Origin of the sequence: Microlunatus ginsengisoli, from assembly GCF_039537205.1 — a bacterium.
GTDB classification, from domain to species: domain Bacteria; phylum Actinomycetota; class Actinomycetes; order Propionibacteriales; family Propionibacteriaceae; genus Microlunatus; species Microlunatus ginsengisoli.
In genome coordinates this window covers 1-41824 of sequence record NZ_BAABAB010000018.1, presented here as the reverse complement: position 1 = coordinate 41824, position 41824 = coordinate 1, and the positions used below count along the sequence as shown (strand labels likewise).

Genomic DNA, 41824 nt, shown 5'->3' with positions numbered 1-41824 from the left:
ATCAGGCACAGGTCCGAAAGGGCAGCCGGAAGGGAAGGGATGCGTGCCCGATCCCCCTGCTGCACGAAGCGCCCCGAAACGAACAGCGGAATGGTTGCCCAAACTGCGCCCACTAGGCCACCGTGGTGGGTCGGTCGTGCGTCGACCTCCGGACGAGCTCAGTCGCGACCTCCGCTGCGAACGCGGCCCCTGACGCGGGGTGTGCTCCGCTCCGCTCAAGAGACAGACGAGGTCACGCGCGGAGCTTACGTCACGTCGACGATCGTGATGCTGCCGTCACTCAGCTCGAGCAGAATGTCAGACACCTGGCGTCGCAGAACCTGGCCGTCTCGTCCGGAGAGACACATCGGTTGGGCGGCGATCCACCGGACGGACAGGTCGAAGTCGGCAGAAGGAAAGCCGATCTCGTTCCAGCAGGCTCGTGTACCAGGTGGCGGTCCCCGAGATCCGTGGCGACCGCCTCGGTCGCCCGACGGACGTTCTGCCGGGTCTCCGACGCGCCTTCGGGAGGGGCCCCCTTGTGCGCGCTCCGCACGACCGACCCCTTGTGCCTGCTCCGCACGACCGACGTCTTCTGGACCGAGAGATCGGAGTCCTACCGCTTACCCGCCGGCACCCCAGGCCGCGATGGTGCGGGTGATGTAGGTCTCGGCGCTGGCGGTGACGTCGGTACTCGGGTCGAGCAGCCATTGCAGTCCGATGCCGTCGAGCACAGCGGTGACGAGGCGCACCTCGAGGTTGATCTGGTCGGCGGTTAGCGGAGCTACGTCGCCGGCGTCGACTGCTCGCTGTAGATGTGCGGCGAGGGTGGCGAACTGGTTGGCGTATCGCCGCTGGATGAAGGCGTGGGCGGGATGGGTCGGGCTGGAGGCCTCGGCGGCCATCGTGGTGAACAGCTCCTGCAGGCCGCGGTTTCCCGAGGCGGCGGTCGTGGCCTGCGGCAGCCGACGGAAGTAGTCCAAACCCGAGACGTCGCTGAGGCCGTTCTCGAACGCCCGCCGGTCCCATTCCTCCAGGACGGCTGTCAGCAAGCCCTCCTTGCTGCCGAAGTGCTGGAGCAGAGTGGCGTGGGAGACGCCGACCCGGTCAGCGATGGTGCGGATCGAGCCGCCCGCGTATCCGAGCTCGCCGAAGACCTCGACGGCTACGGCGACGATCTGCTCGCGCCGCCGGATCCCTGTGCGGTACGGGCCCCGCGCAGTCCCTGTGCTTGCCATGATCTCAGCCTCCCATTCCCTCTCTTTGACGAAAGCCTACCATTCGGTTAGTGTTCAGGAGAGGACCCCAGCTGAAGGAGCAGACAGCGATGAACCCGACCTACGATTTCACCGGCCAGGTTGCCCTGGTCACCGGTGCCAGCTCCGGCATGGGACTGGCCACCGCCAGGGCTTTCGCCGAAGCCGGCGCCTCGGTAGTGCTGGCCGACATCAACCAGGCCGCAGTGACGTCGGCCACCGACGCGCTGGCCGGCGACGGACATCAGGTCCTGGCGGTGCGCTGTGATGTTGCAGACGAGGACCAGGTGGCTGCAATGGTCGCCGCCACCGTGGACCGGTTCGGCCGGCTCGACATGGCATTCAACAACGCCGGCATCCAGCTCCCGGTCAGCGACGCCGCGGACGAGCCGGCGGAGGCGTTCGACCGGGTGACCGCGATCAACCTGCGTGGCGTGTGGGCCTGCATGAAGCATGAACTGAAGGTGATGCGCAGCCAGGGCAGCGGCGCGATCGTGAACTGCTCCTCCCTCGGCGGGCTGGTCGGCAACCCGGGCCGGGCCGCCTATCACGCCACCAAGCACGGTGTTCTCGGCCTGACCAGCAGCGCCGCGCTGGAGTACGCACCCCGCGGGGTCCGGATCAACGCGGTCTGCCCCGGCACCATCGCCACCCCGATGGTCGCCGACATGCTCGCCACCGGTGAACTCGACCTCGAGCAGGCGCTCGCGAACCAGCCCATCAACCGGCTCGGCGAAGCCGAGGAGATCGCCGCCGCCGTGCTGTGGCTGTGCAGCCCCGGCGCCAGCTTCATCATCGGCGTCGCCCTTCCCGTCGACGGCGGCTACACCGCCCGCTAACCACCCCAGCCACCACCGCGCAACGACAAGGAACCTCTGTGAAGTACTCCATTCTCGGCGCCACCGGGGTGCAGGTGTCCCGGATCTGTCTCGGCACCGCCACCTTCGGTGTCGCACCCACCGCACACGATGCCGACCGGGTCGTCGGCGCCGCCGTCGATGCCGGCATCAACTTCGTCGACACCGCCGACGTGTACGGCAACATGCCGGTCTTCGACCGTCCCGGCGCCCCCGCCGCCACCGACCGGGAACCCGCCGAGCAGATCCTCGGCCGCGCCCTCCGCAGCCGACGCGACGAGATGGTGATCGCCACCAAGTCCAACGGCATCGTCGGCCACAACATCAACGACCGCGGACTGTCCCGCCGCCACATCATCCGCCAGGTCGAGACCAGCCTGCGGCGGCTGGAAACCGACTACATCGACCTCTACTACGCCCACGACCCCGACCCCCACACACCGCTGGAACAGACCCTCGCCGCCTACGACGACCTGATCCGGCAGGGCAAGATCAGATACGTCGGCCTGTCCAACCATCCCGCCTGGCAGCTGATCCAGGCCCTGTGGATCGCCGACGACCGACGCCTCCAGGCACCCGTCGCCGCGCAGGTGAAGTACAGCCTGCTGGACCGGGCCGCCGAGCGAGAACTCGGCCCCGCCTGTGACCGGTTCGGCGTTTCGATCGTGCCCTACGCGCCGCTGCACGGCGGCTTGCTGGCCGATCTGGCGGTGCTCGACCGCGCGGTCTCAGGCGACCAACGCTTCCAAGGCGCCGGATTCACCCAGGCCGAGATCGCGACCGCGCGTGAGGTCGACCGCCTCGCCCGCGACTGGGGCTTGAAGCCGTACCAGGCGTCCTTGGCCTGGCTGCTGTCCCGGCCGGCGGTCGCCTCCGCGATCGTCGGCGCTGAGACCGTCGACGAGCTCCACGCCAACGCCACCGCAGCCGACATCGCCCTGGAGCCAGCACAGCTGGACGCTCTCACCGCCTTGGCCGACCAGCCGCCGGAATTCCAACACCGCGCCGGCGATGGACCCGAGCGGCCCGCCGCGACAGACCGGCCCACAACCGACTAAGTCCCACCGATACGTCGCCGCCCGACGATACGACACGTCTGCGCCCCCTCGCCCGTGAAGCCTGCTCCGCTCGCAACCCACTCAGAAGCCGACCTCACCCAAGGAATCCGTCATGTCCCACGCCGACCAGGCAACCGTCGACCTGCTGAACGACTACTTCGCCGCCATGGAGGCGAAAGACTTCGACCGGCTCGGCTCCTACTACGCCGACAACATCCCCAGACCTTCGCCAACGCCCCCACTATCACCGGCCGGGACACCCTGCTGGCCCAGATGGGCGACCTGCTCGGCAAGGTCAAATCGCTGTCCCACCCGCTGATCAACGTCTGGCAACAAGACGACGGTGTGGTGATCTTCGAAGTCACCAGCATCTGGCGCCTCCACGACGACTCCGAGATCAGCATCAACGCCTGCTCCATCTTCACCATCGTCGACGGCAACTTCACCGACCAACGCATCTATGTCGACAACACCCCCATCAACCCCCACCTCGCCTGACCGGCCGACAAAGGACCCCGGAGGTGGCGTTGCCCTGCGGGTCCAGGTCAACCAGCAGGGGCCGGTCGCCCCGGGCAATGCAGGGCGTGCAGGCTGGCCAGACTCACGACAGCTATTGAAGTCTTCCTGTGCGCGCCGTAAGCCGGTCCTCTTGCGGAACGGCAACCATAGACGAGGCCATCGTCGTCGCTGGGGAGTGGCCTAGCCAGGTCCGGGCGCCCCGCTCCCCTGGGCTGTCCGGTGAGGGCGACTATGTATGGCCGCTACTCTGCGCCGAGGATGGGCCTCATTTCCGCCAGTAGCCCCGTGAGTACTGACTCCTCGTGGACGGCGTGCTTGTTGGCGCGCATGGCGGCACCGAGTTCGTTGTCCCAGGCGGGCTGTACGGGGGTGCCAGTCAGCGGTGGTGCGTCGGATCGGACTGCGGCGAGGTAGTCGTCGGCTGCGAGGTGCCATGGCTGGGCACCGAACTGGGCGATCACTCGGTTCGCGATTGCGATTCCGGGCCAGTCGAAGTCTCCGTGGTAGCGGAGGTCGGCGCCCGCGTCGCGGAGGCGGGTGAGCACCGCACCGACGACGAGGTTGGGTTCGCCGGCGGTGCAGACCGCGGCCCACGAGTCGACCTGGTGGTCGGCCATCGCCTCCACAACTCGAGGGTTCTCGCAAATCAGCACGGTGGTGCCGGTGGGGGGGCCGAACGCAGCAAGGCTCCGCAGGTCCCACTCGGTGAGGTGAACCGGGTCGCCGTCGTCGGCGGCGGCCCGGAGGCGGGCCGCCACTCCCGCGCCGGGCGGACGCAGTCCGAACGCCAGGCAGGTGCGGGAGAGGAGATCAGGCTCAACACTGAAGGAGGTCCAGAGTCGTTCGCGGTCCCGGCTGCGTTCGGGCGGAGCGGTTCCCCGGGCCGCGGCAAGGCCGCGCAGGACTATATGGTGCAGCAGCCGGTCCCGGTCGAGGGCGTGCGCGTCACCGAGCAGAGACGCACCCAGTTCGACGCGGGACCAGGTTTGACCTTCGCCGTCGGTCAGCTGGTTCAGCACTCTGGCTGCCTGGGTGATTGTGGTCTCCGCGTCCAGACGGCTGGTAAGCAACCCGGTGCTGCGCAGGCCCGCTACCCAGTCAGCGGCCCATCGGGTCCGGACAAGATCGAGGGCGAGAACGAGTGGTCGTGTTCTGGCCGCGTCGCGTTCGGCGCGGGCTGCCCGCCGGTCCTGCGGCGGAGTGCCATGAAGGGCCGTGAGGACCGCATCAAGCCCGCCGACACCGGAGCGCTCCCGCAATCGGGAGTCCAGTGCGGAAAGGTCAATTCGCACGCTGTCGCGGGTCACGGTTCGGCCCAGCAGGGCGCCGACGGCATGCCGTTCCGAACGCTCAGCGGTCGGAACGGTCACTGTTCCGGCTGGCATAAGGCCGAGTGCCTCGAAACGGTGCCGGATCCGGGCCCATGCTGCACGCAACGCCGGATCGTCAATCCACCCAGGAAGTTCTGCCATCGTGGATGCGGTTATCCGACGGTGTGCAGCACGCGGCCGTCCCACCGGTAGCGGTATTGGGCGATGCCGCGTTGACTCGGATCACGCAGCGCCTCGTAGATGGCCAGCGCGGGTAGTGTGTCGTGATCACCCCAGAGCCGCTCGCTGGTGATCACGAAGTCAAGTTCGAGCTGGACGAGCAGACCGAACAGCAACGGGTGGGTGCGGACGTCGATCTTCGGGAACGCGTCGTCCAGCAGCACCAGACGTGGCGCGTAGGGCGCGGCGCCGGCCAAGGACGTGAAGTGGGCCGCGGCGGCCGCGAACAACGGCAGGTAGCAGAGCACCTTCTGCTCGCCCTGTGACAGGGGTGAGCGCCGCTGCAGCCGGTCCCAGACGCCGGGTTTCTCCGGACGTGTGTACCGGATGGTGAACTCCGACCAGGTGCGATAGTCCAGCGCCGCCGCCAGATGCTCCCCGTAGGACAGATCGGGCCGCCCGGCCCGCGACGCCTCGATCAGCCGATGCAGAACGTCGCGAAGCCTGGCCCGTTCCTCGGGAAGGAGGGCTCCGACCGGCTGCGCGAGCAGGTGGACGGCCGAACGGGCTTCGGGTGGCACGTCGTCTCGAAGTTTCCAATCCAACCGGACGCGGATTCCTTGCGAGGTTGTGACATCGCCGAGCAACCGGTTCATTGCGGTCACGAGCTCCGCGGCATCGCGGCGGCACTGGCGGATTGCGTCTCCCAACTCACCGAGCACATGCTGCTCGAACTGCTGCTTCTCCCGTTCACTCAACAGCCCGCGGTCACTGTCGACCGATGCCCGCACGCGCCGCGCCAAGTCCACAATCGGCGCCTCGCCGCCGTCGTCACGCCCGACCACGGCGAGGAGGTCCCACTCGTCGTACGGGGCGATGGTCGGCTGGTGGTCGGCGGCAGGTCCGGTCGATGCTTCTCGGTGTGCGGCGTAGACCCTGTTGCGGGCCGGGATCAGCTCGTCGGTGGTCAGCTTGCTGATCCGATCCGCAACCCGGCTCAACGGCAACGGAACGGGCATGTCCGCGGTGACCTGCGACGCGGTCACGATCAGGTGTTGATCTTGGCTGTCGATGCCTGCGGCCGACAACAGGCCGGATGGGATGGCGAGAGCCGCGAACGAGGCCAGCATCGCCGTGCGACGTTCGGTGTGTTCGCTGAGCTGAAGCCCTCCGACCCGGACTGATTCGCGCGCGGTGCCGCGTGCCTCGCTCCCCTGTTGCCGGGCGTTCTGTGCCGCCTGTATGGCGGCCTGATGCGCAGTGCGGGATTCGCGCGCTGCCGCAACTTTCTGCTCCAGTTCCAGCACGGACGCACCTACCGTTTCTCGCAGGGCGTCCAGCTCGGCCCGCTTCTGCTCGGCGCGGTCCCGTGCCACACGGGATTCTTCCTCCTCCACCGCGAGCTCTTCGCCTTCTCGGCGGCTCTGCTCGTGGCCGTGCGCCCAACGTCGCAGTTCGCTCACCAGGCCGGGTAGTAGTTGGGCGCAGTCGTGCAGGTCGGTGCGCAGGCCGTTCAGCCGCTGACCGAACGCCTCCAATGCCGTGTCATCGGACGATAGGCCGTGGGTGTCGGCGAGCTGGTGGAGGTCGGCCCAGAGCCCGGCCGCCCGGTTGCGGGCTTGTTGCGCGCCGTGTTGGGCTTCGCGGTTGAGGCTCTCTTCCCGGTCCTCCTGCTCACGCAGAACCTGATGCTGAGTCCAAGACTCCAGCACCGGGGCCGGGGAGGGAACGCTGCGTTCCCAGGTGTCGAGCGCTGCAATGTTCGCTTGGCTGCGCTGCAGGTCAGTCTCCGCGTCTGTTCGGCTCTGTTCTTGGATGGCGATGGCCGAATCGAGGGCGGCCAGCCGACGCGCGCGTTCCTCGGCTCGGGCGGTGGCGCCGATGTATTGCGCCTGTTGCTTAGCAGCGCGGCCCCGGGCCGGACCGAGCCGCCAGCTGCCATCAACGCCGACCCGCGCTGTGGTGTCGGCGTCGCCGTCGACCCGGATGGCTGTCAGGACACGCCGGACATCGTCGGCGGTGAGGTCACTGTCGGCTGGCAGGTCGGGCCGGAGCAGGTCGGCGAGTGTGCCCGAGCCGGCCGTTGATGGGTCCGGCCGCTCCCCGGTGTCCGCTGCGACTGTTGACTGGGCGGCTGCCGCCGACCCTCGCCCGTTCGCTGTTGTAGTCTCCGCCGCCGCGAGCACGACGTCACGCTGGTCAGCGTCCAGCAGTCGACCGCCGGGCCGAAGCCAGGCGTCGAGCAGGCCGGCGCCCTGCAGGGCCGCTTCCAGGCCTGCCCGGTCGGCGTCGTCCAGGTCGGCCGCGAAGTCGACAAGCTGCCACAGTGCGTGACCGTCGACGCGCTCGGTACGACCGAGCACCGACATCGGCGGTTCGGGATCACGGTCCGCGTCGACCGCGGCGCGCACGTCGCCGAGCCGGCTGAGCGCGGCCCGCGCATTGTCCAGGCGGGTCGCGGCAGCCTGTTCGTCGGCGCGGTGCTGCGCCAGACCGGGCTGGGCCGCGGACCGGGCCTGGTCGGGAAGGATTGCCAGGCTTTCCCGTGTCAGCTCTGCGGGCAGATCAACCGCAGGCGCGTTGGGCGCGGTGGCCCACCGTGTCAGCTCCGCTGCGAGCGCAGTCTCAGCCGCCGTCGCGGTCTTCTGGGCATCCATTCGCCGGCCGCGGGCGGTTTCCCAACGCTGTTCGGACTCGACGGCTCGTCGTTCCGCCTCGGCTTGCTGTCGTCGCGCGTCGTCGAGCTGGCGCACCGCGTCCCTCACCGCGGCAACCGCCGCGGCCCGAGCGCGAACTTCGGTCTGCGCGGCGCCGAGCCTGGCGCCGGCGGCGTCCAGGGCGGTGGCGAGAGTATCGACGCGCGCAGGATCGGCGAGGCGCTCCTCGATCAGAGCCGGCGGGATGGCGATCGACGACCCGGGTACCGACTCTCGCTGCCGGCGGTCGAGCCCGGCCGCGAGGTCGGTGAAGTGGGTCAGCTCGGCTTGGGCGGCCTGCGCCTGCCGGTCGACGGCTGCCGCACGATCCCGATGCGCGTCAGTCAGCCGAGTCAGCCGCTCGGCGAGCCGGTCAGCGGTCGCGCATTCGCTGCGTTCGGTGTCGGCCAGATCGGACAGCCGCCGTTGGTCGCGGGCGACCGGGCTGGTCTCGAGCGCGCGCAGCCGCCCCTCTGTCTCGGCCAACCCGTTTTGGCTGGCGCGGAGGGCGTCGTCGGCGCGTCTGCAGGCCGCCTCCGCGGCCGCGAGCTGTTCCTCGCCGCGACGGACCGCGACTCGGAGCCGGCGCTCCTCCCGCAGGGTGTCGACGACCCGGCGCGCCGCGTCCGCGGCCGCAGCCCGGGCGTAGAGGGTGTAGGCGTCAGCGAGGGTTGCGAGTGCGTCCGCCGCGTCCGAGCGGCGCTCGATCTGCTCGCCGAACGCGGCCAGCTCGTCGAAGGTGTCCCCGGCGGAACGGATGTCATGTTCGCCCAGCTGAGGCAGGGCCTGAGAGAGTTGTTCGGCCAGTTTTGCCGGCTCGATGTCCTCCCCGATCTGTGGTTGCCGCAGCCAGTACAGCAGCCGTAGCACCTCGTCGTACTGGTGGGCGTCGAGGCCGAAAAGGCTGCGTCCGATGTGCTCCTTGTAGTCCGCCGCTTTCTCGAAGACCTGGCCGTCGCCGCTGAGCGTCTCCTCCAACCTGGGTCGGGACAGCGGACCGGCGGAGTCTTCGAGGAACAGGTCGACGCCGATCCGGCGATGGGTCGCGAAATGCCAGGCGGTCGCCGTGCGGGCCGACATCGACGCGCGGATACCGACTCCGCAGGTGAAGGCTTCCTCGGTTCCGTCCGCACGGCCGCGGAGGAACTCCACCCAGATGTATCCGACCCGAGACTGTCCGTCATAGCCGTCGGTCATCAGCCACAGCAGGCTGGTGTGGTGCTTGGCCGACGCGGTGATTTTGGCTTTGTCGCCGTCCAACGCGAACGGCAGCAGCATCTCCAACGTCTTCGACTTGCCTGCCCCGTTGGCCCCGCGCAGCAGCAGTCGACCCTCGGCGAACACGAACTCCTGGTCGTCGTACTGCCAGACGTTGAGGATGCCGGCCCGGCTGAGCCGGAACCGTTCGGTCCCGGCAGGTGGCGCGGCGTCACGGCTGCGAGTGATCGTCACCGTCATCAGTCATCCTCCTCGAACAGCGACGGTTCGCTCGACGAAGCGGCGAGCAGTGTCGGGCGGGGCGCGAAACGGGCCGCGGCGGCATGGACGTCCAGGCCTGCCGGGTGTCGGCGGACCAGCTTCATGTCGGCGAGCAGCCCGACCGCCTCCTCGTACAGCACCTCCGGCCGTTCGCGGTGCGCCTTGCGCAGCCCGCGGCGCCAGGACTCGAACACCCGGTCCGCCGCCCGCCGGGTTGTCGACGTTGCCACCGGAGTCCACGTGGCCCCGGGTTCCGACCCGTGTGTGGCCCGAATCTCGGCCACCAGCTCGCTGAGGAGCAGTAGCGCGAAATGCTTGGTCGAGCCCGACGCCGGGAAGTCCACGTCGGTCAACTCCCCGCTCGGGTCGATCGCCACCGCGCCCTCGGCCCGCAGCTCCAGGTCGAGTCCGAGATGCCGGTGAAACCACTCCCGCTCACTGTGACGGTTGCGCCGCCACCATTCGCGCTGTTCGTCGGTGAGCTCGTCGACCGACAGCACCGGCTGCTCGACCAGCCGGCGTCGAATGGCCACCCGGGCGCCGCCGGCAGCGGACGGCACGGCGGTGACGGCCAGCACGTCCGATGCGTCGTCGCAACCGCCGATTGGTGCCGCAACGAGGACGGCAAGGCGGTCGCGGTGGACGTCGATCAGGGAGTCGGTCCGCCGCTCGGCCCAGTGCTCCAGATCGCCGTCGCGTTCGGTCAACACGCCCAGGTCGATCAGGGCAACCAGCGCCGAGTGGAGGGCGCGACGATCTGCGATCGCGTCCAGGTCCACGTCGATGCCCGCATCCGCCGCGGCTGTTCGGACGGCGGCGACCAGCTCATCGACCATCAGCTGGCGACGCGCCCGGGTCAAAGCAGCCAAGGTGAGCGCCAGCATCGTGTAGCGGCGCGGAGTGAACGCGACGTTGTTGCGGCGCCGCAAACCCCGACCCGCGTCCCGCCCAATCCCGGACTTGAACAGGCGGGCCAGACCAGGCTCGACCACGAGCCGGTATCCCAGTCCGTCAGCGAACAACCGAGTGAGCTCGTCGCGGTGACGGCGGACAATGCCGAGTTCCTCCGCATGGGCGTCGACGTGCAGCAGCGGTGTCCGCAACAAGGCGCGAGCGGCGGCACGGACATCGGCCTCGACCAGCAGGTCGGGCGCGGCGGCTGGGCGTTCCGGAACCACCATCACGCCTCGGCTCGTCTCCGGACCTCGGAGCCGTCGAACTCCACCACGATGGCGAGATCACGCAGCACCAACCGACCCGACGGGCCGCTGATCGCGACCACCGAGCCCGGTGCGGAACGCAGTTCCACGCTGATCGTGCCGTCATCGACCCTCGTCGCAGCGCGGGCGCAGCGGTCGGCCATCAACGGCGAACCGTGGTGGGTCAAGGCCTGAGCGAATAGGTCGAGGAATGCGGTGCGCGCCGGATCCGAGAGCCGGACATCACCCAGCCTCCCGGCGTGCGAGGCCAGCTCCCGTAGAGCAGCAACCCGCCGACGTTGCTCCTGCTCGCGTTCAAACAGTCGCGCCCGTTTGGCCGCCGAGTAGTCGACCCGTGCGCCAGCACGGCCGCGGGGTGTGCGATCACCCTGGAGCCTCAGACTCAGCGGCACCTCCGCCGCCGGAGCCTGCCACCACGACCGGGTCGCCGGCACCGGGTCTCCCTCGTCGTCCGCACCGAAGCCGAGATGACGGGCCGAATAGAGGCCGAACGTTGCCGCCCACAACTCGTGGGCACGGTCGTCGTCGGCCGTGTCGAACCAGCCCGCCAACCTGACCAGGTCGCTGTAGCGGCCCTGCTGCCGATCGGCCCCAGCCGCGATCCGACGCAGATTCACCAGCAACGAACGCATTGCATCAGTGGCGAGCCGGCGCACATTCTCCGCGTCGGACCGGCGACCAGGCGCGCCGACAAACCATGTCCGCAGACTGGCCCAATCCGCCGGGTCCAGCCCGGTCGCCCGCCTCGCCTGGGAGCCGTCTACGCCGACCAGACGTTCCCCCGCATTCGCCCAAGCACACAATGCGGAGACACTCGGCCCGAGCTCGGACAGCCGATCCGCCACCTGCGGGGTGTACCGGGAGATCTCGTCGATGAAGCGTTGCAGATAGTCGAGCAACGCGGACTTAAACAGTTCGAACTCGTCCCGGCCAAGATCGAACCGGCTCAGCACCTGGGTCAGATACGAGTAGAACTGTCGCGTCGAGGAGACCAGCACCTCGAACTGGGCGAACAACGTCGCGATCCGGGCCGCCACATCCCGAGAGTCGGTCCCCTCGATCCGACGGTGCCCGATCCCGGCGAGCTCCTCGATCCCGGTAAGGATCCCCGGCAACATCTCGCTGGAAACCTCGCGGGCGGTCTCTGAGTGAGCCAACAGCTCCTCGACCTGTCGGTGAACCAGCTCGCCGCGCTGCGTCAACTGGTAACGGGCCCGATTCGACAGATACTCCCGGACACTACGGGCCTCCGCCTCACGAGGGCTGCGAGCCAAGTTACCGTGCTCAACCAGATAAGACAGCCGCAAATCGACGGCGTCACGGTCCAGCACAAAACCCTGCTCCGCCAAGCGATCGGTCACCTCGTCGGCCGACTGATCCGACAAGAAGCCACTCATCCCGGTCGTGAACAATCCCATGATCGCCAGATAGCTGGCCGCCTCCTCGTTCACCGCATAGCGCAGCGCGCCCAACGTGTGCCGTTCACGCGGGTCCAGCACTCCACCAGCCACGGCTGCACCGTATCCAGCGCCACCGACATTACGGGCTCCCTACGGGGATCTGGCCAGTCCCGTCGACTTGTTACGACCCGCGGGATTGCCCTGTTCCAGAGCGGCCCACGGCTGAGGCCATCTTGTATGCGGAGACCCGACCGGTCCGAAGACAATCTCTGCCACCTGTGCTGGTGATAGGACAGGCCGGTGGGACCGCAGGCCTGCAGCTCCGTGTCGCGAGTCGGAGCTCGGCTCTTCGGCGGTGATCCGGACCGTCTCGGACAAGACCGGGTCCGAGGAGGGCGACTATGTCGGCTACTACCTGCGCCGAGAATGGGGGTCGTTTCCCTCGGTGGCCCTGTGAGTGCGGACTCCACGTGGACGGCGTGCTTGTTGGAATGCATGGCGGCACAGCGCGTCCGCCCGGAAACCCCCTCAGCGAGACAGTCCCTCGAGCGGAAGACCCGTAGCCGCAAGGTTCAGCCGTAGCTGTGCCCGTCGACGAGGCGGTCGAGTTGCATGAAGTCTTGGTCGCGGAGCTGGTGGAAGGTGTGCTCGAGCCGATTCCAGAGGGCTTGGCGTTGGGCGGGGTTGAGACCGCCGCGCCAGTTGGCGTGGTCATCAAGGACGAGCGCCGCGGTCAGGCAGGGGGCCCGAACCGGGCAGCCGCGGCAGTCGTCGCGGGTCGCAGTCCCGGTTGGACGGCAGACGGCGAGGTCGAGCCATTCGGTCTGCTGCCATTCCACGGTGACCTGCAGCTGACGGATCACCATGGAGCGGTACTCGCAGCCGACCAGCTGGCCGATGATCTTCGGGTCGGGCGCGGATCCGGCCACAGTGTCGTCGGTGTCGGGATCGTCGTGGTCCACTGGCGTGTTCCTTCCTTGATCATCCGTCGGTCGGAGTGTGCGCCGGTTCCGACCGAGCGTGCCGCGGCAGTCGTCTACCTGTGGATAACTCCCCCGACAACCTGCCAACGCTGTGGATGACGCCTCAACCACATCCCGTGGACATCCACGGACATTTCGCCGTCTCACCATGACTGCCGCGCGGTCGCATTGGTAGCCCGAGCGGTTCCCCGGCGGTCGGGGATGGAACCCGAGCCATCTCAGGATCCCGGTGCCGGGTCCGACTGGTTTGGGGTTGTGGGGGCGGCGAGGGTGGCGAGGCGTCGGTAGAACAGCGGGTTGGTGGCCGGTTGCAGAGCCTGCAGTTGGGTGCGGGCGACGGGCTGCACGCGGGCGGCGACCTGGGCGATCAGCTCGGGGGTTGCCATTCTGACGATGGTGGAGTGGGACAGTCCGGTGACCTCGGCCACAGTTCGGGCGGTGGCCGGTTCGGCGGCGAACAGCCGGGCGTAGATGATCAACTCGTTCAGATAGTTTTGCAGGTCCGCGATTCGGGCAGCGGTGGCCTGCAGTTCGTCGAGCACCACATCCGGTGGTTCGAACGAGCCCCGATCGGTGCCGTCGTCGTATTCGGACCAGCTGTGTTCGATGTCGCGCAGGTACGCCTCGACGGCGTCGTTGAAGTAGTCCCGCCGCTGATCGTCGACCACCTCCTCCGCGACCGGGTCCTCATCATGGGGGGCCGGGTACCGCAGCATGGTCAGCACCGACAGGTCGTACCAGGTCTCCACCGAAACGCTCTCACGCGAAACAGCCATACAGCTCAGCCTACACCGTACTGGTGCACTGAGCACCAAGCACGACCGAATTGGATTAGGCGTGTCGGATCTGCGGCATGCCGCGCTCGGTCGGCTCCACGTCGAGGGTGGACGCGGCCAGTCCGGTAAGTCTGTCCGTTCCGGCTCCGATCTTCGGCAGGTCGGTAATCGCGAACTCGTCGAGTGTGGCGGCGTGGTTGAACAGGGCCCGGGCCGCTTCCTTAGCCGGCCCCTGGAGCGCGGCGAGCCTCAGATCGTCGGCCGCTCCCGCACGGTCGGGGACGGTGGCGTCGGTGATCACCCGGTCACGGTCAGCGGTCGGCTCTCGGGCCGCGACGGGCCAGACGAGCGGTTGAATGGTGCGGGTGGTGAGGATGGTCGCGATCTGGTGGATGGCGGCGTCGTCGAGGGCGGGCTGTGGTGGTTGGGTGCGGGTTGCCGTTTGCAGGTGGTCCAGGTAGCAGTGCAGGTACCAGTGGCGGGTGACGTGGACGCGGACCGGGTCGGCGTCGAACCGGCCGTCGGGGGCGTGGGTGATGGCCCGGCGGGCGGCGGTGGCGTGGAGGCTGGTGATGATGGTGAGGGTGGCCCGGGCGGCGTCGGCGTCGGCGAGGTCGCGGAGCACCGCGACCGCCCGCAACGCCGCACGCGGTGTCCGGGTTGGGGTGAGCCGGTGCAGCAGGGCGGCTGTGTCTTCGACCTGTTGGGCGTCGATCGTTACGGCCGGGTTGCCGAGCCGGCCGCGGAGTCCGTTGAGGTAGCAGTGCAGGTACCAGTCCCGTAGCAGTCGTCCGGCGGGCCGGTACCGGGCCTGCCCGACCACGGGGTCGATCCGGGTCACCTTGACCAGGCGGCGGGATTCTTCCCGGCCGGCGTCGACCGCCCGCCGCTGCAGCCGGTCCAGGTCGGTTCGGGCGTCGGTGACGGCTCGGGCCCGGGTGTCGTGGGCGATGACCATGGCCAGCTGGAGGTCCATGGTTCAGTCCTCGAGCCGGGACAGGTCGATCCCGAACTCGTCGAGGACGTCCTGGTCGCCCATCTCCTGGCGCAGGTCGGCGATCGACGCGTCCCGCCGCGCCTCCGCTTCCCGGACCCGGGCCCGCAGGATCTCCAGCGCCTCCCACCCTGGCTCCCCGCTGCTGCTGCTTTCCTGCTGCTGGTCGTTGTCGCTCACGTCGTTGTGCTCCTCGCCATGGGTGTCGGTCATGTCAGCCGCCGGGTTGGTGCCGCGACGCCGAGCCGATCTGTCAGGCGATCCGGGTCCGTCTCGGTCGCAGTGTCGAGCTGGGCGGCGATCTGCTGGCACTGGCCGATCAGGTGGTGGCAGGTCTGGTCGGCGTACAGGATCCGTTGGGTGGTGGCTTCGGCGGCAGCGACGGTCGGGTCGATGTTGAGTCGGGTGGCGAGGTACCAGACGTGGTCGGCCCGGTCGGCGGGCGGGACCCGTGTGGTGTCGGGGAGCAGCTGCCGGAACCCGGCGAGTCGGCGGGCCGGGTTGTCGTCCAGGTCGATCCCGGCCAGGGCGTTGTCGCACACGACCTGGGCGGCCGGCCGGGCGGTGCGGACCAGGTCGGCCAACTGCTGGTGGCGGCCGGCGGCGATCAGGTCGGTGGGGTCGGTGCCGGCGGGTAGGGCGGCGGCGGTGACCGGCCGTGGAGCCTGGTCGGTGAGCCGGCGCCAGGCGGTGTCGGTGGCGTGCCGCCCGGCCGGGTCGGCGTCGAACGCGAGACAGACCGGCCCGTCGCCGACCAGCTGGGTCAGGAGTTCGGCGTGGCGCGGGGTGAACGCGGTCCCGCAGGCGGCCAAGCCGACCATCCGTGCACCGGTCCGGGCGGCGGCCAGGTCGACGGCGACCGCATCCAACGGCCCCTCACACAGCACCGGCGTCCACCCCGCCCCCATCCGGGTGGCGTGGCCGCCGAGCCCGAACAACACCTCCCCCTTGTTGAACACGGCGGTGGCCGGTGAGTTCAAGTAGCGGGGGCTGTACCGGTCGTCGACCGCATCCGGGCCGACCCGTCCGACGAATCCGACCAGCACACCGTGATGATCCTCGATGGGCAGCATCAGCCGGTCGCGGAACCGGTCCACCAGCCGGCCGGTCCGGGCCCGGCTGGCCATCCCGGCGGCCTCGATCTGGGCATCGGAGTAACCGAGCCGGGCCAGATGATCGACCAAACCGGTCCAACGCGCCGGCGCATAACCGAACCGGTCCAGCATGTCGGCGAATCCCCGCCGGGCGAGGTAGCCGGGCACCCACGACGTCGCCAGCTGGTTTCGGAAGAACAGCTGGCTGTCCGCGACCACGCCGAGCAGGGTGCGGCGTTGATCGACGGTGACAGTGACGGCGGTGTGGCGGCTGGCCTGTTCGCGGACCACGGCCGTTTGCTGGTGGGCGTCGGCGATCAGCATGGCGAGTGCCTGCCCGGCGGGGTCGGTGATCGCGTCGCCGGTGGTGGCGTCGATCAGTTCCGCCGAGGCTCGCATCACCCGGGCACCAGTGCGGGTGACGATGTCACCGATCAGCAGCCCTTCGGCCGCGGCCGGCCCGGACGCCCACGACGCCACATAGGGGAACGTGTAGGTGTCGGAGTCCAAACCGTGGGCGGCGGCGACCAGGTAGGCGACCGACTCCGCCTCGACCTCCCGCACCCCGGCACACACCACCCCACCCGTGCCGTCGGTGTCGGCCTGGTCGGGGTCGGCTGGATCGGGCTGGTCGGGGTCGGTGTGGAGGAGGATGTGGCCGAGTTCGTGGGCGAGGGTTTTGACGGCCTGGGCCGGTTGCACGTCGTGCCGCACCCAGACTTCGCGGCGGGTCGGGTTGGTGAGCCCGTTGGCGCCGTGCAGGTCATCCAGGCTGCCCCGGAGCAGCCGGTAGCCGCGTGCGGTGACCTCGGCGGCGAGCGCGTCCCACAGCCCGGCCGGGGCGTCGCCGGCCAGCAGCACGGGCCTGGCCGGTTCCGGGATCGGTGGCCCGTCGGTCTGGGACAGGTCGAAGACCGGCACCGGCCGGAACCCGACCACGTGCTGCCGGGTCCGCTGCCAGCCGTCGTCGCCGCGGACCGGCTGTCCGTGATCATCGACAACAGGGGTGCGGCGCAGGATCGGCGCCAGCACCCGGATCCCGGTCTCTCCTTTGCGGACCTGCCGGCCCTTGGCCTGCCATGTGCGATAACTCGCGACGGTGGTCGCGTCGGGTCGTTGGGACCAGATCAGGATCAGGTTGTTGAACGAGTACCGGTGGAAGCCGCGGGCAAACTCCAGCCAGGCCTGCCACTGCTCACCCGACTCCAACGCGTCCACGGCCCGCCGGAGCCGGTCATGCAGCTCCTCCAGGCTCACCGCCGCCGGTGTGCCGCTGTTACCGCTGCGGGTCCGGATCCTGTCAGGCGTCATCGTCGGATCCGGGGTCGGAGGGTTGTCGGCCCCTCGCCTGTTCGAGGCTGGTGATCCGAGAGGTCAACAGGGCGATCAAGCCTTGTTGGGCTTCGACCGCCAGCCGCAGGTCGTCAAGCTGGTCTTGGAGCTGTTCCAGGATCAGTGGCAGGTCCGGGGTGCCGCGGACGCCGCGGTCCTGACGCGGGTGATCGGTCATGGCGTTCTCCGTCTCTGATGGGTTACAGGTGGCGGCTGGGGCCGCCGCGGGTATCGGTGCGGTGGTCGTCGTCGTACCGGCCGTCCCGTTCGTGGTCGGCGAGCGTCGCCAGCAGCCGTTCGGCCGCCGACCGCGGCTCGTCCGGGCGCGAATGGCAGGCGGTGATGGCGTGGTGGGCGGCCTGCCAGGCCTGCAACTGCCGGCCCGCCATGTCGGGTTCGGGGCCGAGCGGGTCGTCGCCGCGGATGTCGTACACAGCGCGGTAGGCGACAACCTGCCGGGCCGCCTCACCCCACCCCGGCGACGCCTGGTCACCGACCCGGCCCAACCATCCGGCGTGGTTGGCCTGAGCTTCGGCGACAAGGGTGCTGATCCGGGTGTTCATCTCGGCGTAGCGTCCGGGCAGATAGCGGTCCCACGGCGGCGACAGGTGGGTGGGTGGGGCGGCGGCCAGCCAGGACGGCACCGCCGGCGGCGGCCCGGCCTGTTGTCGTTGGGCGCGGGCCAGCAGCAGGTCGAGCCGATGCACCAGCACCCGGGCCACCGAGTGGGCGTCGATGTAGCCGCCGAGCCGGCCCGCCGCCCCAATCAGCCGGTCCGGGTCGGCGCCGGCGGCCTCGCCAAGATGGAGCCGTTGCGCGACCGACGGCCACGCACGGTCCGTGCTGACGCCGGGATGGTGCCGTTCGGCCACATCCTTGTAGTGGTCGCCGACATGGGTGCCGAGGGCGTGCTCGTACTCCACAGCCATCCGCCGCAGGTCCCCGATCCCGGCCACCGCCTGCCGGACGGTTTCCGTGGCGGACGGTTCGACCCCGCTCCGTTGAATGATCGAGGTGAGGACCTGGCGGGTGGAGCCCGCCACCTCCGGCGGGTGCGCCGATCCGGGGTCGGTGGCGATCGCCACATACAACCTCGTGCCCGTCCGAGCCCGCGACAACCCCACGTACAGGTCTTCGCGGGCCATCGCCGGGTCGACCAGCAGATGGGCCACCTCCACCGTCGCACCCTGAGCGCGGTGGATCGTGCGGGCATAGTCCAACTGAACATGGGCGGCCACATAGTCGGCCGGCAGGGTGACCCGGCCACCATGCCCGCGGTGGGTGACGGTCAGGGCGCCGTCGTCGTGTACCACCTGCACGGTCCAGGAGTCGCCGTTCTTCACCCAGTCCCGCCCCCGACACACCGCGAGCCGGCGGTCGTTGCGGCGGGTCGTGACCCGATCCCCCACCCCCGCCGCGGTGCCGTCCCGCAGCGCGACGCCGTCCACATCCACCAGCCCGGCGACGACCAGGTCCGCCCGGGCCCGGCTGTTCAGGCCGGCCACCGCGGCTCCGGACGAGGTCAGCAGCAGGGCGTCCCGGCCGGCGGACACGTCGGCCAGCCAGGCCTGGTAGGCCGCATCCGGCGCGGTCTCGGTGGTGGCCGCGGTGACCCGGTTGTGGCTGAGGTAGAAGTCGACCGCGGCCGGGTCACCGTTCCGGACCGCCAGGGTGGCGGCGGCTTCGGCGGGGTCGGTGAAGCGGACGACCTGCCGCATCCGGACCGCGCCCACGTCGGCCGCCAGCTGCCGGATCACCCCGCCCGCCTCGACCGCCCCCAGCTGCTGATCATCCCCAAGCAGACGCACCACGGCATTGGCCCGCCGGGCCCGGTCGATCAGCCGGTCCAGCATCAACGTGCCCGCCATCCCTGCCTCGTCGACCAGGATCAACGTCCCCGCCGCAATCGAAGGCTGGTCGTGGTCGAACTTGGCCAGCGTGTCCGCATCGACGCCCAGCTCGGCCCGCAGAATGTCGGCGGCGACCGCGGACGGCGCCAACGCCACCACCGGCCGACCCGATGCCTGCCAGGCCTGGACGACGACCCGCATCGTGGTCGTCTTCCCCGCCCCGGCCGGCGCCAGACCGAGCAACACGAACCGGTCCGAACAGGCAAACACCCGCGCCATCGACACCTGCTCGACGTTCAGCGCCGGCACTGCGGCCGCCAACGCCCGGTCGACCAGTACCGGGTCGACCCCCGTGTTGCTGCTGGTTTGGCGGGCGGCGGTGACGATCCGTTCCTCCGCATCCAACAACGCGATCGTGGTGTAGCGGGCGGAGGCGTGTTCGACGAACACCGACTCCCCCGAGCTCCGACGCAACGCGGCCGGTTCGGCCATCGTCCGCGGTATTTCGATCCGCAGCACCCGCCCCGGCTGGCACGCCGCAACGACCACCGATTCGACCAGGCCGTCCCGATCGACGGTCGGATACGAGCGGAGCTGCCGGTGCGCCTCAGCCCGGACATGATGCTCCGTCCACGTCGCCCGCGACCCCTGCAACACCCCGACCACCACGTCCGCGACCCGACCCACATCCACCACCTCGACGGCGGTGGCGGTGTGGTGCAGGGCGGCCGCCTCCACCGCCCGGCCTGCGTCGGTCACGCCGAGGACCCGGCCGGCTTCCGCTTTCCAGCCGGCGACCAGATGGAGCAGCGACCGGCCGGCCGGTTTGTCCGGCCGCTGGGCCAACGTGGCCTGCTGATACAGGCTCCACCGGGCCGTCTTCGACGGCTCCCGACCATGAGCGTTCCGGTACTCGCGGACCAGGTCCGCATACACGCCTTCGATCCCCTGCCGCCGCTTCGAAAACGCCACCAACAGATCGGCCGGGATGCCGTCGACCTCCCGGACCAGCCGCCGCCCCGGCTCACCGTCGGAGGCACGTTCGGTGAACGTGACGCCGAGCCGGTCACGGAGCTCGTCCTCGATCCGGGTGTTGTACCGCTCCGACAACGACACCGCCGCCGCGAACAGGGGTCGGCCGTCCAACGACCGCCAGGTTCCGTCGGCCCCTTGGACCTTGTTCGACACCGCGACATGGGTGTGCAGATCCGGGTCGCCGGCGCGGGAGTCCCAATGGTGGAACACCGCGGCGGTCACCCCGGTGACGTCGATCTGCGCCTGCCCTTTGTCGCCCGTCCTGGTGAACGCGGCGTTGGTCTCGAGCCAGTTCAGACAGTCCGCGACCGCCGCGGTGTGGGCGTCGAAGATGGCCCGCCGGGTGGATTCCGACCCGATCCCCCACAACACCGCAACCGACTTCACCGGCGTGAACACCAGGTCGTACCCGGCCACCGCCTCCCGCCGCCCCGCCCCCTCTCGAGCCGCCTCCTCCAGCTCGATCGGATCCACCGCGGCCCGGCCGTGGCGACGGCGATACTCCGCCGCCAAGACGGTGCGACGGACCGCCAGCCGCTCCTCCTCCGACAGCGGCCGGCCCAGCTTCTGCTCTGCCGCGGCCCGGGCGTCCGCCACTGTCCGGGCCACACCCGGACGGGGCTGGTACGTCGGGAACCTGCGGCCCAGCCGGGCCGCCCGGTCCGCCTCCCCCGGCGTCACCCCGGCTGCTACCAGGCCGGCGACGACCGCGTCGGCATCCGGATGGCGGCCCTCACCGAACAAACTCTTCATCTGTGCCTCAGTTACCACCCCGGACACGTTCAGCGCGACGGCGCCACGGCCCGCCCACCGGCCCGGCGGCTGGCCCTTCGCCACGTAGTAGTCGGCCAGCGACTCCGACCGGCCCAGACGAGCGTCACACGCCGCTACCGAGCGGGTCAGGTAGGTGTACCCGTTCCCCGCATGCAGCACATGAACCGTCATCACCTGACTAACTGTAGTTACCATTCAGAAGATCTGCAAGAGGTGTGTCGTTCTGTGGTTCAGCTTTCGTGGTGGTGCCTTAACTGACGCTGGCGCTGGCTCCGCGGGGAACGGAAGGCCCGGCGCTGGGCTGACTGGTCAACCGGCCGGGTGGGTACGCTCGGGCCTGGCCGGACGATGCCGATCAGGGAAAGCGGGGCCGATGAGGGAAAGCGGGGGCCGATGACTGGGCCTGGGGCTCTCATCGCCGACCGCTACCGTCTGGTTCGACAACTCGGCGCCGGCGGCATGGGGGTGGTCTGGCAGGCCCTCGACGAGCGCCTGGATCGGCCGGTGGCCGTCAAACAGCTGCGAACCCAACCCGGGTTGACCGCGGCCGAAACGGACCTGGCCGCTCGGCGAGCCATCCGGGAGGCGCGGATCAACGCCCGCCTGCACCATCCGCACGCGGTGTCGGTCTACGACGTCGTCGAACACCAGGGCAGCCCATGCATCGTGATGGAACTGGTGCCATCGGTGCCCCTGACCGAGGCCATGCATGGACTGGGAGCGCTCACCGCCTCCGAGGCGGCGCGGGTCGGATCCCAGGTCGCCGCCGCGCTGGCCACTGCGCACGACCTCGGCATCGTGCACCGCGATGTCAAGCCGGGCAACGTGTTGATCGGCGACGATGGTGCCGCCCGCATATGTGACTTTGGCATCTCCCGAACCTTCGGCGACACAACCCTCACAATGACCGGGATGTTGACCGGCACACCCGCCTACCTGGCTCCTGAAGTCGCCCGCGGCGAGGCGTCGACGTTCGCCTCCGACGTGTACTCACTCGGCGCCACCCTGTACGCCGCCGTCGAAGGCGAACCGCCGTTCGGCAGCGACGGCAATGTCATCGCCGTTCTCTACCGCGTAACGGCCGGGGACGCGAGACCGCCCGAGCGGTCAGGTGCGTTGGGTCCGCTGCTGATGGCGATGATGAGCGCGGAACCCAAGGACCGACCCTCAATGGCCCAGGCGGCAGCGCTACTGTCGACCCTGGCCGACGGCAGGACCCTCCGGCCAGGGCACGAGGCCGGGGACCGGATCCCACCGATGCCGCCCGTGCGCCCGAACGCACCCAGTGCGGATGCCCCCACGTCGGCACTCCCGCCTGCCGACACGCCCACCGCGCTCGCACAGCGGCCACCCGACCCGGCCCCGGCTGCCCCACCGCAGGCCGCGGCCCCCTCAGCGCAGGCTGCGGCGCCGCCCGCCGCCCAGAAGCGGCGACGCCCGGGCCTCCTAGTCGCAGCCATCGTGGTGCTGATCCTGCTGGCCGGGACCGCAGCTATCGCATGGCTGTTGCCGAACCTGGAGCGGCCGACAACCGGCCCCGGACCCAACCCGGCGGTCACGAGGCCCGGCGTTACGGAATCGGCCCCGTCCGAGCCCACCACCACCGAACCGTCAAGCAACCGTTCCAACCAGACCCCGACCCCAGTGCCGACAACAGCCCAGCTTGCCCAGGCCGTGACCGACTACTACGCCCTGCTGCCCGACGACACCAACGCCGGCTGGGAGCTGCTGACCCCCGCCTACCAGCGCCGCACCGGCGGACGCAACAGCTACCAGAAGTTCTGGAAAACATCGACGCGGTAACCGTCACCGACGTAACCGCCACCGCCCCGGACCGCGTCCAAGCCACCGTCGCCTACCTTGAAAAGCGCGGCCACCGACACTCCACCGAACGCCGATCGTTCCAGCTGGTGCCATCCAACGGCGTGCTCAAAATCGATCGCTCGTCGGTGATCTGAGAGACCGCCCGCCGACGATCGCCGTTGATTGATCAAGCCTCCGACGGCGTCGCCCGCGAGCTGGTCGCCGGCCCGCACAAGACGGGCCGAACCGACTTGGGCCGGGCCGGTGCCGCGCTCGGCCTCGTTCTGCCGAGTGCACTGTGCGGGAAACATGACGTGCCCGACCTTGCCCGGCAACTGCCAGCCCTGAGGTCCCCGATAACTGTCCGTAGGGCTGCCGAAGACATTGATGTCACCCGTCCGCCGGCAATCACCTTCCGCGGTGTACGGACCGTCATGCTGCGCCGGCTCCCACGGCGCCCTCGTGCCGGTCTTGACCTTCCGCTCGGTGAATGTCCGATAGGTCACCGTGCTGGAGATCTTGTACGTGCCAACCTTCGCCCGCACCGAGCTCGTCGGGCTCGTCAGTGTCGCCACCATCTTGCCGCCCAGCGTGATCCTATGCTGCTGCTGGGAGATCGCGACGTTGTTGGCCCAATGGATCTCCGGGCTCACGATGCTTCCCCTGCTCTTGACGTCTGTCGCGTCTTGGACGGAGGGGTACTCGATGGCTGTTCGTCCTTGCTGGCCGCATGCGCTTGGTGCTCGGCGACCACAACCTCGCCCTCGGCGCCGGCGAAGCAGCCGAGTTCGACACTCGCGTGCCGCACTGGCTCGGCAGCACCGTGGACGAGCCGGCGGAGATCCTCAGCATGTTCGGGCCGCCGGGCGAACGCGTGCACGCCCGGGCGAGACCACCGACAAGAACGCTCCCGGGGAATGAGCAGGGCATGACGGATGTGTTGCTGGGCACGAAACTGTACGTCCCCAAGCTGCGGCGCCGATCGGTGGCACGCCCCCGACTGATAAGGCGGATGGAGGCCGGAGCTGACGCAAGACTGACACTGATCTCGGCCCCGGCCGGGTTCGGCAAGACGACCGTGCCAGTGGCCTGGCTGCACGAGGCAGCCACCGCGGACCGATCCGTCGCGTGGCTCTCGCTCGACGCCGCGGACAACGAACCCGCATCGTTCTGGACCTACGTGGCAACCGCGCTCGAGGGAGCAGTCGCGGGCGTGGGTTCGAGAGCGCTGGAGGTCCTTGCGGCCTCGCCGGCGCCCACCGAACTGGTCCTCACCACGCTGCTGAACGAACTGGCCGCCGCGCCGGGCGAGGTGTGGCTGGTGCTCGACGACTACCACCTGGTCGACAATCAGGAGGTAACGAGGGTGTGGCCTTCCTCCTCGATCATCTTCCGGCCCACGTGCACGTCGTGATCAGCACCCGGGCCGATCCCGATCTGCCGCTGGCCCGATGGCGGGTACGCGGCGAGCTGGTCGAGATCCGGGCCGCCGACCTGCGCTTCACCTCCGCCGAGACCACCGCGTACCTCACCGCGGTGACCGGCCTGGATCTCGCCGCGGCGGACGTCGCCGCCCTCGAGGAGCGGACGGAGGGCTGGATCGCGGCGCTCCAGCTCGCGGCGCTGTCGCTCCAGGGACGCGAGGACGCCAGCCGCTTCATTGCCCGGTTCGCCGGGGACGACCGCTACATCGTCGACTACCTGATCGAGGAGGTGCTGCGGCACCAGACCGACACGGTGCGCCGCTTCCTCTTGCAATCAGCGGTGCTCGACCGGCTGACTGGGCCGCTGTGTGACGCCGTCACCGGCGGTGACGACGGCAGCGAGATGCTCGTGGCCCTGGACCGCGCGAACCTCTCATCGTCGCCCTGGACGACCGGCGCGAGTGGTACCGCTACCACCACCTGTTCGCCGACGTGCTCCGGGCCCGGATGATCACCGAGCAGCCGGACCAGGTTTCACTGCTACACCAACGGGCCAGCCAGTGGTAAGAGGGTCACGACCTGGCCGACGAGGCGGTCCGGCACGCCCTCGCGGGACGCGACTTCGACCGGGCGGCCCGCCTGGTCGAGCTGACCATGCCGGCCATCCGACGCCACCGGCAGGAGGCGCTGATGTACGGCTGGCTGAGGGCGCTGCCCGACGACACCATCCGGCGCAGCCCCGTGCTCAGCGTGTTCTACGGAGACATGCTGATGCACTCCGGCGACCTCGACGCGGTCGAACCTCGGCTCGACGACGCGGAACGCGTGCTGGTCGCCGTTCCCGTCGGGCGGGCTCTCCCCTTGCCCGACACCGCGGAGCTCCGGACGCTGCCGGCGACCATTGCCATCTATCGGGCCTCGCTCGCCCAGGCGGGAGGCGACGCGGCCGCGACGGCGGAACACGCCCGGCACGCTCTCGACCTCGCCCGACCGGATGACCACCTCGCGCGCGGTGGTGCCGCCGGGTTTCTCGGACTGGCCGCCTGGGCCGAGGGAAATGTGCCGACCGCCCTGGAGACGTTCACGCAGGCGGTAGCCAGCCTGCACGCCGCCGGCAATGTCCTCGACGCGCTGAACAGCACGATCCCGCTCGCGGATATGTGGCTGGCCGCCGGCCGTCCGAGCCAGGCCCGACGCCTCTACGCCCGCGCGATTCAGCTGGCCGAGTCTCGGGGCGGCGCCTTTGCGCGGGCAACGACCGGCCTGCACGTCGGGCTGAGCGAGCTCGACGGCGAGGCCGGCGACCTCGCGAATGCCAAGCGACACCTCGAGGCCGCCGAAGCACTCGCTGACCACACCGCGATGACCGAGGGCCGGTTCCGCTGGTTCGTGGCGAGCGGGCTCCTCGCCAACGCTGCCGGCGAACCGGATGAGGCCGTCGCGTTCCTGGACCGGGCGACCGTTTTCTACCGGGCGGGATTCTTCCCCGACCTCCGGCCCATCGCCGCCCTCAAGGCGCGGATCTGGATCAAGCGCGGCAACCTGTCCAAGGCGGCCGACTGGGCTCGGGAGCGCGGCGTGTCCGCCACCGACGGCACCAGCTATCTCCGGGAGTTCGACCACCTCACCCTGGTCCGCCTGCTCCTCGCCGAGCACGAGGCCGCCCACGACGGCCGAGCGCTCGACCGTGCGTCCGGCCTGTTGGACCGGCTGTACGCGGCCGCCGATGCGTCGAAGCGGGCGGGAAGTCTCCTGGAGATTCGTCTCCTGCAGGCCCTGGGCCGCGACGCGCAGGGACGGCGTGCGTACGCCCTGGAGTCACTGGTGGAGGCGTTGACACTGGCCCCCGAACCGGAGGCGTACGCGCGGCTCCTCCTGGACGAGGGTGCTCGCATGCTGAGGTTGCTGCAGGACGCGCGCGAACAGGGACTTGCAAACGGTCACCCACAGCGCCTGCTCGGGCTGGCCGCGACGGCCGAGGTCGCGGCTGCCCCTTCGGGCCGGTTGCTGCCGCCGTCGTCGGCAGAGTCTTGGCCGGCCCGTTGAGCGACCGCGAGCTGCAGGTGCTCCGGCTGTTCGATAGCGAGCTGACCGGGCCGGAGATCGCCCGCGAGCTGTTCGTCTCCTACAACACGCTTCGCACCCACACCAAGCACATCTTCACCAAGCTCGACGTCACCAGCCGCCGGGCGGCGGTGCTCCGCGCCCGCGAACGCGGCCTGCTGTAACCGCCGCCGCGGCCGAGTCACCCAGTCAGTCACATCGTTGGGTGACGCCCGCTCGCCCTGCCCGTCCCTAGGTTCAAGTCATCCCGCCACGCACACTCAACACACCAGGGAGTCAGACATGACCGTCACCACCACCAAGCTCACCCGGGCGGCCGGCCTGGCCGCCGTCGCCGGCGGCCTGCTGTTCATTGCCGTCCAGATCAAGCACCCCCTCCTGGACGCGCCCTTCACCACCACCACCGAGTACGCAGTCCGCGAAACCGCGAAGATCTTCATGGCCATCTTGTCGCTGATCGGCGTCACCGGCATCTACCTGCGCCAGGTTCGGCAGACCGGAGTAGTCGGCCTGATCGGCTACGCCATCCTCGGCCTCGGCTACCTCGGCATCTTCAGCGTCCAGGTCGTCGGCGTGTTCGTCCTCCCCGTCCTCGCCTCCCAGCAGCCCGGCTATGTCAATGACGTGCTCGCGGTGGCCACGCATGGCACCCCGGTCGGCGACATCGGTGCGGTTGGCGTCCTCATCAACGGCGCCGGAATCGCCTACATCGCCGGCGGGATCATCTTCGGCATCGCCCTCTTCCGGGCAGGAATCCTCGCCCGGTGGGCGGCACTGCTGCTGTCCGTGGGTGCCGTCGCGACTGTTGCGACCTCCCAGCTGCCCGAACTCACCCAACGGCTGTTCGCCATTCCGGTCAGCGTCGCCCTGGTCGGCCTCGGCTATTCCCTGTGGCGCGAACAGCGCACCACGAAGACCGTGCCCACCCCGGTCGGCTCACAGCTCGACCCGACCGACGCCAAATGACCCGCCACGCTTCGGCCGCCAGCCGCCGAGGGCGATCGAACCGGTGGCTGCCGTTCGCACTCATCGCCCTCGTCCTCACCCCCGCCGTCTTCGGCACCTTGCGACTGATCGGGCTAGCCGGCGGCCCGCAGCTGATGCCGGCTGACCCGCGGATGACCGCATCACCTGTGCCGCTGATCGTGCACATCGTCAGCGCCCTCGGGTACGCAGTCCTCGGCGCCTTCCAGTTCTCGGCCCGGTTCCGGCGCCGCCGGCCGGGCTGGCACCGGGCGGCCGGACGGATCCTGGTATTCCTGGGCTTGGCTGTGGCGGTCTCGGCGCTGTGGATGACGCTGTTCTATCCGCGTCAACCAGACACCGGCGTGTTGGCGTTCCTGTTCCGGCTCGCTTTCGGGTCGAGCCTGGCCGCCAGCCTCGTCCTTGGCTTCACCGCGATCCGCCGCCGTGACATCGTCTGCCACCGGGCCTGGATGACCCGCGCGTACGCCCTCGCGCTGGGTGCTGGCACCCAGGTGTTCACCAAGGCCATCGGACCCGCGGTCTTCGGCACCAGCCAGTTCACGCTCGATCTGAGTCTCGGAGCGGCCTGGGTGATCAACCTCGCGGTCGCCGAGTACGTCATCCGCCGACCCCGCCACCGCCGGATCAACCAACCCATCGACAGGGCGACCGCAAAGGCCGGGTCCTGATGACCCCCACACCGAAACGACAGGTCCGCTCCGGCTACCAGCTGCGGGTCAACGGGCACCTGGACCGGCACTGGTCATCCTGGTTCGCTGGCTTGACCCTGACCCACGACGACGACGGAACCACAACCCTTACCGGCACGGTCACCGAGCAGGCCGAACTACACGGCCTGCTCACCAAAGTCCGCGACCTCGGCCTCACCCTGATCTCCGTCACCGCAACGGACACAACAACGGCGGCAACACCGACACCACCAACAGGTTCGGATACTGGCAACGAATGATTCGGAGGAGACCAGGTAGCCGTATTGACATAGAGAGGTAGATTCTACACGACGCGGGACGACTTACGAGTGGTGGCCAGAGCACGGAGTTGCGAAGCACTCCCGTATGTTCGCCGGCCGAGGATGCAGAGATTCCGACCAGGGCGCGAGAGTTCGGTTTTGGTGCAGCGGCTGGCGAAGGCCACAGCGGCCAAGACCTTAGCCCCTTAGCTCGTGTAGTCCCGATAAGAGAGAGTTTAATCACGGGCACATTGCAACTGAGCATCATCGTGCCTCAAATTGGTTCAGGGCGAGTACATCGCCATTGCAGCGATTTCTCGAGTGAAGGCAGTGACTTCGATCAGCCTCTGCCCAGCGCGAGGTCGAATCCGCGAACCTCGAGCCCACCGTCGCAGGCGATCACGACGCCGGTGGTTGCCGCTGCATTCGTCCGCGATGCGAGCTGCACGTAGTGACCTGTGTAGTCTTCCGGTCGTGGAAGGAATCCCAGCGGCGTGACTACGCTCGCGAGCTGCTCGAGATCGACGGTTGCAGCCGGCGTCTGCTCACTCAGCCCAAGGGCTTTGGGTCCGCGGATATCCGTGCTCATGAACCCCGGCGCCACACCGTTGACGCGGATACGGGGGGCCAACTCGTAGGCCAGCTGTCGGACGAGTCCGACGACTGCATGCTTGGACGCCGTATAGACGACGCCACCCACACCTGCATGGGTCGACGACATGGAGGCGGTCAGAACGATGCTGCCTGAGCTGTCGGCCAGGGCGGGGATCGCCGCCTTCACTCCTAAAAGGTATCCCTTCACGTTGAGGCCGAAGAGCTCGTCGAACGCTCGCCCAAGGTCGTCGATCGGCGTGTCGACGATTCTTGCGCCGAAGTCGAACATTCCAGCGTTTCCGACGAATATGTCCAAGTGACCGAACGATTCGTTGGCCCTCGCGACAGCCGTCTCGTTGTCCGCGGACACGGTGACGTCGCCCACCACGCCCTTTACCGATCCATGGTGCGCGGCCTCAACGCTCGCCACACGGTCGGCGGCTCGATCGAGCACAACAACCTTGGCTCCTTCACGGACGAACCGGTCTACGATCGCTCGTCCCAACCCCGAACCCGCACCAGTGACAAGCGCGACCTCACCATCCAGCCACCCGGTCATGGCCTCCTCCTTTCCGCTCGCTGCACTGCTGGTCATCGGACACCCATGACAGTGACCTCGACAAGACGATTGGCAAGCTCCACCGCTGACCGCTCATCCAAAGCTGAGTCGCTGCCCACCCCAGTGAGCCGCACATGTTCAGCGGATTGTCTAATCGCGGCCACTGCAGTCGTGATCTCGACGGCTTCACGCCGCGTGGGCTTGGCACCAACTCGGGCCCGCATCGCCAGCGCGGCCTGCAGAAGGCGGGCGGCGTCATGAGCCGCTGACGGGGCAAGGACCGTCGCCAAGCCGACCAGCGAGTCGCTCATACCGATGTTGTCCCCGATGCGATAGCGAATCATGAGTGCACGATGGTGAAGTCTCGCGGCCTTCCCAGTGTCTGCCGAACTGGCAGCGACCCGCGCCAGCCCCCACAGGTCATTCGCCTGATGGCGCACCAATTGCGCGCGCTCAGCCTGCGCAAGCTCGTCGCGGAAAACCTGCTCGGCTGCCGGCAGGTCACCTCGGATGAGCGCGACGACGCCCAGGATCCACCTCCAGGACACAAGACGCATTGTGTGTTCCAGCGATGAAGGCGCCCCTGCCTGTTCCGCGAGCCGACAAGCCGACACGTTGTCCCCCTGCGCGAGTGCCAGGTAGGCCTGCGAGCAACACACGCCAGCAATCTCGGCCGGCGCAGCCAGCCTTTGTGCCGCATCGAGAGCCGCAGCGAGTGCAGTGGTCGCCGGACCGTAGTCCGCACGACGAATCAGGGCCTCGCCTTCGAGGCGCAAGGCGTGTGATTTCACCCGCAGGCTTCCGAGTTCGTCACCCAACTCGACGGACTGAACTGCGAGGCGCTGGGCGGTCGGGATATCACCCTGCAGCAGCGCAACCCAACCTAATTCCGCCAAGATCAGGGGCCTCGCGGACAGGTCACCGATCGACGAAGCGAGCGCCAGGGCCTCACCGTAAGCCTGCTCAGAGGACTGATAGTCACCCAACCACAGCCTAAGTTCGGCGATCGAGCCGAGCAGCAGTCGCACCTGCTGGTCGTCCCCCAGTGCCCGAGCCAGTTGCAGCGCCCGGTCGAGAAGCTGACCAGCCACGTCCTGCCGTCCGCTGCTTGCGGAGCAGATTGCAAGGCTGCGCAGAGTGCTGGCGACCGTGCGCCCGTCGCCGCTGCGCTCGGCGATTCCTAGTGCCTCCTCCCAGAGGCTCTGCGCTTTAGTCAGTTGCGAACGACGAAAGGCAATGTGGCCCTCGCCGGCGACGGCGCGGGCGTAGATGGGGGTGTCGCCGGGTCGGGGGGCGAGCCGTCGTGCCTCAACGAATCGAGCTTCCGCCGACGCCAGATCGCCTCGCAGGAGAAGGAGGTGGCCGAGCGCTACGAGCGCGGAAGCGCGGAGACCCGATTCGAAGTCGGGTAGGGCGATCACTGCCTCCAGCAGCTCACAACCTTCACTCCAGTCCCCGTGTGATGTCCAGAACGGTGCGAGCTCATTGCACAGCCGAAGGGCCACGTTGGTGTTCTGCGCTTCGATCGCTGTGTGGATCGCGCGCCGGAAGTTGGCCTCGTCGGCGGTCAGTTCGCGCCTGGCGGTTGCCGCCTCCGCGCGGCCGATATGGGGGGCGAGGTCGGCCGCCCGACGTGCGAACCACTCCTGATGCCGGGCAATCAACTGAGGGCGAGCGTGAAGCGCGTCCAGCTCGATTTCTGCCAGCTGCCGGACAGATTCGAGCATCGACCAGCGATCCGCATGTTCACCGGGCACGATTAGGGAGGCCCGCGCGAGGTGGCGGAGGATTCGTGGGATGGCATCGGCCGGCGCGACCAAGCCGGAACAAACCGTTGCAACCGCGTCGCTGCTCATCCGGTTGTCGAACGCGGCGAGAGCAGCGAAAAGTCGACGTTCCTCGACCGGGAGCAATTCCAGGCTCCATTCCAAGGCGGCGCGGAGTGTCTGATGGCGCTTCGGACCGGTGCGGCGGCCGTAGGTGACCAGCGAGAAACGGTCGGCAAGTGCGCTGCGGATCGCCTCAAGCGGGCGGTCGCTGAGGGCCGCCGCGGCGAGTTCAATGGCTAAGGGGATCCCATTGAGCTGGGTCACGATAGCGGTGACATCGCCGATGTTTTCCGCACTCAACCGGAAACGTGGCAGGACCGTGCGGGCTCGGGCAGCGAACAGGCACACTGCATCCGATGCGTTCGACTCCTCGGTCCCAACGCGCGGGTTGACGACGGGCATCGGGTTGACACGCCAGACGATCTCGCCGTCGATGTCGAGCGGTTCCCGGCTGGTGTGCAGAATTGTCAGGCGCCGACATTGCCGCGACAGGCGAGTGGAAATACGTGCGACCTCGTCGAGAACGTGCTCGCAGTTGTCGAGCACCAGCATCGCGGTCTGTTCAGCCAGAGCCTCGACCAGGGTTTCGATTACTTCATCGCGGGGCTTCTCATCTGTGAGGACTGATCTGGCGATCGCCCGCGGAACGGCCGCGGGACTAGAGATGGATCCCAGTTCCACCATCCAGACCCCATCGGCGAATTGATCGGCGACGTCAAAGGCGACCTGGATCGCGAGGCGGGTCTTTCCCACACCGCCCATTCCGACCAGGCTTACGACGCCCTCGTTCTGGAGCAGCGATCCCAATTCGGTGCGTTCGTCGTCTCGCCCGACGAAGCTTGATCGGAGGAATGGCAGATTGTGCCTGACCACGCCAACCGCACGGGGCGGGGGGAATCGGTGCTGAAGGTTGACCTGGCGCAGTTCGAACAATCGCTGTGGGTCTGGAAAGCCGCGAAGCCGGAATAATCCAAGCGGGACGATTGTCGAGCCGACAACCTGTCTGCGGGCGAGGAGATGGGCGGTGGACTCGGAGATCAGAGTCTGACCACCGTGGGCGGCGGCACAGATGCGAGCGACTTGATGAACGGCAAGTGCCACGTAATTTCCGCCGCTTGGTTTAGCCTCGCCGGTGTGTATTCCGATGCGAACGCGTACCTGGCCAGCCTCTGGCCACGGGTGCGTGCCGAGCGACTGCTGACCTTCGAGGCAGGCTCGGGCCGCTTGGGCTGCATCGGTGAACGCGAAGAACAAGGCGTCACCCTCGGCGTCGATCTCGACGCCGTCGTGGTCCGCACAAGCAGTGCGCAGAAGAGTCTGATGGGTGGCGAGCAGTACCGCGTAGGTCTCGCCGAACTCACGAAGCAGCCGAGTCGATCCCTCGATGTCGGACATGACAAAGGTCACGGTTCCCGTCGGCAACGTCCTGTTCGACGGAAGCTGCTCATCAAGCGGCCGGCTCACATGGCCACCCGCATCTGACGCGACGGGACGCTTCCGCGGTCCCCAAAGGCTCCTCCCACAGGACCTTCCCCTCACCCGCTGGAGGAAGTGCCGGAAAGCGATCCCTCCTGGAGTCGAGGATATCCATTGGGGGTCTGCCTGACTCAAGGTGTTGCGACGTTCTAAAGTCGCGGAAAGTGCGGCATCGAGCGAGCTGGCCACCTCAGAGGAGGTCAAGACCTAACCCGGCTCGAAGCCCGAGGTCAGCTGTCGCGAGCTCGGCCCGACCAGAGTCAGCGACTACGACCTAGGTGACCCCATGCCGGAGCTTAACTTAAGTCGGAACTGTCTGTTGTCACGCCTGTCAACGCCCAACGCCTGGCGGCGAATGCGCTACGTCGTCGAACGCGGAAAGAAGCGCAGAGCTGAAGCGGCGCTACCCCCTCGATGGGGAAGCATCCGGCGATTGAGTGCTCCCGGTCAGGTCACGGCAGGCTGCGCCGGGTGGGGCAAGCCTCAATTGAGCCAGCACCGAGTGTCTTCAGCCGTACACGGATGCTGTGCTCTGCAGCACAGCGGCGGGGGCTCCTGCTGAGCAGATTAGGCGGCAGCAGATCGACCTCCAACCGCTGGGAGAAGCGACATGCATGACACTGAGCCGTCGCCGCGGGACGCCGAGGACCCTGTGTGCACAACGACCCTAGGCCCGGACTGGGATGCACTAATCGAACAGTTCCAACCCTTGATCAACTCGGTATGTCGGCAGTTCCGACTGGGGTCCGAGGATGCAGCCGACGTCAGCCAGGATGTCTGGCTCAAGGTCTTCATCAACCTGTCCTCGATCCGAGACCCTCGAGCTCTTCCCGGCTGGATCAAGACGACGACCACGAACGCGGCGTGCGGTGTGATCCGCGCACGTCACCGGGTGGCGCTGCTGGCCGATCCGGGTACAACCAACGCGACAATTTTGATGTCTTCGTCCGACGGTGACGTCGATGCCCACCTCCTGCGCGCTGAGCGTTGCGAGGCCGTCCGCCAGGGCGTGGCTGAACTGCCGCCGCGCACCCAGGAACTCGTCGGCCTCCTCGCGGCGGACCCGCCGATCCCCTACGAGCAAATCAGCTCCCAAATGAACATGCCGATCGGCAGCATCGGCCCCACCCGGGCCCGCTGTCTGTCCAAGCTCGCGAACACGGCAACCATTCAGGCGCTGACCAGAGACGCCGCCTAGGAGCTTGCACCCGTGAATCAGAAGACTCACCGACTGTGCATCACAGCCTCCAATTTGCCATCGAGTCATCGCCTATCTCTCCGGTTCGGCCATTCCAACATCAGATCCCGGCCCGACGCGCCAACGCGCTCCGGTCGCGGATGACGATCCTTCGGCCCTCAAGTCTGATGAGGCCCCGAGCAACCAGATCTTGCAGCACCCGGTTCACGGCCGGTCTTGAGCCGCCGACCATCTGGGCCAGTTCGGTCTGGGTGAGGCCGAGGTGGAGTCCACGATTGTCTCCGGCATGCTCACCGTCTTGGGCCAGCAGCAGTTTGGCGACTCGGCCGCCGAGGTCGAGATACACCAGATCATTTGCGCGATCGGTCAGCCGGCGAACCAGCAGTCCCATCGACCGGAGAAGCGCATCGAGCATCTCCGGACTGGTCTGCATGAGTGCCAGTAACGGCGCGCGTCCGATCAGGATCGCCATCGTCGGTTCCATCGCCACCACGGACGCGGATCGCTGGCCTTGATCGATCACGGCAAGATGTCCGACCTCCTCGTATGGGGCAAGTGTGGCGAGGAGCATCTCGTCGCCCCCAGGCGTGGATGCGGTCACTTTCACCTGACCTTGTGCTATCACGGCCAGATAGTCACCGGGGTCACCCTGGCACCACAGGAACTGACCTCGACGGTACTGGCGTGAGCGGCACAGCGCAGCCAGCTCGTCGACTGCGTCACGGCCCACCGCCTCGAATATCACCGATTGCCTGAGCGCGTCGGCGATGCTGTTCGGGTGCACGTAGGGAAGGTTAGTACCGGGCCCCCGAACCAGGACCGTGTCTTTGAATCCGGGGAAGGTCGATTGTGGGAGCCGGCCGGGCTGCGTCTCCGCATCACGCCAATGCTCGAGCGGGCAACACAGCGATGACGTGGCCCAGCTCGAGACCGCCGTCATCGAAGACTCACCTGTCCTCCTCTCCCGGCGCGTAGTGCGGATGGGTGGGTTCGTAGCCCGGGTGTGCGGCGATGCGGAAGCGGGACCGCGTCGTAGGCCCTTCCGGTACTTGAGCCACGGGACAAGCCTTGAAATCCAGAACTCGGAGTGGAGAAATGTCAACTCCGGTGCGATCAGGCATGGTCCACGGCCCGTCAAGGAAGTACGCCGTCTCCCCCAGTTAGGTGAATTCGCGACGTCTGCCCTCCTTGGTATCTGACCGCCCTCCGCCGCCATCTAGATAGCTGGATTGATCCAGCCGCGGCTGCGGCGGTCCGACAGTGACACGGGTCGATGGGGCACGTTCGAGATGGGGGCAACATCATGCAAGGAGACACCACAAAGGGCATTGGGGTCGGCGATCGCCGCCCCGCACGTTGGCGGGCAATCGCCCGGGGCGCGGCGGCCACCGTGGCTGCAACGGCGTTGAGCGCCGGAATGTGGGTGGTGCCCGCCAGCGCCAATCCGCCAACCACCGAAACAAAGCTGGCCGAGTACACCAACCCAGCCGTCCAGATCATCACGACGGAGTATCACGCGACCGTGAAGCTGGGCCGGATCGAGTTCTCCAAGGCGGGCCAGCAACTGATCGTGCGTGCCTACGTGAAACTGCTTCGCCGCGAGTTCGGTGCCGGCGGGTTCATCAGCTACATCTTCGACCGCGCTCAGCGAGACCCGGCCCGCTACCTCAAGGAGACCGGGCGGAAGCGGACCCAGAAGCTCAGCGCCCAGTTCGTCGGCAGCGGCTTCATCGCCAACCGTGACGGCTACGTGATCACTGCGCGGCACGTGGTGACCCCGGATGCCGACGTGAAGAAGCTGTTCGCCGAGTCCGGTGCGGCGAACTTCGCCCGGGCCGATAGCAAGGCGTGGTTGAAGGAGTTCGCCAAGTTCGATCTTTCCACCGGCGCGATGAGGAACATCGTGCGCACGATGTCGGGATTCGCCCAGGCCAAGGTCCATGTCGATCTGGGCAGGCCGATTGTGGCGGTCCGGCTGGGGGTCGCCTCCGGGACCGGCCAGCGGGTGGGGAAGAACCAGCCAGCCGAGGTCGTCTTCCGTTCCGATCCGGCCTTGGGCGCCGACGTTGCGGTGCTGCGGATCCGGGTCGATGGGTCATTGCCCACGGTGCCGCTCGGCAGCGATTCTCCGCAGCAGGGCGAGCAGGTCTACATCAACGCGTTCCCGGCCGCGGCAACGTATCTGAAGGACTTCTCGAAGGCATCGCAGTTGCAGCCCACCTTGACGAAGGGCTCGATCACTGCGCTGAAGACGACCAGCGGCGGGACGCCGATCCTGCAGACCGATGCGAATGCGATGCCGGGCAGCTCCGGTGGGGCGGCGTTCAACGAGGACGGACAGGTGGTCGGCATCCTCGTCTGGGGTGCTACCGACCAGAACGGCTCCGGTGCCGGCCAGTACTACCTGATGCCGTTGGATGTGATCAAGGACGCTTTGAGTCGAAGTGGTGCCGACCTGACCACGCCGAGCCAGACCACGGTGATCTACGACCGGGCCTTGGACGACTTCCACAGCGAGTACTACAGCAAGGCGTTGGGTGAGTTCCAACAGGTGAAGGCGCTGTTCCCGGCTCACGCGTACGTCGATGCCTTCATCGCGAAGAGTCAGACCGAGATCAACGCGGGCCACGACAAGACACCACCCCCGCCGGCACAGGAAACCGGTGACGGCTTCGGGAGCCTGTTCGGAACGCCGATGATCATCGTCGGGATTGCGCTCGTGATAGTCGTCGCGGCCGGGCTGACCGTCGTTTTGGTTGTGCTGCGGCGTCGACCGGGCATGGCGCCGGGAGGTCCGGGGTCAGATCCTGGCGCACAACCGCCGTACGGGCTGCCGCCGACCGGCGGCGGACCGGCGGGCGCCGCGCTCGGCCTGCCGCAACAGCCCCAGGTGCCCATGACGGCTCCGCAACCGGCCTATCCGCAGGCACCGGCCGGATCGATCAATCCCATCGCTACCGGCATGCCGGTGGCACCGCTGACCGGTCCGGCGTCGGCGACGCATCCGGCGGGACCACCCCTGGAGCCGCCGCAGCAGCCGGCCAATCCGCTATCGGAGCCAACCGTTGAACAGCCCACCGACGCGCCGGATGTGTTCCCGGGGTGGGAACCGATCGACTACATTCCGTCGGTGCCGACAACCCACTCACAGGAGTCCAACACCTGACCCGCGGAAGGAACACGCCATGACGTCATATCGGTTGGGTGTCGACCTCGGCACCACATTCACCGCCGCCGCCGTCGCGCGGGACGGAAACCATACGGTCGTCGAGCTTGAGCCCGGCCGATACGACGCCCCGTCAACCGTCTGCCTTGGCGACGATGGTGCGTTGGTGCACGGGTGGGAAGCCGAACAGCTCGGCGAGGAACGGCCGACCATGGTCGCTCGCGAGTTCAAGCGACGGTTGGGTGACCAGGTTCCGTTGATCATCGATGGGCGGATGTTCTCCCCCCAAACCCTGATGGCCCATCAACTCCGCTGGGTGGTCGAACGCGTCGCGTCCGTACAAGGAGACCTTCCGGAGTTGCTGGCCGTCACCTGCCCTGCCAACTGGGGCCCATACAAGCACGATCTGTTGCGACAAGTGATACGGATGGCTGAGGTGCCCAGCGCGCTCGTGTGCACCGAGCCAGAGGCGGCGGCCGTCCGCCACGCGGGCGCAGACGCGCGGCGCGACGGTTCGCTCGTTGGCGTGTACGACCTCGGCGGGGGGACATTCGATGCCGCGGTGTTGAGGGCCACCCGTAATGGGGCGTTCGCGCTGGCTGGGCCCCCCGAGGGGATCGAGCACCTCGGTGGCATCGACTTCGACGAGGCGATCTACGCCTTCACCATCGATGCGCTGGGTCGTGACGCGCCCGATCTTGCCCGTTCGGAAGACCCCGAGATCGTCGCCGCGCTGACCCGGATGCGTCGACGCTGCGTCACCGCCAAGGAAGCGCTGTCAATCGATCACGTTGCGGAGGTGTCAGTCGACCTGCCCGGTCTGACCCGCTCCGTGCGGATCAATCGCGGCGAGTTCGAGCTGATGGTCCGACCGGCGCTCGACGACACCATCCGCGCCTTCGAGCGAGCAGTCCGAAACGCCGGTACCTCGACCACGGAGCTCACCTCCGTGGTGCTGGTCGGTGGCTCGGTCCGCATCCCCCTGGTGTTCGAATCGCTCTCGCGTCGTCTCGACTGCCAAGTGATCATGCCGCGGAACCCGTCCCACAGCGTCGCGCTCGGCGCAGCGATGGCCGCGGAACGTTACCGACCACCCACGGAACCGGCAAAGCCAGCAGCAACAAAGCCGGTGCCGGTGACCACACCGAGTCCGCCCGCCAAACCTTCTCCACCCGTCCGCGATGCAACGGTCACCATTCGCGAACTGCTGCACTGGACCCCGGATCGGCGGGCGGTCCTTCGCCGATGGCTCACCCGGCCGGGTCAGCCGATTGGTCTCGGACGACCTCTGGTCGAGGTCGAGATTCGCTCGACCACGGCCCGCGCCGAACCGACCCGGGTCGTCACCCTCCGCTCACCGTACGAAGGAGTCGTCCACCGCACCTTCGTTGACACTGGCACCGACCTCCAACCCGACGATCTCCTGCTCGGCTATCGGGAAGTTCGAGCGTTCCTCAACCGGCCCGGACGGGCCCTACCCGGTGATCGGGGGGTCCGGATCCGCGTACCGGCACCCATGTCGGCCACAGCCGAAGCCGGACGCCCAGTGGTGTTCGTCGACCGAGTACCCCGCGGAATATGGTGGTCGGCCACCTTCTGCCTGCTGACCGACCCCGGCAAACATGTCGTCGGGGTCGGCTACACCCGAGGCAACTCCTGGTTCGGGATCGCCACCTGCCAAGTAACGACCCCTAATCGAGGGCTCGTCGACCTCGTCTACACCGACCCCGGACTCGTCGCCACCGCCGTCCTCGAGCCGACCACACCACAGGTAAACACCGCTTCGATCCTCGCCACACGTGCCGACGACGCTGGCGCGGCTAGTGGCTCCATCCCGTAGGCAGTTGCGACCCCGTAGGGGCCGGGGGTCTTGGCGATGACTGCGCGGCCCGGCCAGCATATGGGTGTGTCTGTCGAGGGGTTCGGCGATTCTGCCTTCGGCGCCACGGTTGAGGCGTTCTCGCAGATCGTCGAGGCCGATCGGCGGATCCGTGGCACCGGTGCGGCGGTCGCAGTCTGGCACGACACCGCTGGTTGGTTGACCTTTGAGGTGGCGTGTGTGACGCCGATCGAGCGCGTCCGTGGCGTCGGGACACCATCGCCATGCCGTACTCGGTGTCGAAACCGTTCGCCGCTGGCTGCGCACTGGTGCTCGTCGACCGGGGCCTGCTGGACCTGGGCGCGCCGCTTCGCACCTATTGGCCGGAGATGCAGGCTGACACGACCATGCGGCAGGTGCTGAGCCATCAATCGGCTCACGTGCTCCTGGACGATCCAGCACCGGCTGAAGCCTTCTACGACTGGGAGCTGATGTGTGGCCTGGTGGCGAAGCCGCCGCCGCTGTGGCCACCAGGGTCGGGGTGCGGTGAGCCTGCGTTGCAACGGGCATTGGTGGGCGAGGTTGTCCGCCGGGTCGACGGCCGCAGCCTCGGCAGGTTCCTTCGAGACGAGGTCTGCGACCCGCTCGGCTCGGACTTCCATGTCGGGCTGTCCCCCGCCGATCTGACCCGGGCGGCCGATCTCACCGGACTGGATGAGGCTAAACATCGCATTGCGCCGGTCACCCATCCTCGCCCGCGCGATCGGCAACCCTCCCGGTGTGTTCGATCCGCGGGTCGTCAACACGGCACGATGGCGGAAGGCGGAGGTCCCGGCGGTGACCGGGCACGGCATGGCCTCCGCCACACAAGGGTTCGCCGGATAGCGCCACCTACGCTTACGAACGCAGCGCCTCCGACCGGGCGATCGCCCACCATGCCCTACACACCATTGGCAGTTACATTCGGTCTCGACGGCTGCCTGTGGCGGCAGTGCCACAACGATCCTGGCTGCAAGCAGGTCGCCGTTCCTGTCGACGGGGTGATGCCGTTCCATCCGTGGGGCCGGCCGATCAGCGAGTCAATATTGCGTCCACTGTCTTGTTCACCGCATAGTTGGTGAACTGGCCAACAAGGCGCTGATTGTTGATCAGGTTCAGCTCCCCGGTTCCGGTGGTGCCGTCGAAGGCCTCGAACTCAAATGAGAACTGCGTGCCGCTCACCGATCCGATACCGTACGCCGTCACGCCGTAAGTGCTCTGCTCGACGATGACAGCGGAGGTGCCGTACTGCTCGATCGTGTAACTGGCACCCCCACCTGCCCAGGCTCCGGCGATGTTGGCCGTGCCAGCTTGCGCACCGGTGTTGTCGCTTTCGCTTCGGGCCGATTGCTCCAGGGACGAGACCCGGTCCTCAATCTCTGACTGCTGTCTCCGGACGGCATTCTCGTCTACCTGCGACGTGCCGCGACTGTAGAACTCGATCTGGCCGTCCAGGCCGACGCGAGCCACGTCCTGCCCCCGGACCAGTGCAATCGCCGCGAACGCGGTGGCGATCACCAACACGGAGATCCGGATCCAGGGCACCCGGCGGCGGGTGCGGGACGGAACCACGGGGACGGTGGCCGGCTTTACCCGGCCCGCGTAGTGGTCAGTCCAGTGGTGACCGTTCCACCAACGCCAACCTGCGCCGGCTGGATCGTTGTACCAGCCCGGCGCCGGGGCCGGCGTGCCCCCCGGTGGCTGCTGCTTCGGGCTCATATCTGGTAGGACTCGAAGAACGTCACCGTGATACGGCCCCGGACACACCGGGAACAAGCAGGACCGGGAACAAGCAGGACCGGGAACGGCCCAGGAATCCCGCCCGGAGGGTCGGTTCTCGTGCATCACAGCGTGCCACACGCTGCACAGCTGTTCTCGTGGAGCTGATACTCGTCGAACCCGCGGGGCACTTCTCGGCTTCGCCGATCCCGGTCGGAGCCATACGTCCAGCGAGGGTCGCGCGGTAGAAGCATGTGCAGATTGGATTCGGAGTTCACACCGGGGACAGCATCCGGATCCGAGCGTGCTCGGCGATTGCGCACAGCTGTGGCCGTGCGAAGTGTGAGCCCTGCCGGCCGTCATCGACGAGTCGCACCTGTTGCGCACTTCGTATGTGTAGGTGACGTCACCCGAGCCGACCAGGATCGTCGGGTCGGCGTCCTTGGTCACGTCGATCGCCGGGTGGAAGGTCTTGACGAATGCAGCGTCGAAGTCGAAGACCGGGAGTCGCAGATCGAACTGCTCCCCGGGTAGATCCAGGTCTCGACGGCGGCGCTGTCGGCGCCGTCGAGCAGGCCGTTGTCGTTGTCTTCGCCGTCGACGTAGGCCAGGTCGCACCTGTCGTCGGCGGGTCCGATCAGCTCGAGACCGACGTCGCTGGATTCCGGTGTGCTGCTGCGATCCACCCTCGGCGCCGGTCAGTGATCCGCGCGGGCGCTGGGTGACGCCGGCATGCGCCTGGTCGAGTTGGAGGGACACTCGACCGACCCGCACTCCCCCGGCTCGTGCGCAGCCTGCCGCCGGGCGGTGGCGACCCGATGGAAATCGTCGAGCTCACCCGAGCGTCTCAGTTTAGTCGGGGCGTGCCGTCGACGCCGGCCGAAGGGATCGAGTATGTCAGCGGATCGCTGCTCGAGGACCAGCCCGTGCGGAGCCACGTCTCAGGCGCTTCGCGCCTAAGCACAGTACTGCGGGGCAAGCCCCGCTACCATCGCGGCACCGGCACGATCCCCGCTTCGCGGGGATCGGCGGCTCTTGATCACCAGCGCTTTGGATCCGCCGGAGCGTGTGGCTCGAGCTCTGCAGCTCGGCGCCGGCGGGTTGGGGGGTTGGACAGAAAACGTCGCTGCCGCCGAGCGAAGATCAGCGCATGGTCGGCGGCATTCAACGTGGCTCCGGGAGCTGATCAACGCATGAAGTCACACCAGCCCTGCGACGGGCACTAGTGCAGGCATCGGTCTCCAGCCTCCGCGCTCCAGCCAGAGGTGGCTGAGCGGCGCCGGCAGACTCGGCGGCTCGCCCGGCAGCCAGGTCGACTCGCGGGAGAGGGGCCTAGTGGTCCGTCGTTGATTTGATCTGGTGGAGGGTGTCGCGACCTCTGGACACCTTTTGGATGATGTCCTCAG

General features: G+C 68.1%; 33 protein-coding genes. 15 read left to right on the top strand and 18 right to left on the bottom strand.

The window, feature by feature from the left end:
• Positions 1–602 precede the first annotated feature (602 nt).
• Entirely contained in the window at positions 603–1217 is a 615-nt protein-coding gene (locus tag ABD747_RS13830) for a TetR/AcrR family transcriptional regulator (protein WP_344805451.1), read from the bottom strand.
• A gap of 89 nt (positions 1218–1306) precedes the next feature.
• Between ABD747_RS13830 and ABD747_RS13825 the strand changes: the two genes are divergently transcribed.
• The 3 genes from ABD747_RS13825 (at position 1307) to ABD747_RS13815 (ending at position 3648) form a co-directional block, all read left to right on the top strand.
• Positions 1307–2074, top strand: coding sequence for an SDR family NAD(P)-dependent oxidoreductase (locus tag ABD747_RS13825; RefSeq protein ID WP_344805449.1), 768 nt, complete (start codon positions 1307–1309; stop codon positions 2072–2074).
• Between the two features lie 38 nt (positions 2075–2112).
• The gene (locus ABD747_RS13820) at positions 2113–3150 is read left to right on the top strand and encodes an aldo/keto reductase (protein ID WP_344805447.1); all 1038 of its coding nucleotides are present in this window, start codon (positions 2113–2115) and stop codon (positions 3148–3150) included.
• Positions 3151–3423: 273 nt separating this feature from the next.
• The gene (locus tag ABD747_RS13815; protein WP_344805446.1) at positions 3424–3648 is read left to right on the top strand and encodes a hypothetical protein; all 225 of its coding nucleotides are present in this window, start codon (positions 3424–3426) and stop codon (positions 3646–3648) included.
• Positions 3649–3911: 263 nt separating this feature from the next.
• Here the strand turns inward: ABD747_RS13815 and ABD747_RS13810 are convergent, their stop codons facing one another.
• From ABD747_RS13810 to mobF, 11 genes are all read right to left on the bottom strand, one after another.
• A complete protein-coding gene (locus tag ABD747_RS13810) occupies positions 3912–5039 on the bottom strand; it encodes a TIGR02679 family protein (RefSeq protein WP_344805444.1) in 1128 nt (375 codons plus the stop codon).
• A 113-nt stretch (positions 5040–5152) separates the two neighbouring features.
• A complete protein-coding gene (locus ABD747_RS13805; protein WP_344805442.1) occupies positions 5153–8833 on the bottom strand; it encodes an SbcC/MukB-like Walker B domain-containing protein in 3681 nt (1226 codons plus the stop codon).
• A gap of 479 nt (positions 8834–9312) precedes the next feature.
• Complete coding sequence (locus tag ABD747_RS13800; RefSeq protein ID WP_344805457.1) at positions 9313–10515, bottom strand: TIGR02678 family protein; 1203 nt, start codon at positions 10513–10515, stop codon at positions 9313–9315.
• Positions 10515–12065 (bottom strand): TIGR02677 family protein, encoded by a 1551-nt coding sequence (locus ABD747_RS13795; RefSeq protein WP_344805440.1) that lies wholly within the window; start codon positions 12063–12065, stop codon positions 10515–10517. The genes ABD747_RS13800 and ABD747_RS13795 overlap by 1 nt, the downstream gene beginning before the upstream one ends.
• Before the next feature lie 461 nt (positions 12066–12526).
• Positions 12527–12916: a WhiB family transcriptional regulator gene (locus ABD747_RS13790; protein ID WP_344805438.1), complete on the bottom strand. Its 390-nt coding sequence runs from the start codon at positions 12914–12916 to the stop codon at positions 12527–12529.
• Positions 12917–13155: 239 nt separating this feature from the next.
• Entirely contained in the window at positions 13156–13713 is a 558-nt protein-coding gene (locus ABD747_RS13785; RefSeq protein WP_344805436.1) for a hypothetical protein, read from the bottom strand.
• Between the two features lie 55 nt (positions 13714–13768).
• Entirely contained in the window at positions 13769–14689 is a 921-nt protein-coding gene (locus ABD747_RS13780; protein WP_344805434.1) for a hypothetical protein, read from the bottom strand.
• A gap of 3 nt (positions 14690–14692) precedes the next feature.
• Positions 14693–14920 carry a hypothetical protein gene (locus tag ABD747_RS13775; RefSeq protein WP_344805432.1) on the bottom strand — a complete coding sequence of 76 codons (228 nt, stop codon included), beginning with the start codon at positions 14918–14920 and terminating at the stop codon, positions 14693–14695.
• Positions 14917–17112: an ArdC-like ssDNA-binding domain-containing protein gene (locus ABD747_RS13770; protein WP_344805430.1), complete on the bottom strand. Its 2196-nt coding sequence runs from the start codon at positions 17110–17112 to the stop codon at positions 14917–14919. Before ABD747_RS13770 ends, ABD747_RS13775 begins: the two co-directional genes overlap by 4 nt.
• Positions 17102–17311 carry a hypothetical protein gene (locus ABD747_RS13765; protein ID WP_344805428.1) on the bottom strand — a complete coding sequence of 70 codons (210 nt, stop codon included), beginning with the start codon at positions 17309–17311 and terminating at the stop codon, positions 17102–17104. Before ABD747_RS13765 ends, ABD747_RS13770 begins: the two co-directional genes overlap by 11 nt.
• Positions 17312–17333: 22 nt before the next feature.
• On the bottom strand, positions 17334–20963 hold the full coding sequence (gene mobF / locus ABD747_RS13760; protein ID WP_344805455.1) for a MobF family relaxase: 3630 nt from the start codon (positions 20961–20963) through the stop codon (positions 17334–17336).
• Positions 20964–21113: 150 nt separating this feature from the next.
• Between mobF and ABD747_RS13755 the strand changes: the two genes are divergently transcribed.
• Positions 21114–22595: a serine/threonine-protein kinase gene (locus tag ABD747_RS13755; RefSeq protein ID WP_344805426.1), complete on the top strand. Its 1482-nt coding sequence runs from the start codon at positions 21114–21116 to the stop codon at positions 22593–22595.
• On the opposite strand, the gene ABD747_RS13750 is transcribed toward ABD747_RS13755, so the two are convergent.
• Complete coding sequence (locus ABD747_RS13750) at positions 22562–23248, bottom strand: hypothetical protein (protein ID WP_344805424.1); 687 nt, start codon at positions 23246–23248, stop codon at positions 22562–22564. The two genes, ABD747_RS13755 and ABD747_RS13750, sit on opposite strands and share 34 nt — an antisense overlap.
• A gap of 23 nt (positions 23249–23271) precedes the next feature.
• On the opposite strand from ABD747_RS13750, the gene ABD747_RS13745 reads away from it, so the two are divergent.
• From ABD747_RS13745 to ABD747_RS13715, 7 genes are all read left to right on the top strand, one after another.
• Positions 23272–24009, top strand: a complete 738-nt coding sequence (locus tag ABD747_RS13745; protein WP_344805453.1) for a cupin domain-containing protein — start codon at positions 23272–23274, stop codon at positions 24007–24009.
• Positions 24006–24530, top strand: a complete 525-nt coding sequence (locus tag ABD747_RS13740; RefSeq protein WP_344805422.1) for a hypothetical protein — start codon at positions 24006–24008, stop codon at positions 24528–24530. The genes ABD747_RS13745 and ABD747_RS13740 overlap by 4 nt, the downstream gene beginning before the upstream one ends.
• A 143-nt stretch (positions 24531–24673) precedes the next feature.
• Positions 24674–26065 (top strand): tetratricopeptide repeat protein, encoded by a 1392-nt coding sequence (locus tag ABD747_RS13735; RefSeq protein ID WP_344805420.1) that lies wholly within the window; start codon positions 24674–24676, stop codon positions 26063–26065.
• Positions 26062–26247, top strand: a complete 186-nt coding sequence (locus tag ABD747_RS13730; protein ID WP_344805418.1) for a response regulator transcription factor — start codon at positions 26062–26064, stop codon at positions 26245–26247. The genes ABD747_RS13735 and ABD747_RS13730 overlap by 4 nt, the downstream gene beginning before the upstream one ends.
• Before the next feature lie 118 nt (positions 26248–26365).
• The gene (locus tag ABD747_RS13725; protein WP_344805416.1) at positions 26366–27049 is read left to right on the top strand and encodes a hypothetical protein; all 684 of its coding nucleotides are present in this window, start codon (positions 26366–26368) and stop codon (positions 27047–27049) included.
• Positions 27046–27738: a DUF2306 domain-containing protein gene (locus tag ABD747_RS13720; protein WP_344805414.1), complete on the top strand. Its 693-nt coding sequence runs from the start codon at positions 27046–27048 to the stop codon at positions 27736–27738. The genes ABD747_RS13725 and ABD747_RS13720 overlap by 4 nt, the downstream gene beginning before the upstream one ends.
• On the top strand, positions 27738–28019 hold the full coding sequence (locus ABD747_RS13715; RefSeq protein ID WP_344805412.1) for a hypothetical protein: 282 nt from the start codon (positions 27738–27740) through the stop codon (positions 28017–28019). The genes ABD747_RS13720 and ABD747_RS13715 overlap by 1 nt, the downstream gene beginning before the upstream one ends.
• A 340-nt stretch (positions 28020–28359) precedes the next feature.
• On the opposite strand, the gene hcaB is transcribed toward ABD747_RS13715, so the two are convergent.
• Both hcaB and ABD747_RS13705 read right to left on the bottom strand, forming a co-directional pair.
• Complete coding sequence (gene hcaB / locus ABD747_RS13710) at positions 28360–29172, bottom strand: 3-(cis-5,6-dihydroxycyclohexa-1,3-dien-1-yl)propanoate dehydrogenase (RefSeq protein WP_344805411.1); 813 nt, start codon at positions 29170–29172, stop codon at positions 28360–28362.
• A gap of 32 nt (positions 29173–29204) precedes the next feature.
• Positions 29205–32465 (bottom strand): ATP-binding protein, encoded by a 3261-nt coding sequence (locus ABD747_RS13705; protein WP_344805410.1) that lies wholly within the window; start codon positions 32463–32465, stop codon positions 29205–29207.
• Between the two features lie 622 nt (positions 32466–33087).
• Here ABD747_RS13705 and ABD747_RS13700 point away from each other — a divergent pair.
• Positions 33088–33675 carry an RNA polymerase sigma factor gene (locus ABD747_RS13700; protein WP_344805408.1) on the top strand — a complete coding sequence of 196 codons (588 nt, stop codon included), beginning with the start codon at positions 33088–33090 and terminating at the stop codon, positions 33673–33675.
• Between the two features lie 100 nt (positions 33676–33775).
• Here the strand turns inward: ABD747_RS13700 and ABD747_RS13695 are convergent, their stop codons facing one another.
• Positions 33776–34459 (bottom strand): Crp/Fnr family transcriptional regulator, encoded by a 684-nt coding sequence (locus ABD747_RS13695; RefSeq protein ID WP_344805406.1) that lies wholly within the window; start codon positions 34457–34459, stop codon positions 33776–33778.
• A 606-nt stretch (positions 34460–35065) separates the two neighbouring features.
• Here ABD747_RS13695 and ABD747_RS13690 point away from each other — a divergent pair.
• The 3 genes from ABD747_RS13690 to ABD747_RS13680 all read left to right on the top strand — a co-directional run bounded on the left by ABD747_RS13690 (position 35066) and on the right by ABD747_RS13680 (position 39781).
• A complete protein-coding gene (locus ABD747_RS13690) occupies positions 35066–36841 on the top strand; it encodes a trypsin-like peptidase domain-containing protein (protein WP_344805405.1) in 1776 nt (591 codons plus the stop codon).
• Between the two features lie 19 nt (positions 36842–36860).
• Positions 36861–38681, top strand: a complete 1821-nt coding sequence (locus tag ABD747_RS13685) for an Hsp70 family protein (RefSeq protein ID WP_344805404.1) — start codon at positions 36861–36863, stop codon at positions 38679–38681.
• A gap of 215 nt (positions 38682–38896) precedes the next feature.
• On the top strand, positions 38897–39781 hold the full coding sequence (locus ABD747_RS13680; protein ID WP_344805403.1) for a serine hydrolase domain-containing protein: 885 nt from the start codon (positions 38897–38899) through the stop codon (positions 39779–39781).
• On the opposite strand, the gene ABD747_RS13675 is transcribed toward ABD747_RS13680, so the two are convergent.
• Together ABD747_RS13675 and ABD747_RS13670 are read right to left on the bottom strand one after the other, a co-directional pair.
• Positions 39732–40418: a DUF2510 domain-containing protein gene (locus tag ABD747_RS13675; protein ID WP_344805402.1), complete on the bottom strand. Its 687-nt coding sequence runs from the start codon at positions 40416–40418 to the stop codon at positions 39732–39734. The genes ABD747_RS13680 and ABD747_RS13675 overlap by 50 nt on opposite strands.
• A gap of 446 nt (positions 40419–40864) precedes the next feature.
• The gene (locus ABD747_RS13670; RefSeq protein WP_344805401.1) at positions 40865–41104 is read right to left on the bottom strand and encodes a hypothetical protein; all 240 of its coding nucleotides are present in this window, start codon (positions 41102–41104) and stop codon (positions 40865–40867) included.
• Between the last annotated feature and the right edge of the window lie 720 nt (positions 41105–41824).

Bases quoted from the DNA above. Each gene is read 5' to 3' on its own strand.
- ABD747_RS13800 (WP_344805457.1), bottom strand. From the start codon at position 10,515: ATGGTGGTTCCGGAACGCCCAGCCGCCGCGCCCGACCTGCTGGTCGAG.
- ABD747_RS13815 (WP_344805446.1), top strand. From the start codon at position 3,424: ATGGGCGACCTGCTCGGCAAGGTCAAATCGCTGTCCCACCCGCTGATC.
- ABD747_RS13780 (WP_344805434.1), bottom strand. From the start codon at position 14,689: ATGGACCTCCAGCTGGCCATGGTCATCGCCCACGACACCCGGGCCCGA.
- ABD747_RS13720 (WP_344805414.1), top strand. From the start codon at position 27,046: ATGACCCGCCACGCTTCGGCCGCCAGCCGCCGAGGGCGATCGAACCGG.
- ABD747_RS13785 (WP_344805436.1), bottom strand. From the start codon at position 13,713: ATGGCTGTTTCGCGTGAGAGCGTTTCGGTGGAGACCTGGTACGACCTG.
- hcaB (WP_344805411.1), bottom strand. From the start codon at position 29,172: ATGACCGGGTGGCTGGATGGTGAGGTCGCGCTTGTCACTGGTGCGGGT.
- ABD747_RS13725 (WP_344805416.1), top strand. From the start codon at position 26,366: ATGACCGTCACCACCACCAAGCTCACCCGGGCGGCCGGCCTGGCCGCC.
- ABD747_RS13775 (WP_344805432.1), bottom strand. From the start codon at position 14,920: ATGACCGACACCCATGGCGAGGAGCACAACGACGTGAGCGACAACGAC.
- ABD747_RS13700 (WP_344805408.1), top strand. From the start codon at position 33,088: ATGCATGACACTGAGCCGTCGCCGCGGGACGCCGAGGACCCTGTGTGC.
- mobF (WP_344805455.1), bottom strand. From the start codon at position 20,963: ATGACGGTTCATGTGCTGCATGCGGGGAACGGGTACACCTACCTGACC.
- ABD747_RS13685 (WP_344805404.1), top strand. From the start codon at position 36,861: ATGACGTCATATCGGTTGGGTGTCGACCTCGGCACCACATTCACCGCC.
- ABD747_RS13735 (WP_344805420.1), top strand. From the start codon at position 24,674: ATGCCGGCCATCCGACGCCACCGGCAGGAGGCGCTGATGTACGGCTGG.
- ABD747_RS13830 (WP_344805451.1), bottom strand. From the start codon at position 1,217: ATGGCAAGCACAGGGACTGCGCGGGGCCCGTACCGCACAGGGATCCGG.
- ABD747_RS13825 (WP_344805449.1), top strand. From the start codon at position 1,307: ATGAACCCGACCTACGATTTCACCGGCCAGGTTGCCCTGGTCACCGGT.
- ABD747_RS13715 (WP_344805412.1), top strand. From the start codon at position 27,738: ATGACCCCCACACCGAAACGACAGGTCCGCTCCGGCTACCAGCTGCGG.
- ABD747_RS13765 (WP_344805428.1), bottom strand. From the start codon at position 17,311: ATGACCGATCACCCGCGTCAGGACCGCGGCGTCCGCGGCACCCCGGAC.
- ABD747_RS13770 (WP_344805430.1), bottom strand. From the start codon at position 17,112: ATGACGCCTGACAGGATCCGGACCCGCAGCGGTAACAGCGGCACACCG.
- ABD747_RS13675 (WP_344805402.1), bottom strand. From the start codon at position 40,418: ATGAGCCCGAAGCAGCAGCCACCGGGGGGCACGCCGGCCCCGGCGCCG.